The organism is Roseovarius sp. ZX-A-9 (assembly GCF_028369135.1).
In the GTDB taxonomy this organism is placed as follows: domain Bacteria; phylum Pseudomonadota; class Alphaproteobacteria; order Rhodobacterales; family Rhodobacteraceae; genus Roseovarius.
Genome location: NZ_JAPWHW010000025.1, coordinates 1 through 50,933, shown reverse-complemented (window position 1 = coordinate 50,933; position 50,933 = coordinate 1). Strand labels below are relative to the sequence as shown.

The following is a 50,933-nucleotide window of genomic DNA, read 5'->3' as shown; positions in this document are numbered from 1 at the left end:
GCAAAATCCCGACTATCTGTTCCTCTGTGAAACGTGACTTCCGCATTCTTCGTTCTCCTCGTTGCTTTGAACGTTACGAGAACAAACTCTCTTTTTGAATGGTCCGAAATTTGGGGGGTAGGTCATTAGGAGCACAGTAATGAATTGGAATTTGAGAACTGCCTGCGGAGCAAACGGAAAGACCTTGCCCGTTTCAGGAAACGACTTTCCAGGCGCCTTTGAGCCAGATGGAAAATTTGAACCCAAAAAAGGCTGAAAAGGAAAACCCGATCTGAATAGCGGTCGATACAACAGCGAGGGCAAAGGCGACGAGGCCGGGCAGGATGTCCCAGCCGTCGCCTTTGTGCGGAATCCGCCCGTCCGTTTCAGTCCCATAGTTCGTCTCCCTTGCTGCAATAAATGCTATCAAAGGAGCAGCATCAAACCGCGACAGGTCCATTGTTAATCTTCACGAAGCCTTGCTTCCATGCCACTGCCAATTGGAGTAAGGGCGCAGATGTCGAACCCGTTCCCTGCGTATCTCTGACGCAAAAATCGAACCGAAGCGGCTCCACCAGGACCGGAGCGCTACATGGTTGCTGTCAATGCCGCGCTCGTTCAGCAGATCCACGGACATTCCCGAGCGAAAGCGGGAATCGGACGTACATCACCAAGGCTAGGCGAATGGTCCCGGGACTTCTGTGAATACATTTGAATGAGTCGCATATTTTTACGACTAGACGCTACGAAGCCGCCCTGCCCGCCTCAAGGCGAATCCTTCTGTCACTGTCCACATCGCAGTTAAAGTCTGGGTTCGGGGTTCGGAGGGAAGCTCACTGTTTGACGCAAATAGCCCTGTTGCCGAAATCTGAAAATCAAACGATCCTCGCGGAAGTTGACGCAGTCACCTCCAATAGCACAGGAGCGTTGCGAGGTAGCCTAGCCACACCGATTACTGATCGTGGATGGCGACCACGTTCACCTAAAGCAGCAATAAGCGCACTAGAAGCAGAATCCGCAATAGCAGAAATATCGACAGGCTCATCACCAACAGCGACATGAACCTTCATGCGTAAAATTCGATCAATTGTCTCATCCGGCTCCAACTGCTCTGCTAGCCAAGCAAGAACTTGGCCTGCGGCTATTTCAGCATTGCGTTTTGCCGTGCATAGATCAACCTCCTCGCCACAACGGCCAGTCGTGTGGAGACTCTTGTCAGCTGTCTTTGCAATTTGCCCCGCTAGAAACAGAACCCGACCATGACGAGATGCCATGATATAGTTGTATTCCGTCCCGATCGGGACCGGGAGATCAAAGCTATTCTCCACCTTTAAATCACCTCTATTGGAACGCTGGTGCCACTGCGCAGATGGATGAGGCGGATTTTGGATCTAACCGCAATCCGCCCTTTCGGCACAGGAAGAGTAAAAAATACGAAACCTGAACGACTTAGGCGAGACGTTCAAACAGGCTACTTGCGCTCTTGCCTATGGGTGCCCGCATCGCCTCGACAACCGCCCGAATATTTTTGGCATCAAGCGCTCGGGGATTGTTCGCGATCTGCTTGCTGTGCATCGATGACACGACCAGCTCCTCGCGCTCAAGTTCACTCGGAACGAATTGGTCCAACGACAAATCAAGTCCCAGATCGAAACGAAGGCGTGCGATTCCTTCGGCAGAACTTTTTGTACCGAACAAATGCGCCAGTTGGCCTTCCTTATCGCCAATCGCCGGGGCGTTGAATGCCATGACGGCGGGCAAGGCCAGCGCGTTGGCGACGCCATGCGCTACATGCCAGCGTACGCCTAAAGGCGCCGAAAGCGCGTGAGCAAGGCCCAGACCGGCGCAATTGAATGCAAACCCCGCTTGGCAAGACGCTGTCAAACACTCATCGCGTGCTTCCAGGCACGACGGCTCAGTATAAGCCACTGGCAAGAATTTGATTAGCCGCTTGATGGAATCCAAGGCAAGTGCATCTGTGATGGGATTTGCGCGTTTGGCAATGAAAGCTTCGATAGCGTGTGTCAGGGCATCAATCCCTGCTGCTGCTGTTACCGATGCGGGCGCTGTCACGGACAACTCAGCATCCAAGAGCGCGCAGTAAGGAGCCATGTCCTGTGAATGGAAGACGATCTTGATCGGCTCTCCCGCCTTGTTGAACACGGCAAATTCGGTGACCTCGCTTCCGGTTCCGGCCGTTGTCGGGGCTGCAATGAACCGGCTGCTGTGATCACGCATCGTAAGACCGAGGGCGGCGACCTCTTGAGGGGAACCGTCGTTGGCCAGACACATGCGTGCGGCCTTTGCGGTATCAATCGCCGAGCCGCCACCGATTACAAACAGCGTATCGAAAGCATGCTGTGCCAGTTCCTCCGCGACGCGCGCAACATCTGCAATGTCGGGTTCCTGAGCAGGAGCCAGAATCAGACGGGGCTTTTTCCCGCAGATGGTTTCGATCGCATTGCTGAATCGATCACACGCGGGTGTGGATGACAGAAAAGGGTCGATCACTGCAGCAACTTCGTTACCAACAATCAGCTTTTTCAACTGATCGATGTTACTGATACAACCCGGCTCACTCAGAACACGAGCCGTTGCGAAACATAATTCCATAGCCATTTTCATTCCAATCTTATCATTTCATCATTTCTGGTAGCCAAAGCGCGATGTTTGGAAACGCGATCAATAGCGCGATCATGACCAGCATCGCCCCTAGGAACGGCAGGGAACCGATGATGACCTGATTGATATTGCCCCGCCCGCGAACACCCTGAACAACGAACAAGTTGACGCCGATTGGAGGCGTGATCAGCGCTGTTTCGAGGAGGATCATCAACACGACACCGAACCAAATGGGATCATAACCTAGCGACAGGACGATCGGTGCGATCAACGGCGTAGTCGCGATCAACATCGACATGGTCTCCATAAAGCAGCCAAGAACCAGATAGATCACGATGATCAAAGCCAGCGTCTCCAATGGCCCCCAGTTAAGCGCTTCCAACGCACCCACGATCTCGCGCGGCAAGCCGACAGCAGCCAAGACGAAGTTCAGAAATATCGCCGCCGTCACGATCAGCATGATCATTGTCGACGTTCGCAACATGCCTTCCAGCGCGGTGCGGATCATTTCGATACTGAGAGTGCCGTTGAATGCAGCCAACATAATGGATGCAACCACGCCCAGCGACGCGGCCTCGGTCGGTGTAGCCCAGCCGGCATAGATCGACCCCACCACAATCGCAAACAGCATGACCGGGGGGAGCAGGGCCGAGAGCGAACGAGCGCGCGCTGCCCAATCTGTTTCAACCTTCTGCCCCCCTGCGCCAGGGGACAAAACGCAGATTACAACGATAATCAGCATGAACAGCCCTGCCAACAGAAGGCCCGGCAGGAATGACGCGATATATAGCGTGGGAACCGACGTTTCCGTTAGCAACCCGTAGATTATCAAGTTGATCGACGGAGGAATGAGGATACCCAATGTACCGCCGGCAGCGAGCGATCCCAGAAACAAAGGTTCATTGTATTTGCGCCGATCAATCTCGGGCATGGCCGCAGTGCCGACGGTGGCTGCCGTTGCGACCGAAGACCCGGAGGTTGCCGCGAACATTGCACAAGACGCGATATTCGCGTGCATCACGCCGCCAGGCAACCACGAAAACCACAGCGACAACGCTTCATACATGCGTTCTGCAATTTTGGATCGCAATAGAATCTCGCCCATCAAGATGAACAGCGGAATCGCGACAAGCAGAAATTCCGTTCCGGTTTGCCATGCGATCTCGGCCATGGCTCGTTTTAATGGTAAAAACGAGAACGAGTGATCCAGCGTAAACGCCAGCCAAGTCAAGACTGCAGCAATCGGAATGGACGCCGCAATGAGAACGGCGAGAACGACGACGGTAACTGTCAGCATGTTGAATTACATCTCAGTGCTATTAGGGCTGGATCGCTGGCATACGCCTTTGAAATCCCGACGAATGAAGGCGATGACATTGTGCAGCAGCAGAGCGGCCCAACATGTCAAAAACAGCACCAGACCAAGCGCCCACAACCCTTGAGGAATGATCATCGGCGTTGCCAGTGGCGTCACCGAACTGGTGTCGTTCTTCACCGTTTCCAACAACATAAAGGCCGTGCGCCAAGACAGGAAAAGAATGAAAAGGCCCAGCAAGACGAGAGATACAATGTCGAGTGCGGCCTTCACACCAATGGGAAACCAACTGTAGAGAACATCAATCCGGATGTTCGACCGCTCGAACAAGACGAATGCCAACGACCAACTAGTCGCGATTGCAAACGCGTAACCCGACAGTTCATTCGCACTGGAAAACGTCCCTGCACCCAGAATACGTCGGGTTAATACGTCGGCTGTCACCAACAGTGACACAGCCAGCAGCATCGCCCCCCCACTCCAAACCGCCCATCGGGACAGACGGTGAAGAGCAGGGAGGCACCTATGTTCAAGCCATGGCACCTTAGCCACCGATTTCGTAGTTAGTAACTTTTCCGGCGGTTTCATTCCAGATCGAAACACACTCAGCGTCACAGCGCTCGGCAAAGCCAGGAAGGATATTATCGCGTACGATCTCTTGGACGCGTTTGCGATCCTCTTCGCTAGGTTCGACCAGAATCATGTTGCCGGGTTCACCATATTCACATTCGCTACTTCCAGTGTTGCACAGAATACCCTGCGCGTTGACCTTCGCGGCGCCTTCCCAGACACGATCGTCGAACTCGACAATTTCGGCTTCCAAAGTGCTGCGTGTTGCGTCGTCCAATCGGTTCCATGAATCGAGATTAACGGTCAACGTCACGATGCCCCAACCGGCGCTAAGTGGGTAGAAGTGCGTCGCGACCTCGTGCCATTTGGCCTGATAACCGGCCATCGTGGATGTCAGTGCGCAATCGACAACGCCCTTTTCCAGCGCCGGCAATGTTTCACTAAAGGCAACCGTTACGTTGCTTGCGCCCACACCAGTGACGAAATCAGCCAAAGCCGCTGAATAGCTTCGGATCTTCAGGCCTTCAAGATCGGCGATCGATTCCACCGGGTGTTTGCAATAAAGAGCTTGGCTTTCAAACGGGTATGCGCTGAGAATTTTGAGGCTATGGTTCTTCTCCATCCGTTCGTTCAGAGCAGGCAGAAACGAAGTTACAACAGCGCGCGCAGTTTCGATGTCAGGCGACACGGCAGCAAGGTCCAGCCCTTCCATTGCAGGTTCGTCCCCAACCGCATAACCCATTGTCAGGTGAACGAAATCGAAGATACCTTGCTTTAGAAGGCGAATGGTTTCAAACCCTTTCAAGCCCATTTCTGACATCGAAACGATGTTTCCTGTCAGCTTTCCATCTGTATCAGCAGGCAGAATTTCCTTCCAAAACGGCTCTTCATACGCGCTGTAGTTGTTTAGACTGCTCCAAGTGCCCAGCACGTTGAAACGTTGCTCTTGAATCTCTTGCGCGGTGGCGGGTATCGCTGTGCCCAGCGTTGTAAAAATTGCCATGACAGCGGCAACTGAGGACAGGTACTTCACAGAGGTTCTCCTTGGGCTCGCCTTGAGGTACGCGTGGTTTCTATCGTCATGCATGTATTTCGCTCCGTTGTGTTATGTGTCCGTTGAAGAATACATCCCCAGAAATCTTGGGCTGTTGAGAGAAGTGTTTCGCAAAATGGGCTAAGGTCACACACTTCACCTCCAGAATGTCAGACCAACCATTTCAGCCATGATGGACAAACCCCACACTTTCAGTCAAAGTTAAAGTTCTTAAAGAGGTTTCAGGAAATTTGAAATGGCAATTAAGATCGAAATGCTCCGCTGTTTCATTGTCGTCGCCGAATTAGGGAACATTAGTGACGCGGGCGAACGCTTGGGGCGTACACCTTCAGCGGTCTCCATGACACTAAAACAACTAGAGGAAAACCTCGGCGCTGCGCTATTCGAAAGCGACCGCAAGAACCGCCTGACTGCTCTGGGCCGCTTCACATTGAATGAAGCCCGTAGAGAGGTAGATCACTTCACACGCTGCATTGAAACAATCACTGGCTTTGCCAAGGCTAGAATTGGGTTTGTGCGAGTTGGGGCCGTTCCGTCTGTGGCTGGAGCAGTGTTGCCGCTTGCCGTTCAGGCGTTCGTGCAAGATCACCCTGAAGTGGTCATTCACATCCAAGACATGGATTCGACCAGCATCGTGCGCGAGGTCGAGATGGGGCAGCTTGATTTGGGAATTGCCTCATGTTCTGACTATGGTCAGACGATAAAATCACAACTGGTTTTCACCGACGATTTCGGAGTGGTTTGCCAGCCAAACCACCCGCTGGCTGGTGCACGCATGCTTCAGAACCTTAGTCTTCTAGCCAAGTTCCAACTGATCTCCAACGCTTCGAGCAGTCAGATTGAGGACCCAGCATTTCGTCAACTTGATGATGGGGCATATTTGAAGATTCGTAATACGGCTTCGGTATTGGGAATGGTGCGCGCAGGGGTGGGCATCACAGTCCTGCCACGATTGGCGGTTGACGGCTATGGGAACGACTTGTGTTTTGTGCCCCTCGGAAACCCCAGAGCCCAACGACGCGTCAGCCTCTTGACACGGTCCCAAACGGAGCTGTCCCCCGCAGCGAAGGACTTTGGGCTGGCAATCATTCAAGGCTTCAAAGATCTCAATTTACACCAGGATCGAATAATTTAACTGTTCAAAGGGCTTTGTTGCGCAAATACCGAAGGGGGATTCATCTCGCGAATCCAGCGTGGTAGCTGGTCTGCATGAGCAGCCCCATCCCGCCGCGCTACAAGACCAAGAACTGGCCGGCCTACAACGAAGCGTTGAAGCAACGTGGCTCCCTGACCTTCTGGTTCGACCCAGATATGACGTGTGTGCCGCCGCCCACCGGCAAGCGAGGCCGGCAGCCGCAGTATAGCGATGCCGCCATCCAGACGTGCCTGACGATGAAGGTCCTCTTCGGCATGGCGTTCCGGCAGACGACAGGCTTCGTCGAGAGCCTTTTGCGCCTGGTCGGCCTCGACTGGTCGGTGCCGGATTTCAGCACGCTGAGCAGGCGCCAGGAAACCTTGGCCGCGAGCATTCCCTACCGCGGCTCGCAGGGGCCCCTGAACCTGCTGATCCCCTCTCGGGCATTGCTGCGCAATACCCTGCCGGGCAGCGGACAGCACCGGCATCAAGGCGGCGGGAGAAGGCGAGTGGCACGCCCGCAAGCATGGTGGCACAAAGCGCCGACTATGGCGCAAGATCCACATCGGTGTCGATGAACAGACGCTGGAGATCCGAGCCATCGAGATCACCGGAAGCAACGTCGGTGACGCGCCAATGCTGCCCGAGCTGCTCAGCCAGATCCCGGCCGACGTGGAGGTCGGCTCGGTCACCGCGGATGGTGCCTACGACACGCGCAAATGCCATGACGCCGTCGCCGACCGAGGCGCCCATGCCGTCATTCCGCCGCGCAAGAACGCCAAACCGTGGAAGCCCTCGACTGCCGGTGCGATCGCAAGGAACGAGGCGCTACGCGCATCGAAATACCTCGGTCGCGCGATCTGGCGAAAATGGAGCGGTTACCACCGACGAAGCCGCGCCGAGACGAAGATGCATTGCGTGAAGCTGCTGGGGCAGAGCCTCATGGCACGCGACTTCGATCGCCAGGTCGCCGAACTCCAAGTCCGTGCCGCCGTCCTGAACGGCTACACCGCGCTCGGCATACCTGACACTGAGCCCGTGGGATAAGTCCGTCTGGGGAAGGGGGAAGTCTCGGCTTCAACCTTTTTGCGCAACAAAGCCAGTGTGTGGGGTAAACGTGTGAAACACAAAATCCCGCACCACAATTAAGCATCCGATTTTAAAAAATAAATATGCGGATACTGAATGTGGCGGAGGGCACGGGACTGGCGTCGAACCTTCTCTGGCTCGAATGCATGTTCGGCAGAGTGCTCTAAGATACCCAAAGCCATTTATATAAATAGGGGACTTTTCTCCACCACGGGACGAGCGTGGGAGTGGCGATAGCGCATGAAGGTGAGCGACGGCGCTGTGCTTCATTGCGGGCCCTAAAAAAATTCCAGCAACTCCTTCATCGCCTCCCCCCGGCTAGGCCATCCGCGGCGGCACACATCCGGCAATGATCGCCGAGGTATAGACGGAGGCGGCGCGGCGCGCATCATCATCCATGTGCTGCGCGGCCCAGCGAGCCAGTTCGAATTCAGGATGCTGGGTGGCATCGCCCGTGTGGATGAGGTTGCTAGCCTCACGCAACTCCTTGTCGAAGACGTCGACGAGAACCGATCCAAACGACGCATCGCCCGCGTCCAGCGCCTCTTCAGCCAGGGCGTGGCAGCGGTTCAGATATTCTTCGCGGCTCATGTTGAACGCTCCCATCCGCCCGCGCGCCATTCGGGCCGGGGCCGGTCGCGGCGGCCCGAACGAGGCGGAAGTATAGGCGATCGCCCCCGGAGGTAACTCGCTCCGACAGGAAAACGGTCACCAGCCCGGCGGGCGGCGCACGGACCACGTGCCGTACTCGAAAACTATATCCTGCCCCTCGAAGGTGACCACTTTCGGGCGCTTCTGCGCGTCGAAGGTGACCGGCACCGGGTGGCCGTCCATCGAGAAAACGATCGAGCTGCACCCGCTGGCCCCGTCTGGACAGGGCACGCGCTTGCGCTCGGGCGTGCCGCCGCCGGGGGCAAGCGTGCCCTTGAGGTTCGCCCAGCCGAACCGCTTGGCGAATATCTTTGGCATCTGCGACATGAAATCGCCTTCGTCGTCATGCGCGCCCGGGAATTCCATGCGCAGCGCGGCGTTATTCTGCTTCATGCCGCCGAGAATCATCGCCTTGGCCTGCGGCGGCACGTTCATCCAGCCGCCACCCTGCCACATTGCGAGGTTCGAAGCGCTGATATACATCGCTTCGCCAGTGGGGGCATTGAACTCCGTGTAGCTGCCGTCCGCGACATAGGTCATGACCGCCGGCCCCATCGTCAGGCGCACCATGCAATCGTCGGCAGCGACGTCAAAGGTTCCGATATCCACCCGTGTTTTCGACGGCGATTTCGGGGTAAGCCCCGTTTCGCGCCGGGTGACAGGGCTGTCGATCTCGACCTTCACGTCGATCTTGCCGGGCCTGGCGGGGGTGATCGTACGGCCCTCCGCGCTGCCGTTGTCGACCTTGAATCGCCAGTTGTCGGCGCTGCCCTCGGGCAGGCCGGTGACCGTCATCTCGGACGGCTTTCCGGCCTGGAAACAGGTGGGCGGATCGAAGCTCACCGGGCGCGTCTCCACCTTCAGGACGAAACCGTTATCGGCGGTGCTGTCAGGCGCGGGCGTGTTCGCCACGCGGAAAAAGCCCAGTTCATCCGGCGGATCGTTGCCGTCGAGCAGGAAGGAATCGCGCAGTTTCTCCTTCGCCAGCCGGTGTTCGCGGATGAGCGTCAGGCTGCCCGGATCGTCAGCCTCGGTTACCTCGACCGTCGCCAGCAGGAAGTTCTCGGACGGGGGCGTGTCCGGGGTCGGCGTCACCTCGAGCGTCAGCAGCATCGGATGCGCGGCGAATGCGGTCGCCTTGCCGTCAAAGCGGTCCTCTTGGGCGAAGGTGGTCGAGGTGACCTCGACCGCGTGTTTCGCGATATCGCCGTAGTAGAAATACTTGCCGGTGCGGCCCTGCTGCGCGATGTCCTCCTGGACGTTATTGAAGCGCGCGACATAGTCTGGAAAGAACTTGTCGAAGGTGGCGTCACCCACCAGCGCCTGGTTGTAAAAGAGTGTCATGCCGTTACCGCTGCGCAGTTCGGCATGGCTGGCGGCGTTGATGAACCTGTCCTGCGCCAGATAGGCTACGCCGTCCTGGCTGCCGATCTTCTTTCCCAATGAGATCGCGTAGTCCCACTTGCCGTAACCCGGATCGTCTTTCCCGTCCCAAAACTCGCGGTCGAGAACCATCGAGTATTTTGGCTCGTAGACCTCGCTCTGCCCGGTCCGTTTGCGCACCCAGGCCGAGCCGATGGCGGTCGCCACCATTTCGTTGAGCCAGTGCACTCCCTCATCATCGCGCGAGGGCTGAAGAGTATGCACGTATTCGTGGACCAGCGTGCCCCCATCGGCAAGCTGGTCGACATTCTCGACGGGAAGGATCACGCGCCCCTCATCGAGCAGGCTGAGCGTGCGGCATGCGATCGCCATCCCTGTGCAACGCCGCTCGTGGATAGCACTGTCGAATTGCAAACGCAGCGCCTTCTTGCCGTCGGTTCCCGCATCCATATTCGCGCCCGCTACGTCAAAGCCCATCCCCTCGAGCCATGCGCGCGCCTTCTGCAACTCATCCAGTCCGCTCTGGGCGGAGGCGCGTTGTGGTGCGGCCACGTCGCTGGCCGGGCAACGCTGGTTGCTGAAACAGAAGATCTGGAAATCGGTGGTTTCCGCCACGATCGCATCGGCGATGCTGACCTGCTGCGCCGCGACCGGAAGGGACAGGCTGCCGATGCCGATCAGGCAGCCGAGAGCATATGACAAGGCACGCATAATGTAATCCGCCTTGAATCGTCCGAATTGATTCCGAGACAACTTCTTGCGGAATACGATTGACCTGTCGGCGGCAGCCCCGTGTAGCTGAAATACATTCTTTGCCAGATCGACGCCGATGATGCTAATTTTTTTCATGGATGCCTCCTCTTTCACTTGTGTTTTCAACACCGCAAGTACGGCACATTGCGATGACGTGTGGGAGAGCGGCATCCTAACCATCTCTACCCTCTCTCTTGCTGAAATTATTGCATCCAACGAAGTTTAAACAGATGCGCTCTAATTCCCAAAAGCTGTTTCTTCTACTGCGCGCTTGCTGCCTCATTGCTCGACACCATCTCGTCAGGCCGGAGCGGGTCTGTCCGAAATGTCACGCTCATTCATGTCGAGATAACCTTCGAGATCGGCGCGGATCTCGGGGGCCAGCGCGTCGGCGTGCTTGATGCGGATGTAGAAAAGGGTGAAATAGACTACCTTGATCGCCGTGACTGTACGCGCCATCAGCGCGTGCAGCAGCATGCCCAGAGCGACGACGACGAAGACCGGCAGCCAGTTGAAGACGGTCTCGGGCCCGATCGGTCCGATTTCGGGCATGGTGGGGAACAAGTCGGCAAGGATGCCGGCAGAGAATTCATGCGGAAGATGTGCGCCGAACAGAAGGCCGCAAGCCACACCGGCAAGCCCGCCGATGGCATAGAGCGGCGCCATCAGCGTACCGACCACGCCGCCCATGATGTCGATGCCGAAGACGCCTGCCAGCGTTTCGGGAACATGGTCCTTCAGCCGCTTCATTTCAGCCACGCCGTCACGCAAGCCCAACTTGTCGATGGCGATAGCCGGTAGCAGGAAGTGGTTGGCCAAATCCCAAACCTCCACGAGAGCGCCCAGAAGCATCGACATCAGACCGCCTTCCTTTTTCTTGCGACTGGCGACCCAAGCACTGGCCATGTCCAGTAAGGCCAATATACGGACCTGCGATTTCAGCGGCGCGATCTCCCGCCGCGCCTCGGCCCTGGTTGGCGTCGCGCCAGTGGCGGTGCCATAGACCAGGCAGCTTAGCGTCAGTTCGGTGCGGTTGTAGAAGATGAACTTGTAGACGAACATCACAACCCCGGCGACCAGAAACCAAGTGCTGTTGCCGTTCTCGTAGAAGATCAAAAACAGCCCGGCAAAAAACATCATCACCATCAGGGCGGCGTAGATCCACATGTGGATCAGCGGTACCAGAAGCGCACCGTTGCGTCCGATGATCGTAAAGGTATGGCGCACCAAGAAACCAAGCTGCGCCAGCCGCGCCTTGCGGTTCGGTGTGATGAAGTCCATGATATGTCCCTTTCTGTACTGGACGGCCCGGCTCAGCGCGCTTTCCCGTTGCTCGGCGGGCCGACGTTCATGCATCCTAGGCCAGTTGCGCTGCGCCGCCCTGCACGGCTGCCGCCAGCGCCGCATCTCCGGTGCCGGTGACCTGCGCCTCCCTCTGGGCAAGGTAGTTGCCCGTCTCGAGTTCAAGGATCTGCGCGAAAACGTCGAAACCGTCGGGGTTGATTACCGGGACAACCTCGAAATTCAGCAGCCAGCGCGACGGATCGACCATGACCATGCCGCCGCCCGACAAGGTGACTTCGCCGGAAATGGCCTGATAGTTGCCATGGCAGGGCAGCGGATCGGCCACCGCAACCAGCGGGGATAGGAGAGCGGCAAATATGGGGGCGCTTCGGGTGAGGTAAGTCGTCATGGAAAGGTCCACCCCGCGTTGTCGATGCTAAAGATGCGGATCGGCGCACCCTGTTGCTGCGTATCCGCGCGCAATCGGAAGGTCGCGCGGCTCGCCTCGCCATAATTGATGTAATCGACGTTGACGGTGATCATGCCGCGCAGCATCGGGGTTTGCGAATCCGGCGCGATGCGCGTGATCTCGCCCTGAAAATCCTGTCCGCCATACAGCAGGTCGGCCCCATGACCGCGCAACCTCGGCACAAGATCGGCAAAAAAGTACCGCTGCGCGTTGCCGGCCGCGAAGGAGTTGCTGCCCTGTCCCGTCATTGCGGCGAAATCGACGTAGAGACCGCGCACCAGCCGTGCCGCGCCGTCGATCAGCGGATCGCCGATGGTTTGCGCCTGCGGCACCGCCGAATGCACCTCAGTAGGCTGCTCGGCCGCCTGGCCCACATCCTCGGTGATGAAGCGTTGTGCGACCCAGCCGGCCTTGGCGAAGTCGGCGCTCTGCATCAGGCACCAGCGCTGCGGCAGGCTCGCGCGCTGCGCCTCGGTCAGCCGGTGAGAGATTTGCGGGATCAGCAGCGGCACGCAGGTGATCTGCCGCAGCCCCCGAGCATCGGGCGCAAGGCTGTCGATCACCAAGTATTGCGTGCCCGGCCCCATGCGCATGTTCAGCACGTCGTCCGCCGCCACCCGGGTCACACGCCAGGCATCCGGCCCGTGGCCGTCGATCTCGGCCTTGGCGCTGCCCGTAACGACCCCCATTGCTAGGGCAAGAATCCCAATCAACCCTGTTCGCATCATTTCACCTCCACAACAGCTCGCCCGAGAATGACGCGGTTCGAGACATCCAGAAAGCGTATCTCGTAGAGACCGGGATCGTCGGGCATCATGATATCCATGAATTTTTCCTCTCCGATGGCAAAGACGGTGATCCAACCGAAATCGGCCTGATCCTTTTCGGCCAGCGAAATCCGCTGGTCGTTGCTGTCGCTGCCGCCCGCCCAGGTCACCGTGATCGTCTTGCCCGGTGCGGCGGTTGCAGGCACCGTCAGTCTTGCGCCCTCATCAAGCGGAGCATCAGCCGCCACGACTTCCAACGGGGTACTGGCAAGCGTCTTACTACCCACATCAAGGATGTAGCGGATTTCGTAGATTCCCGGCGCGGCAGGGGCTTCGAGCCGGGCCTCGCTCCGGTCACCGATGCGTATGTAATTGCCGCGCGTGCCCTCGTTCGCGCCCATTGGCAGGATAGTGATCATGTCGCGTCCGTTAATTGTGGCCGTCCATGAGACATCCACATCGCTTTCGGCGCGTACCGTTCCGGGGCCCGCAATCCCGATCTCGGCCGCGATCACCTCGACCGTTGCCGTGGCCAGCGTCTTACTTCCCACGTCAAGTATATATCGCAGCTCGTAGAGCCCCGGCTCGGCCGGGGCCCTGAGGGTGCCTTCGGTCTTGTTACCGACCCGCTGGTAGTCACCACGAGTGCCCTCGGCGGCACCCATCGGCAGGATCGTGACCATGTCGCGCCCGTCGATCGGCTCGCTCCAGCTGACGTCGAAGGCCGCGCCGGTGGTTACACGCGCGGGGCCGGTCACGCTGACCTCGGCCGCGATCACCTCGACCGGCGCCGTGGCCAGCGTCTTGCTGCCTACGTCGAGGATGTAGCGCAGCTCGTAGAGCCCCGGCTCGGCCGGGGCCTTGAAGCGACCTTCGGTCTTGTCACCGATCCGGTGGTAGTCGCCACGAGCGCCCTCGGCGGCACCCATCGGCAGGATCGTGACCATGTCGCGCCCGTCGATCGGCTCGCTCCAGCTGACCTCGAAGGCCGCGCCGGTGGTCACACGCGCGGGGCCGGTGATGTGCGCCTTCGGCAGTTCTGGCTCCGGTTTCGGCTCGAGAACGTGCGCAGGAACATCCATCGCGGCCTGCACGTGATCTAGGGCGGCGTGCAGCTCGTCGGCATTGCCCGCCGGCACGAAAACACCTCCGGTATTCTTGGCGATGCAGGAGAGACCTGCATGTGCCTCATCTTCCAGATCGAAACCCACCACATGCGCGGTGAAATTCACGCCCTGCCGCTCCAGTTCAGCGGACAGAGCGCAAGGATCGGCGTTGCAGGTTTCCACCCCGTCCGAGATCAGCACCACAGTGGCCGGGTTGTCTCGATACGAGAGAAGTTCGGCCGCCTGCCGCACGGCCCCGGTCAGTGGTGTCTTTCCCACTGGTCGAATCGCGTTGACGGTGCTGATGAAGCTGGCTCTGTCCAGCGGACCGGGCGCAATCAGTGTCTCGATATCGCTACAATCGCCCTGTCGGCGGTGGCCGTAGGCGATTAGGCCGAGATCGGGGCCCGTATCCCAGCCGTTCACCAGATCGGCCATGACATCGCGTGCGATCTCGATCTTCGACGCCCCGTCGATCTGGCCCCACATGGAGCCCGAGGCATCATAGACGATGACCACATCTTCCGCGGCAAGCGCCGTTGCCGCGCAGAGGGCGGCTCCTGAAATTGCCGTAGAGACGACTTTTGATGCAATCAGTTTCATCTCCCGTTTCCCCTTTCGCGTTTCTACGGAAGCCTCTTCATGGGCTATGTGTTAGTGGCTACGGCAGTTCATGCAGCCCCTGCACGGGCGCCCCGATTGCGGCATAGGCTTCTCTTGCCGCTTCGGTGCGTCCCAGTAGCCCCGCGTGTTTTCCCTCGGAGTAATGTGCTCTCTGTGCGAGATTGGTTGTTGCATCCACGAGCATTGCCTGCACGTCGTTTATGCCCTCCTCGTCAATGGCAAGGAACTTGAAGCGGATACGTTGCTTGGCTGACGGGTATTTCGCCTTGGGCGCGCAGATATCTGCCGCATCAGGATCATCAACTTCAACGCGCGTTTCATGTGGGCTATGTGGTTTGACCGGAAGCAGTCGTCCCTCTTCGTCAAGCAGCACGTTAGTCTCCACGATCGTTGTCGTGTCGGGTGGATAAACGCGACAAGTCTTCACGCCAGTCAATTTGATCGGGCAGCCAGGTTCGCCGGGCTGCAGCACACTGACGCCCGTGTCCGTCTGCCGGGTTTTGGCCACGGTGCGCGCCGCCGAGATGTAGTGTTCGGCCTTGGCGGAAGGTATACCCAGCTCCGCGGCAACGATCCCGATCGCCTCTTCGCGCAACGCAGGATCTATGGTCTGCCGGTCATGAATTTCGGTCGTTGGCGCAGGGTCATCGCTACAGCCCGACATGTCGGGCGCCGAGACGTCGCGCGGATCGAGTGCGACCGGAATGGTAAATGCAAAGCCATGCGATTTTCCGGCAACCGAGCCGACCATGATCTTGTGATCGACAACGCGCAGGGTCAATTCGGCCTCGGCGGTGCCGATATCCTGCGCGACATATAGCGTATCGTCCATAATGGACTGCAGAAACAGCATCTGCTTTGCGCCTTGCGACAGGATGAACTGCCGCCCGCATTGGCTGACTTTGACCTCATGCAGCCCTTCGCTTTTCGGCTTACCCATGAAATGACCAAGCCACGCACCACTATACTCATTGTAAAGCGCTGCCGCCTTCGCCCCATTTTCGGGGGCTTCACCGGGCAGCGCGGTGACTGTATCTGCACCGTTGAAGAACTCGTAGGTACCTTCACAAATGATATTGTTCTCGGCGACAGCCATTGATGGGGCACCAGCCACGAGGGCAACTATGGCGCAGTTGAGGTATCTCATGTCATCTTCCAAACGCTTTTTCTAAGCCACTGAGTGCGGTGAATTATCAGGCATCACCTTTCCGCGCGCCCCAAGGGCGCGTTCCTTCAGATTGCGAAACTTGGCCGACATTTGTTCTAGGCGCGCATCCCATTCGGGGTCCGGCTGTTGGCCTTCGATTGTGCGGAAAAATACCTGCATCATGCAGGCGATAGCGAAGGGTTCAAGCAGCGCGGCCTTGACCGCCCAGGCGAAAAGCAGCGCGAAAACCACGCCGCCCGCAGCCCAGGCGCCAGGCATCAGATAGACGACCAGCGCCGCCGGCGCGAGCATGAGCAGGAACACCAGAAACCCCAGACCATAAACGATGATCGCCAGCCAAGCCGCATTCTTCAGCATAGGTTTCCAGTTCTGCCCGTAGAGCACGAGCGCCTCGCGCGCCGTCTCCCAGGCATTGTCCGATCGCGTGCGGATGATGTGGGCGAGAATCACCTCATCGACGAAGCCCACCGCAACGCGCAGGAAGGCCGACAGGATCGCCGCAAGTTGCTGGGCGCCCGTCACCGGCAGCACGGTCAGCAGGCCGCGCGCAAGGCCCGAGATCGCCCGGATCACGCCCTTAACCAACTGATCCATCACGAAGAGCAGGCTGGCCTGCGGAAATCGCTGCCTGACCTCTGCTGCAGCATGGCCGATCTGGCCGCGCCCCTCAGGCAACACTTTGCCGTCAATCATCTCGACCAGCACAGCGATGTGGCCCGCCTTGACGATGTAGAGAATGTATTCGCGCGCCCAGTACATGAGCGCCCCGAAGATGCCGAAGCCTGCGAAACCGCCCCACATCGTGGTCGTGGCGCGAAACTCCTCATCACCGAAACCGCCGATGCCCCAACCGATGCTGGCACCTGTACCCGTGACAAGGATGTAACCCAGCGCGATGCCGAAATACACGGCGATCCGCAGAAGAATGAACGGAAGCGTCCGCCCCATCATCCCCAGCGCACCGCCGATACTGAAATCCCACATTTCAAATCCCTCTTCGAAAAGTCGTCGGCCAACCGGGACTAGGCGTCATGTCTCGCATTTGCTGTTGCCGTATCTCGCCGCACAGGCCCGCGCGGCGCAGGCCGCGATCTGCGCGTCGCGCTGCGTCTTGCGGATATCCACCGTTTCGATCGTCTGGTAGGGCACCGATACCGTCTCCATCACCGGTTGGCAGAGCGTGGTCACGCCAGTCGTTTCGCATTTCGTCTCGCCCGTCGGGCGCCGTTCGCTGCGATACTTCGTGACCGGTTGCTGTCGATGCACGGGCGGGATCTTCAACATCCACTCGGCCTCGCATTGCGTACGCTCGACGCGGTACTCGGGCGTGCCGCACCCTGACAAAACGAGCAGCACCACGCCCAGGGCTGGTGCGACGATCTTTCTTGTTCCAGACAGGCCCATAACTTGCACCTTCACCACCGTTTCCTTGCCTTTGCCGGACATTGCAGCACTTGTCCGGGCGGCGCCCCGTTCGTTTGCACGGGGCGGATCAATTATTTGAAGGCTAAGATATTTACTGGTTAACTCCGCGACGCGGATCTGGATGCGGAAACCGGAGGTCAACATGCGAAGCAGGGCGGCGATATTCCTTGTGACAAGTCTTCTTGCGGCACCACTTGAGGCCGGCGATGCGCCCCCGGTCTTGCGCGTCACCGGCACCATTGCCGGCGGCGTAGTGGAATTTGATCTCGAAACACTGCGGGATTTGCCGCAGACGACACTCGAAACCTCGACAGTCGTGACAGACGGAAGGCATCGCTTCACCGGTTTCTTGATGCGCGACCTGCTTCACAAGGTAGAGGCGCGGGGCGATACCGTCACGGCGACGGCTCTCAACGATTACGTCGTGGAGATTCCCGTGTCGGATTTCCGCGACTATGATGTGATCGTAGCCTATGCCATGGACGGCAAGCAGCTCGAGCGGGCAGACAAAGGTCCTCTCTGGATTGTCTATCCGCGCGATGATCATTCAGAATTGCAAGACATCCGCTTTGATTATCGGTGGGTCTGGCACCTTTCCGGACTCGACATCCGATGAAGCGTCCCGGCGGTTCTGTTCTCTGGCTGGCGCTGCCCATCGTAGCCGTGGTTGTCTTCACGCTGCTGTTGACGGTTTCGCTGCAGCGGATGATCCGGATCGAGGCTGACATGCGTGTGGAGGCCGAACAGAACATGCTTTGGGTCATGCACGAAAGCGAGGCGGCGGCCCGGCGCCTACGCGAAGCCGCCCTTCTGGCAGAACTGGACAGGGCACAGGAAGCCGACATCGCCCTGCGTCTTGACATCTTGCGAAGCCGGGTCGCGCTGTTGAACGAAGGCCCCCAGCGCCGTTTTGTTGAACGTATCGGCTTGGGTGAGGATCTGGACCAGTTGACCACGCGACTCGAAACAGTCGCGCCGCAGCAGATGACACCGGCCCAGTTGCAAGCGTCGCTAGCTCTCTTTCCACCGTTTTTCGCAAGGGCAGCCAACAAGACGATGATTGCAGAATGGGATGAGCTCGGCGAGCGGCTTGAAAGTTATCGCGGGCAGTTGCAGAAGACCATCGTCGCACTGATCGGGGTCATGGCCGCGGGTGCGGTGCTGACAGCGGCGCTTGTGCTCGCCTTACGCAATTCGCGCCAGCACAATCGCATGCTGCGGCGCGCACGCGATTTCTCGGGGCTGTTGATCGCGTCGAGCGGCGAAGGCATCGCGGCAGTCGATGCGACCGGGCAGTGCACGCTGTGGAACGACGCGATGGCCGATCTGGTGGGTCAGCCGGCGCAGCAAGCGGTAGGGCGTTCTCTGTCCGATGTGGCGGGCTTCTTCGCCATCGCCGCCGTCCGCGACAGGCTGGCCGATGCGCTCGCGGGAGAGCCGGGACAACTGCTGCTGCGCCCCCTGTTCCGCGACGCCGGAGAGGTACCGATCCATGTCGATCTGCGCGCCTTCCCAATGCGCGACGAGACCGGCATCGTCGGCGCGATTCTGTTCATGCAAGACGCCAGCGACCGGCACGCAGCCGAGCGCCGAGACGCCGAGTTGCGCGAGCGGCTGGAACAACTGGTCGTCGAGCGCACGCGCGAACTGGATGACGCTCTGCGCCGAGAACGATCAGCGGCCGATCTCTATCGGAACTTCGCCGCAATGATCTCGCATCAGTTCCGCACGCCGCTTGCGATTGCCGATTCCGCGCTGCAACGGTTGATCCGGCGCGGCAATCGTGCGGATGCTAACGAGATGGCGGAACGCGCCACCCGCGCGCGCAGTGCCATTGCGGGGCTGACGCGTCTGGTCGAGAGCACGCTCGACGCCGCGCGAATCGAGGCCGGCGAGGTCGGCGCCCGTCGCGAGCGCTGCGATCTCGTGCCGATCCTCGCCGACGTCTGCGAACAGCAGCGCGCGGCCACCCCGGATGCGCGCATCCGCGTGATCGTGCGCGAGTACGCGCCCGCCCTCTGCGATCCGGCTTATGCCGAACAGGTGCTGAAGAACCTGGTCTCGAATGCCGTGACCTATGCGCCCGGCGGCTCGGAAGTCTCGGTCACGCTCGACCTAGATTGTCAGGGCTTGCACTGCGAGGTCACGAACGGAGGCGCACCCATCCCGCTTTCGGATCGGGCGCGTCTTTTCGAGCGCAATTTCCGCGGTGCCAACAGCACCGCCGCGCCTGGCACCGGCGTGGGGCTGTTCATCGCGCGTACGCTGGCACGGATGCAGGGGGGCGACCTTGTGCTGCTGCCGGGCGACGGCGAAACGGTCTTCCGCCTGACGCTGCCGCAAGCCGAAGGCACCGCACCATGACCGCCCCAGCCCTGATTCTTGTGGTCGAGGACGAGGCCGCTCTGCGTTCCGATATCGTCGAGGAACTGCAGGAGGCCGGCTATCGTACCCTTGCCGCCCCGGACGGCGCAGCGGCGCTGGCACTGCTTGTAGATGCGGCACCCGATCTGGTGCTCTGCGACATCACCATGCCGGAACTCGACGGCTACGGGTTGCTCTCGGCGCTGCGCGCGGACTGGCCAGAGCTTGCCGCAACACCGTTCGTCTTTCTCACAGCGCTTTCCGAGCCCCGCGACATGGTCGAAGGCAAGCTCATGGGCGCCGACGACTACCTTGTGAAGCCGGTGGACTATGATCTAATGCTGGCCACGGTCGCCGCCCGACTGCGCCAGGTCGCGCGCATACGCGAAAGCGACGGCGGCGAGATCGCCCGCCTGCGGGAGGCGCTTTTCGGTCTGTCGCAGGACGGCGCCGAGCGCGCGCTCGACCTGATTGCGCTCGGAGTAGTGCTGCTGGACGGCGGCGGCCGCGTGCTTCATGTCAACTACACGGCGCGCAGCATGGCCGACGCGCGCGAATTCGTGACCTTGCGTCAGGGTACCGTCAGAGCTACCATCGCCCCCGGCGACGGCGCACTACGCGACGCAATATCCGAAGCGCTGGACGCAGCCCGCGCTGGCTCAGGAAAGATAACCGGGGTGATGCTGGAGCGCGCCACCGATGCGCTAACGGTCTCGGCGCTGGTCTGCGCCCTGCCTGAGACCTGCGGAACGTCCGAAACCCTGCCCCATGTCGCCGTATTCCTGTCGCCCCCTGCCCAAGAACGGCGGGTCTCGGCGCCGTTGCTGGCCGATCTTTTCGGGCTGACGCCCACCGAAACCCGTGTCGCCGCCGCCCTTGCGGCCGGTGCCCGCCCAGCGGATGCCGCGGCCGAATTAGGCGTATCCCAAACCACCATCGCCTTTCACACGCGCAACCTTTTCCAGAAAACGGGCACCAACCGGCAGACCGATCTCGTCGCCCTGATCCTCGTCGGCCCGATGATGATCGAGCCAGTGTAGGTTCACCTCCGTCCTCGCTGCAACCATCCCAGCGGGCGTAGTTCGTGACCGCGATGCCGTCGAGCATCACTGCGAAGAACACCCAGCGGAGCCCATCGAGATACGGCGCGAGCCGCGGGATGGCGGAATGGGCCCCCGCCAAGACTTCCTGCGCAATCCCGCCCTTCCGCGCCCAGACGGCAAGCGCCTTCACGCCCGCCCGGTCATTGCTGAACTGCCGGTGCTCGTCATTGGCAAGCCAATAGACATCCAGCCGGCTTTTGGAAATATCCAGTCCAATGGTATCGTTCATCGTCTTTTCCTCACCTTGTCTTGTCATGCGGGCCCTTCGCTGAAAACGAGGCCCAAGTATCCGTTCAGGTCAGTAGAAAAGACGGGGGCGACCCTACTCATAGACGGTCCGGAATGACCAAGAGGGGAACGGTCCGACCCCCGCCACCGCCCGGCATAAATGCCGTGCCGGACGGTGGCTCCCTTTTGCATCGAGAGCCACCAAAAGCCATAAGACAAGAGGGGCGATCCGAGTGATGAACCAATCCGCTTTTCTGGATGGGCCGTCGATCGTGCAGGGCCTGTTCAAGGGCATCGAGAACAAAGTCCGTTTTGGCCGACCGCGAGAGCCGCCAGCCCACGATGCGGTCGGCAAACGTGTCGATGACAAAAGCCACATAAATGAAGCCCTGCCACGTGGACACATAGGTAGCAGAGCATGACCCCAAGGGCTCCGCGCAAAGCTGGAGGGAACTTGGGGCTCAGGTCAACCCCACGAGCGCTTCCAGCACTGCAAGCGTCTCACGTGGTGATGCCGTCTGGTGAGAACGGCATCCACCCCATCTCCGTCACGCGATATGCTGTCGCAGACAATCTCGTTGACTCGTGGTTCGCTGGCTAATAGCCATGTCCCAATCCGTTGGGGTGCCGTCATGGCTGAGAGGCGAAAGCCGACCCATCGAACCTGATCCGGGTCATACCGGCGTAGGGAACGGAACACAGGCTTGGCACACGCCACTGAAGCTTTTCTGTACCCTCCACGTAAATGGCCTTTTTGTGAATGGGGGCGCATATGGCGTTTCAAGCGTTGACCGTAGCGAGCTCAGACAGCGGTGGCGGGGCCGGGATTCAGGCCGATCTCAAGACCTTCAGCGCCCTGGGTGTTTACCGGGCAAGGGTGCTCACCGCGATCACGGCACAGAACTCCCGCGCGGTCACAGCCGTGGAGCCGGTCACAGCTATCAGCAAGCGGCAATCGCCGCCGCTGACAGCCTGAACATCGGTGCCGGGCATGATCCAGTCCATCACTTCCATGCGGTCTGGCGCGATGCCTGATGTTACGATCATCGGCGCGGGTGTCGCGGGGCTCTGGGCGGCGCGATCCTGCCTTGCGCGCGGCCTGCGCCCTCGGCTGATCGACCAGACAGGCGTGCCCGGCGCGCATGGTTGTTCCTGGTGGGCGGGGGGTATGTTGGCGCCCGAATGCGAAGGCGCCCTGGCCGAGCCATTGATCGTGGCGCATGGGCGCAAGGCGGCGGCACTCTGGAGGCAGGTGACGGAACTTCGCGAACAGGGCACACTTGTTCTGGCGCCCGAACGCGACAGGGCCGAACTGGACCGATTTGCCGCGCGCACCGAGGGGCATTTGACATGCGACTCGGATGCTATCGCGGCGCTTGAATCCGATCTGGCCGGACGACATCGGCGCGGGCTTTACTTTGCCGATGAAACGCATCTCGATCCGCGGCAGGCTTTGATCGATCTGGTGGACGCGATCGCCACCTCGGGCGTCACGATTGAAACCGGCAGGGCCGAGCCGAGCGGGCTGGATGGCCCGGTGATCGACTGCCGCGGGCTGGCCGCGCGGTGCGATCTGGCGGGGTTGCGCGGTGTGCGCGGCGAAATGATTGTGCTGCGCACGGATGAAATCACGCTGACACGCCCCATCCGGTTGCTGCATCCGCGCCATCCGCTTTATGTCGTGCCGCGCGCGGGCGGTCGGTTCATGCTGGGCGCGACCCAGATTGAAACCGCGGCACGCGGCGGCGTGACCGCACGCTCGGCGCTGGAATTGCTTTCGGCGGCCTATGCGCTCGACCCGCGTTTCGCGGAGGCCGAGATTCTCGAAATGGGCGCAGACCTGCGCCCCGCCTTTGCCGACAATGTACCGCGGGTGGTCCAGCGCGGGCGCATCCTGCATCTCAACGGTTTGTTTCGGCACGGTTTTCTAATGGCCCCAGCGCTGGCCGAACAGGCGGCCGAATTTCTTTCCACAGGCAGAACGGGGGATCTTTTCCATGAAGATTGAAGTGAATGGTGAGCAGCGCGACATCGCCGCCACGGATCTGACCAAAGCGCTGGCCGAACTGGGCTGGAGTGAAGTGCGCGTTGCCACAGCGCTGAACGGCACCTTTGTGCCTGCGGCGGCGCGGTGCGACACGCCCCTTGCACCTGGCGACAGACTCGAGGTTCTAACCGCGATGCAGGGGGGCTGAGCGATGCGCGATTTCTATGGCGTGACGCTGCAGACGCCGATGATGCTGGGAACGGCGCGTTACCCCTCGCCGGCAACGATGGAGGCGGCCTTTCGCAGCAGCGGCGCATCGGTCGCCACGGTGTCCTTGCGCCGTGAACAAGGCGCGGGCCAGGCCTTCTGGGACATGGTGCGCGGGCTTGGCGTGCATCTGCTGCCCAACACCGCCGGCTGCCATTCCGCGCGCGAGGCAATCACGACTGCGCAGATGGCGCGCGAGTATTTCCGGACCGACTGGATCAAGCTGGAGGTGATCGGCCATGCCGACACGCTGCAACCTGATCCCTTCGGCCTGCTGGAGGCGGCAGAGGCGCTGTGTGCCGACGGGTTCAAGGTGTTCCCTTACACCACCGAGGACCAGGTGCTGGCCGCACGGCTGGTCGAGGCCGGCTGCCGCGTGCTCATGCCTTGGGGCGCTCCCATCGGGTCGGGCATGGGGCTGAACAACATCCATGGCTTGCGCACCCTGCGCGCAGCCTTTCCCGATGTGGCCATGGTGATCGACGCGGGTCTTGGCCTGCCCAGCCACGCCGCCCAGGCGATGGAAATGGGGTTTGACGCAGTCTTGCTGAACACCGCCGTGGCCGAGGCGGACGACCCCGCCGCCATGGCGCGTGCCTTTGCACTGGGCGCGCAGGCAGGCGCCTTGGCGGCCGCATCCGGCCCGATGGGGGTGCGCGACATGGCCGCCCCCTCGACGCCCCTGATCGGGAAGGCATGGCTATGACGCTGCCGCGCTTTTATCCGATCTTCGACAGCGCCGATTGGGTGGCGCGCGCAGTGCCCCTTGGCGTGAGGCTCGTGCAATTGCGGATCAAGGACCGGCCAGAGCAGACCCTGCGCACCGAAATATCCACGGCGCTGGGCCTCTGCCGCAGTTACGGCGCCGCGCTCGTCGTCAACGATCAATGGCAATTGGCGATCGATCTGGGGGCGGAATGGCTGCATCTGGGCCAGGAGGATCTGGATGTTGCCGATATTCCCGCGATCCGGCGCGCGGGGCTGAAGCTGGGTGTTTCGACCCATGACCGCTCAGAACTGGACCGCGCATTGGCGCTGGCTCCGGACTACATCGCCCTTGGACCGATCTATCCGACCATCCTGAAAAAGATGAAATGGACCGAGCAGGGGCTTGACCGGCTGACGGAGTGGAAGGGCGTGATCGGGGATATCCCGCTGTGCGCTATTGGCGGCATGACCATCACGCGTGCGCCGGGGGCTTTTGCGGCGGGGGCCGATATGGTGGCGGCCGTCACCGACATCACACTTAACGCCGATCCTGAGGTCCGCCTAGGCGATTGGCTGAAGGTGACCGCATGAGCCGCTATGCCCGCCAGATCACCCTGCGCCAGGTCGGCGATGCCGGGCAGGCACGGCTTCGCACGGCGCATGTTCTGGTGGTGGGCGCCGGGGCCCTGGGTGTGCCGGTACTGCAATACCTTGCGGGCGCAGGCGTGGGCGTGATCACCCTGATCGACGGCGACACGGTGGCCGAAAGCAATCTACACCGCCAGCCGCTTTACGGCATGAAGGATATCGGACGCCCCAAGGTACAGGCCGCCGCAGAGGCCGTGGCCGCGCTGAACCCCGAGGTGTCGGTGATCGCGCAGTGCGCATGGCTGACCCCCGCCAAAGCACCTGACCTGGTGGAGCAGGCGGATGTCGTGCTGGATTGCGCCGATACCTTCGCAGTCAGCTTCACCCTGTCAGATATCGCTCTTGCTACAAAAAAGCCGCTGGTGTCCGCTTCTGCACTGGGGTTCTCGGGCTATGTCGGCGGCTTCTGCGCCACGGCGCCATCCCTGCGGGCGGTGTTTCCCGATCTTCCGCAAAGCGCCGCGACCTGCGCCACCGCCGGTGTGCTCGGCCCGGTGGTGGCGACAATGGGGGCCGTGCAGGCGCAGATGGCGTTGGCGGTCCTGCTAGAGATGGCCCCCTCGCCCCTGGGTCAAATGATGGCCTGGGATGCCGCAAACTGGCGCATGTCCGGCTTTCGCTTCGACGCAGCACCCGAACCGGCCTCACCCGCCCGCTTTATCGCCGCCAGCCAGATCGCGCCCAGCGATCTCGTAATCGACCTGCGCTCTGAGGCCCCGGCCCCGTTTCGGGCCTCCGCACTGCATCTGTCGTCCGATGCCCTTCCCGAGTTGTCACTGCCCCTTGACGGCGCACGCGTCGTATTGGCCTGCCGAACCGGTCTGCGCGCCCATCACGCCGCCACCGCCCTGCGAAGTCGCTGGGACGGTGACATCGCGCTTGTCGCGCTCCCCGACTGTTGAACCCGATCAGACACGGAAGGCCGTCACCTGGCGCAGATAGACTTCTTCTGCCGCGAGGAAGACACTAGGCGGGCGCACCTGCCCCGCCAGCATCGGGGTCGGATCTTCCCAGAACTGAAGGTCGTGAGCTCGCGAATTGGCCAAGACCATATTCAAGGCATTTCCGTCGCGCCACCCGCTTCGGCCCATTCGCTGCACATAGTAAGCCTCCTCAGGAGGAACCGACCCCAAAAGCAAGGTCGACAGGTCCCCATTGTCGATCCCCATTTGAAGCGTCGGCGAAGCGGAGATCAGATTCGGCGCCCACCGGGCTTCGCCCTTGATGAACCCAGACTCAACACGCAGTCGCTCATCGGTTTCGAGGATTCCAGTATGTTCACGCGCGACCGCCCGGTGGTTCCGATCAGATTGAAGGGATCGGTGCAACGCCAAGTGTGGTGGCACACCTGACAGCAAGAAATGTCCAGTACATGCGATCTTAGTGCAGAGTGATCCCGCCGCGATCTCCTCGTTTTCTGCGAGTGCCATCTCCTGCCCGCCGCAGCGGTCACAAGTGGCAGAGGTCGTGCTCGGTTCAACAGCCCCAAAGCCCACTGCGAAGGCGAAGGCGAAGGCTAACGAGGTGTTAGCGATGCATGCCGAGGGCGTGGGAGCCACAGAAATTGCCAAGCGGCTGAGTATTGGCAGGGCAAGTGTCTATCGCATCCTTGGGGAGGAGAAAGCCGTATGAGTGCACGCGTCTGTTCATTTGCTGGATGTACATGGGTGTGATGGGATGGCTGTCCAGTCTTCATCGGCATCATTGCTGCTTACGATTGCAGCGTCGTAGATGATTGTGGATTGCGTCTACCGCTCAAATACAAAATCTGAGACTGAATGCGCTTTTGTATGGGGGCAGTGTGTGGGGTAAACGTGTGGGGTATGAAATCTGGCATCGCGATTAAGTCGCTGATTTATAAAAATAAATACGCCATATCTGAATGTGGCGGAGACGATGGGATTCGAACCCACGAGACCCTTCCGGGCCTACTCCCTTAGCAGGGGAGCGCCTTCGACCACTCGGCCACGTCTCCACCGACGCGTATAGCCAAGGAAACATGGGGGTTACAAGGCGATTCTGCCCTTTTCTGAAAAAACCTCCCTACCCCCCAAAGGCGTCTCAGAAGCTACTGAAATGCGCTGGGTTTAGGCAAGATGCGGGCAATTTCCCCTACAGCAAAAGCGACTTCGGAAGCGTTAGCTGACCGTTTTCTGCAGCGACAACTTCTCCTTGGCACCCAAGTGGCCAGCAAGGCCCGTCATGCGTACCGTAGCGCTGGTCGGTCGTCATTTCCGACCGACGCAAGGCGAACCAAAGTTCTCCACATGTTGAACGCACGCAAGAAGACAGGCTGTGGCTGAGCCGCTATGGATGAGGTCGAAACGTTCCTGAGTGTGAAGGGAGCCCCTCCATCACCACGGCCGCCAGCGGCACCTCGATCTGGTCACCCAACCCCGTCAACTGGCGTGATTGCAGCGTAAGGACCGTGGCCGAGGCCGCGATCTGGGAGACATAGGCCGATGACAGCGGCAGCTGCAAAAACGAGGGGTTCAGCCCCATGTCGGTGAACACGCCCGAACTGGCTGCGATCACGCTTTAAAGGCGCGCAATTCGCGGTACTCGGCATCGTTCGAGGCAAATCCCGGCAGGGAAACGGTTACCAACTCGGGCCGCTCCTCGCGCATCGCGGCAAAATCAATGCCAAAAGCAGCCAGCTTTCCGGGGCGGAAATTCTCGACGATGATATCAGCTTCGGGGCATAGCGCGCGGGCGTACGTCAGCCCTTCGTCCGAGTTCAGGTCAAGGTTCACGATCAGCTTGTTGCGCACCAACGTGGTATTGGCCGGACTGTCCCACATCGGCCCATCGGGCGGATCAATGTACGCGACTGTAGCCCCCAGATCACCCAGCAACATCGCAACGGCAGGCCCGGCGATGTATTCCCGCGAAATCGATCACTTTGACCCCGGTCAGGGGAAGTTCGGAGAATGAGTTGCGCTTGTTTCCTCCGATTGGCAAAGGCGCCGACCTACTGGCCTGCAAGGATCCAGCGGGCCGCCTTTTCCGCGATCATCAGTGTCGGGGAATTGGTGTTGCCGCTGGTGATTTCAGGCATGACAGACGCATCAACGACACGCAGCCCCGACACCCCTTTGAGCCGCAAATGCGGGTCGAGCACGGCGGTGTCATCCTCTGCCCGGCCCATCTTGACCGTGCCAACCGGGTGAAAGATCGTGTTGGCGATGTCCCCGGCCAACTTGGCAAGTTCCTCGTCGGTTTGAAACTGCGGGCCGGGCTTGTATTCTTCGGGCTGGTAAGGCTGCATCGCGGGCTTCGACATGATTTCGCGCACTTGTCGCAGACTGTCGGCCGCGATCTTGCGGTCATCTTCTGTGGCCAGATAATTGGGCGAGATCATCGGCGCATCGCGGAAATTTCCCGAGCGGATGCGCACATGACCACGGCTAGTGGGGTTGAGGTTGCAAACGCTGACCGTGATCGCCGGGAAATCGTGCAGATCCTCGCCAAAGGCTTCGAGGCTGAGGGGCTGCACATGGTATTCCAGATTGGCATGAGACCGGGACGGATCAGAGCGGGTGAAGGCTCCAAGCTGGCTGGGTGACATGCTCATCGGCCCTGATCGTTTCAGCAGGTATTCCGCACCGATCATCGCCTTGCCCAGCAAGTTGCCGGTAAGGGAATTGAGCGTGCGCGTGCCCTTGACCTTGTAGACCGCGCGAATTTGCAAATGGTCCTGAAGGTTTTCGCCCACCGGCGCATCGCGCAGCACCTCGATCCCGTGCCGTTGCAACAGCGCCGCGGGGCCAATCCCCGACAATTGCAGGATTTGCGGCGAATTGATCGCCCCCGCCGACAGAACCGTCTCGCGGCGCGCCGTCACTGTCACCGACTGACCCTTGCAGTTAACCAGAGCTCCACGACAGCGCAGCGCTCCGCTCTCGTCTGTCTCAAGGGTCAGTTTCTCAACCTGGGCCTCGGTCCAGATCGTCAGGTTGGGGCGTGACTTGGCCGGGCGCAGAAAGGCCTTTGACGTGCTCCAGCGCCAGCCCGAGCGCTGATTGACATCGAAATAGCCAACGCCAGCATTGTCGCCACTGTTGAAATCATCCGTTTTCTCGATCCCGGCCTGCGTCGCGGCATCGACAAAGCTATCAAGCACGTCCCACCGCAGCCGCTGCTTTTCCACCCGCCATTCGCCACCATGGCCGTGCAGGTCAGAAAATCGGCTATTGTCGCCGGTCTTGGGGTTGGCCCCGCCATCCAGCTTGTGATGGTCCTCATGGGCCATGAAGTCCCGAAGGGAGTTGCCCCAGTTCCAGGCTTCCTCACCGCTGAGCTTTGCCCAGTTGTCATAATCACGCGCCTGGCCGCGCATGTAGATCATGCCATTGATCGACGAACATCCGCCCAGTGTCTTGCCACGCGGATAACGCAGGGTCCGGCCATTCAGGCCCTTGTCGGCCTCGGTGTTATACATCCAGTCGGTGCGGGGATTGCCGATGCAATACAGATAGCCAACCGGAATGTGGATCCACGGGTAGCTGTCGGTCTTACCTGCCTCCAGAAGCAGCACCCGATTGCCGGGATCGGCGCTCAATCGGTTGGCAAGCAAACAGCCCGCTGAGCCACCGCCTATAACGATGAAATCGAAATCTGTCTTGTCCACTGACATCCTGGCCCACCCCCCTGCTTGTTCAACGGCGCTGGAGAAGTCATCAGCCCCGCGCCCTCCCAGGCCCCCGGACCGAGGCGAGATGTCAGCGGTGCGATACGCTCCTCCCTGCGCAGCGACTCCCAGAGGTGTAGAAGGTCAGAGAGCGTATTCCAAATGACATAATTTTCAGCCTGATATTAGATCTGGTAATATGGCGAGATTCCTGAACCCCAACAATATCCTGGCCTTCGTGACCGTAGCACGAGAAGGAAGCGTTTCGCGCGCGGCAGAGATCCTGCACCTCACCCAGCCAGCCACCAGACACCAGATCAGGCGATTGGGCGAGGAGACCGGGATCACCCTGTTCAAGGGCACCCCACACGGGCTTGACTTGACCGCAGATGGCGAAACCCTGCCGCCCAAGGCCGAGCAGGGTTTGAGCGCCGATACACCGATCATGACTGCACTCTACGATCAACTCGAAGCGGTCTGGCAGTCTTGGTCAAAGGGTCCGCTGCTGCGATCGAACGGTTGCGCAAGGAAGGTCGCGCTTGTCGTCGGGTTTCCATAATTGGAATAGTACACGATACTCGTAAGCGTCGTGCAAGGGGTGCTCAAAATATGGACCGCAAGGTGGTAACAAGTCGTCCCAAATGGCAGCGTAGGGCCCTACTCGCAGGTGGTGCGGTCGCGCTTGTTGCTTGGGTGAAAGGCGCACCGCATTTGCTGTCATCTTTTGGTGACGAAATGGAATTTCAAAGCATCAACGGTCTTGAACCCTTTCGACGGCTGGTGGGAAAGGGGATGCCCGCAACGTTTAGCAGTGCGGTCTTTGTAGGTCTTGATCGACCAGAACCCCCAACACCTGAAGATGAAATGATGCTCCAGACGGTCAGGGATGATCCCTGTGCCGCTTTCTTTGGCCCGCGGCAAACTGGACCAGTGCCCGTTGCAATGTTTTCAGATTTCAGGTGCTCTATCTGCAAGATAATGAACAAACGACTTGCTGAACTTCAAGCAAAGTCACCAGATAGCTTTCGCATCGTACGTCATGAACTTCCTTTGTTGGGGGCAGCATCACGCACGGCGAGCCGAGCGGTATTAGCGGCCGATCGTCAAGGCGCTTATCTGGAGATGCACGATCGACTTACTCGGACACCTGCAGTCACCGACGAATCATTTGTTGGGCGTATCGCGCGTGCCATCGGATTGGATAGTGATCAACTTCTGCACGACATGAATTCCGAGGAGGTTGAACAGAAATTACGTATGTCCCGAGCAATTGCCGATGTTTTCGGTTTCTATGGAACACCAGCCTTCGCAGTTGGCCGGACAGTGTTCCTTGGGGCGATCTCTACTTCATCACTCGAACGTTTGATTGCGCAGGAAACTGGAAACCCCTGTCAAAGGTGAAGAAGGACATCTGCGCGCCGCCGCTTTTTCAATTGCGGCGCACGGCAGCAGCGGCCCTCGGCGACCCTTTACCGCTCGATCAAACGCCGCGGCGCAGCTTCACCGAACTACCCGATGCGGGATCTCCAGCATTTCAAACAAGGTGAAAATCCGGCAGCCGAGCTTCTTAGAGTTATCCTCGCCTTTACGGCTACTCATTGGCACCATCACAGGGTTGACCGTGGTGTATTTTGGGTCGGGTTGATGTGGCGGCGGCCATCAGTACCGGATGAGTGCGCACCGCCACGAGACAAAATGAGACGCATTCCTGAAAGGATATTTGTAAAAGTTGCATTCACGGGCGCCCCTTGATTTTGCAGGTGCCCACCCCTTTCAATCTGCGGGACTTGTGCCAGAATGCAGAAGTTTATTGAGAATATAAGCGCCCGGAACCATGCGGCCAGAACAAGGAAAACGACATTTGAGTACGCACTCGGAATTGCCGGCTAGGTCCCCTAGGCCACAGTCAGGGAAAGGTACGCAGCGTGGGCGTGCGGATCGCAATCTGCTTGGTGGCGCCCTGTTCTTGGCCGGCCTGCTTGCGGGAACTTTGCCTAGCGTAGCAGATAGAGACAGCCTGCTGCCCGAGCTTGCCTTGCCAGATCCGATGACCGCGCCGCCAAGGGCCGTGCTTTTGCCTGTGTCGGACGAGCGGATCATGGCGGCTATTTCGACGTTGGATGATCTTGGTCAGGATGTCCTGGCGCGCACGGGCATTCCCGGTCTGGCCATTGCGGTCGTCCACGGCGGACGCACCGTGTACGCGCGTGGATTTGGCAAACGTGCTGTTGGTCAGCAGGGTCACATCGACGCCGACACGGTCTTCTTGCTGGCCTCGCTGTCAAAACCGGTCGGTGCCACCGTTGTCGCAACCCAAGTGGATGCTGGCCGGGTGAACTGGGACAGCACGGTACGGGATCTCCTGCCCTCTTTCGGTTTGGGGGATCCCTGGATCAGCGATCACGTCACGATCGGGGATCTTTACGCACATCGCTCTGGTTTGCCGGATCATGCCGGGGATGACCTGGAGGATATCGGATTTGACCGCAGCACAGTGCTGGAGCGGTTTGCACTGCTGCCGAAAGGCACGTTCCGGGTGGACTATGCCTATACCAACTTCGGAATTACCGCTGCCGCCGAGGCGGTGGCTGTCGCGGCAGGCACGGATTGGGCAACCCTGTCGGAAACCGCGCTCTATGCATCGCTTGGCATGAGGTCCACCAGTTCGAGGCACGCCGACTACATGGCGCGTGACAATCGGGCCTCAAGTCATGTTGCCGCCGAAGACGGATATGCGGTTGCTGACCAGCGCCAGCCCGACGCCCAAAGTCCGGCGGGCGGGGTCAGTTCCAGCGCGCGGGATATGGCGCGTTGGATGGCGATGGTCCTTGGGCGCGGCATGGCGGAGGGGGAACGCGTGATCTCGGAGGACGCGCTTTTGCCTGCAATGTCCGCGCAGACGATCCGAGGGTCGCAGGTGGATGTCTCTGCTCGACCGGGCGCTTACGGTTTCGGCTTCAATGTAGGTACGCGACCGTCGGGGCGGGTCATGCTGAGCCATTCCGGCGCCTTCTCGCTGGGGGCATCGACCAGTGTTGCGATGGTTCCCGACCTTGATCTGGGCATTGTCGTATTGACCAATGCGCCCCCGACCGGCGCCGCCGAAGCCATTACCGCCAGCTTCCTTGATCGGGCGGAAATCGGGATGGACAGCCGCGACTGGCTGTCTGCCTACGCTCCGATCATGGCAACACTTTCGGCGCCGGTAGGGCATTTGGTGGGCGCGGAGCCGCCGGCTGTCCCTGTCCCGGCAGGTCCGGCTGAAAACTATGTAGGCACCTATGACAATCCGTATTTCGGTCCCGCGTCGGTTGCTGCACAAGCCGGATCTCTCGTTCTGAGGCTGGGGCCGGAAAACCGGGAACTGCCCTTGCGGCATTGGGATGGCGATACGTTCGTGGTTTATCCAGTGACCGAAAACCAGCCTGCCGGCTCGGTTTCGCTTGTCGAGTTTCTGGAGGTTTCCTCGGAACCGGCAATGGCAATTCGGATCGAACACCTGAACGACGAAAACCTTGGCATATTTCGGCGTCTGAACTGACGCTCCCGGCTCAGAGAGAACCTTGGTGCAGTCGACTGCGCAGGTCCGCTCCGGACCCGAACTGTGGGGTGCTGCGCTCTGCGGCAGCGTCTGCTTAGGTGATTGCTTGACAATGTTATGCCTTTACCCGGAACTGGTCAGGAAGCATTCTTTGCATTCAAGATCATCGGTGGCCGATCGGCTGAGGGCGAAGAATGCGGAAAAGTGAAATCGATTCAATGGGCTTCGAAAATGGACGGATCACTGGGTTTATGCCGCGGTTTCGTTCAATCGATGACGATTGGGAACGATACACTGACGCTTTGGTGGAACTTGCCGACCGCGGTGTCGTGGCACGTGAAGAAGGTCACTCGCTCTACGAACTGTATTGTCAGGATCTGTACCAATGGCTGCTCGAGTTCTATTTCGAGGAGAAACGATTTGAGCAGATCGAAGCACATTGCACCCCGTCAGGTGAAGTTTCTTTTGGCCCGATAGACGAAGGACATCTGGCCGTGTTCGACCGGTTGCACGCCATGGGCGAGGGCGCGCGAGTGCGGCGGATTTGGCGCTCACATATGGGGCTCATCAAGGCGGAATTCTGGTGGTACATCGCTGAACGAAAATCGGGCTTCCGGATGGCCAAATATTATCAGGCATCGGAACAAAAGCAGCGCCGCGCATACGAAAAGCTGATCAGCCGCATCCCAAAGATGAAGCAAGAGTTATTGACCATCATGGCCGACTATCGTGAAATGGCCGAAAAAACTGGTGCTGGCGAAACGGAACTGGCCCGCATCGACGCTGATATTGCTGCGATTGACGCCGAAATCAGACCGCGCCCGAGTGGTAAACCCGATCCACGCAAGATGGATGAAGATCTGTTTTGGGAACTGATTGGTGAAGGCCTGACTGATCAGACAATCGGCGAACGGATCGAAACGCTTCCTGAAAGACTGGCCGCATTCAAGGCGACAGCAATTCGCGACTTTGAAAAGATCCTACGCAGCCTCGAGGCGCGCGCCTATCGGTGGGACATCTGGGCCTTGGCCTATCTGCTGCAAGGCGGCTGTTCAGATGACGCCTTTGAAGACTTTCGTGGTTGGTTGATCTTGCAGGGGAGAGAGGTCTTTGAAGGTGCCATCGCGGATCCTGACAATTTTGACGTGACCCTACATAGCGGCATAGCCAGCGGGATGAATGGATTGCGCGACGCTGCACCCGTGGCCTACGAAATGCGGCAGTGCAAAGCGATGAAGCCAGTCAAGACGCCCCCGATGGATGTCGCTGGTCCCGAGATTGCTGAAGAAGACTTTGCATCTGCCTTACCCAGGATCGCGGCTCTTGTTGGCACTTGAACCGTTTCCCATTTTCCGCAGCTCAAATTTACCCCAGCAAACCTGAACAACAGCAAGGTTGCGAGGCAGCTGAACGAACGCCCCCGCAAGACCATGCAATATCAAACCTCAGCGGAGAAGTTCTCTGAATGTGTTGCGTCCACCTGTCGAGACCACCGCCCGGACCAGACGTCCATCGATTGATCTGATGCTGCTTTAGACCTTTCGGATTACGGCCATTCGGCCACCGCTTACGTGCGGTCGATAGCGCGATATCTTGGGCATCTTTTAATGGGGATCGGTCCGTCGCTTCAATGCCTCGGCGAGCGCCGAACCCAATGCGCCCTGATTGTTTGCAGTCGGTTTGGGAGAGGCAGACGAATTGGCTTTTGCACCAGACTTTCGCTTCGCTGCGGGGCGCGCATGCGGTGCGGGTTCCTGAACGCTTTCCTTGCGCATCGTCAGACCGATACGTTTGCGCGCAACGTCAACCTCGGTCACGCGGACCCGGACGACATCACCGGCCTTGACCACCTCATGCGGGTCCTTGACGAAGCGATCTGCAAGCTGACTGACATGCACCAAACCATCCTGATGCACTCCAATATCGACGAATGCGCCAAATGCCGCGACATTGGTCACAGTCCCTTCCAGCGACATGCCCGACTTGAGGTCGGTGATGCTGTCAATTCCTTCGGCAAATGTCGCGGTTTGGAACGCCGGGCGCGGGTCACGACCGGGTTTTTCCAGTTCTGCCAGAATGTCACGCACTGTGGGCAGGCCGAAACTATCATTGACAAACTGCTCTGCCCGCAGACCGGCAAGCGCGCTGCTGTCGCCCATGATCGCGCGGACATCGCGACCGCAGGCCTGCACGATCTTGCGCGCCAAGTCATAGGCTTCGGGGTGGACCGACGAGGCATCGAGCGGTTCGTCGCCGTGCGCTATGCGCAGAAAGCCTGCGCATTGCTGAAACGCCTTCGGGCCAAGGCCCGGGACCTTCAGCAATGCCTTGCGCGTGGCAAACGCACCGTTGGCATCGCGATGCGCCACGATGTTCTGCGCCAGAGATGCCCCAAGCCCCGCGACATGCGACAGCAACGGGGCCGACGCCATGTTCACATCGACTCCGACAGAGTTCACGGCATCCTCAACAACTGCAGCAAGGGATTGCGCCAGTTGGCGCTGATCCACGTCATGCTGATACTGCCCCACGCCAATCGCCTGAGGTTCGATCTTCACCAGCTCCGCAAGCGGGTCTTGCAATCGCCTGGCGATGGAGATCGCGCCGCGAATGGAGACATCGATGTCGGGAAACTCTTGTGATGCCAGCTCGGACGCAGAATAGACCGAGGCCCCTGCTTCGGACACGATGACGGGTGTCGGACGGGTAGTGCCTGCGGGCAGGCGCTTGATGACGTCTGCGACCAGCTTTTCCGACTCGCGGCTGGCGGTGCCGTTGCCAATGGCGATCAGGGCGACGCTGTGCTTTCGGATCAGGTGCAGCAGCGTTTCTTCCGAGCCGCGCAGGTCATTGCGGGGTTGGAAAGGATAGATGGTCGCGGTATCGATCAGCTTGCCGGTTTCGTCCACGACCGCGATCTTGCAGCCGGTCCGGATCCCCGGATCAAGCCCAAGCGTTACGCGCGCACCGGCAGGTGCCGCCAGCAGCAAATCCTTCAGGTTACGGGCAAAAACCTCGATCGCGGCAGCATGGGCGCGGCGGCGTAAATCGGTCAGAAGATCCATGAACATGGTTCCGCTCAGCTTGATCTTCCATGTCCAGGCCGCAGCCTCGTGCAACCATTTATCGCCCGGTCCTTGCCCGGGTATCCTGATCTCGGCGGCGATGATGCCAACGACACGCGGCAGACCCGCCTCTTCCTCCGGGGCGACATCAATATGAACGATTTCCTCCTTGGCGGCACGCAATATGGCAAGGGCCCGGTGCGCGGGGATCGCGGACCATTTCTCACTATGGTCAAAATAGTCAGAGAACTTGGCCCCGACCTCTTCCTTGCCCTTGATGACCCGGGCCGTGATCAGGGCTTCTTGCTGCATGACGTGACGAAGGCGTCCCAGCAAAGCGGCATTTTCACCCAATTCCTCTGCCAAGATATCGCGCGCACCCGAGAGCGCATCCTTTGCCGTCGGGACCGCATCGGATAGATAGGCCTGTGCCAGCACCTCCGGATCAGCGGCACGATCAGCAAGGATGGCGCGCAGCAGCGGCTCCAATCCGTTTTCGCGGGCAATCATGGCTTTGGTGCGCCGCTTGGGCTTGAAGGGCAGATATAAATCCTCAAGCACAGCCTTGGTGTCTGCAGAGGCGATGGCGCCGGCCAACGCATCGGTCAGTTTGCCCTGCCCCGAGATTTCCGCCAAAATGCTCGCCCGCCGCTTTTCCAGGTCGCGCAAATAATCCAGCCGCTCCGCCAACCGGCGCAGTTGCGTATCATCCAGCCCGCCTGTGACCTCTTTTCGGTAGCGGGCCACAAAGGGCACCGTATCACCGCCATCCAGCAGCGCGACGGTCGCTGTGACCTGTTCGGGGCGCGCACTGATGTCAGCGGCAATCTTGCGGGCAATACGATCTGCGACGACGCTCATGGCGGGTTTCCTTTGCTGGCCGGATGCTCGTCATACCGCCACATGAGGGAGTCGCCAAGACGCTTAAGACCACTTAGCTGGTTACCTGAAATCAGATAGAAGCTCGGCCCAGACCGGCATTTCGACGCATCGGGCATAGAGGGCCGTTTCTTTGCTCATGGCGCGTCTACTAAATCCTCAGAAGAAGACGGAGAAAAAATGCTGGGGATTGATAAGGATCACTTTCGGAATTCCTCATCAGGTATGTGGCCAGTTCAGTCATCGACAAAACCAGCATAATCACCGCCAATGCAGCGCCGTCCACATCCGTGTCCGCGAGAACAAGACATGATCAAGCGCTTAAGCACTGAGGTACATCAGCCCGAACATCACTACCGTTGAGATGGCAATCATCGCCGCAAAACGCCCATAGCCCACCTGGCCGTGATTTCCCTGATTTTCGTTGTGACGGCCCATGAAGTCCTCTTGTCATTACGTGACCTCAAGGGAGTCCCTTACAGGTGTAAATACGCGCCAGAGAACGGCCGGTTCCGCCCGACGCGCCGGTCAGTTAATGCCGTTCTCTCGCTGTAACGCCCGGACATAGGCAATGATGTTCTGCACATCGGCCTTTGTCACACCCTCAACGGGAGGCATGTTGCCGAACCTCCAGTGATGCGCGCGCACGCCATTCTGCGCCGCCAGAACAAAGGCCATGTCGCCATGATGGTCGGGCTCGTAGATCTTGTGCACCAGCGGCGGGCCGACGCCCTCCTTGCCTTGCGCGTTCTGGCCGTGGCAGGTGGCGCAAACCGCATCAAAGGCCCGCTTGCCGGTCTGCTCCTGCTCGGTGAAGGACGCTGGCAGTCTGACTGAGACCATCACATCGCCGGGCCGTTTCGCTACCGGCACGCCAGCGCCCGGACCCTCGGGTTGCAAGAGATACCAAGCTGTCGCCACAACCGCGATCAGCGCGAGCGCTGTCATTTTCCATTTCATCTCGTTCTCTCCTCTCGTCTCAAAGCCGCGTGGCCTCTGCCCTGCTTGCCGGCCGGTGGCAAAGGGGAGCCGGACAGGTCCGGCGCCCCCAAGGCTCTCACTTCACTTGCGTCACAGTCAGCTTGCCCTTGACGCGTTCGGCAACGAACTCGATCTCTTGCCCTACGGCCATATTGGCAATCGTCGCCTCGTCGGCGCGGAACACCATGGTCATGGCCGGCATGTCGAGATTGACCAAGGGCCCATGAATGATGGTCACCTTGCCCGCCTTGGCGTCGATCTTCTTGATCTTGCCGGCGACGTAGTTCTCGTCCGCCTGTGCCATTTCCGCGTCGACGGTGATTGTCCCGTGCATGCCGGATTCGTAGTGCCCGGGGATCAGGCAGGCGAATTCGAACCGACCGGCATTGGTGAAGGTCCAGATCACCTCGCCCGACATGCCCGCATCGAGCCGGATCGAATTGGGATCGTCATGCTCCATGTCCATCTTGGCCATCATCGCCTTGTGTTCGGCATTGCCCTCGACCGTGTCGAGCACGAGTTCATGCTCCAGCTGCCCCTTGTTGGTGACGTTGAAACGAATGGTCTCGCCGCGCGCGAAATCGAAGGATCCGGGCTCGAACAGCATCTCGCCATCGTCGCTCTCGCGCATCACGACCTCGATCGTGCGATCGACTTGCGCCGCGTTGCCCATCATGCCGGCCCGCATTTCCATCATGTCTTTCGCCATCTCGGCACCATGTCCTCCCTCATGCGTACCGGAGGCGAAGGCCGGAGCCGTGAGCGCAAAGGTCAGTGCCGTCTTGATCAACAGATTTCTCATCAATTTTTCCTCTTGGTCTGGTTGGGGTGAAAGGAAGGGCCGGTCAGCCCTTCGATGTCGGTCTTGGGGTCAGCAGGGTTTTCGGGCTGTCATTCGAGGCAAATTCCGGCAGTTCGCCGGTCCACTCATAAGCCTGTTCGCCCGGCGGATTCTCGTACCAGCCGGGATCGGCGTAATCGTCCGGTCCGATCCCCTCGCGCACCTTCACAACCGAGAACATGCCGCCCATCTCGATCGGGCCGTACGGCCCCCAGCCGGTCATCATCGGCACCGTGTTGTCGGGCAGCGGCATTTCCATTCGCCCCATATCCGCCATACCGGCCATGCCCATAGGCATGTATTCCGGCTGAAACTCGCGGATCTTGCGGGCCAGCGGCTTCTTGTCGACGCCGATGAAGGTCGGCACGTCATGGCCCATCGCATTCATCGTGTGGTGCGATTTGTGGCAATGGATCGCCCAGTCGCCCAGATGGTCGGCGGTGAACTCGTAGGCGCGCATCGCGCCCACCGGGATGTCGATGCTGACCTCGGGCCATTGCGCAGATTCCGGCACCCAGCCGCCATCGGTGCAGGTGACCTTGAAGTCGTAGCCGTGCATGTGGATCGGGTGATTGGTCATCGTCAGGTTGCCCACGCGCACGCGCACTTTGTCACCCTTGTTCACGACCAGCGGATCGATGTCAGGAAATATCCGGCTGTTCCACGTCCAGAGGTTGAAGTTTGTCATCGTCATGATGCGCGGCACATAGGTGCCGGGATCGATGTCGAAGGCGTTCAGCATGATCAGGAAATCGCGGTCCACCGGCATGAAGGCCGGGTCCTTTGGATGAACCACGAACATGCCCATCATCCCCATTGCCATCTGCACCATTTCGTCGGCATGCGGGTGATACATGAAGGTGCCGGATTTGATCAGATCGAACTCGTAGACATAGGTCTTGCCCGGGGGGATGCCGGGATGGCTGAGCCCGCTGACCCCATCCATGCCCGAGGGCAGGATCATTCCGTGCCAATGCACCGAGGTGTGCTCGGGCAGCCTGTTGGTGACGTAGATACGAACCCGGTCGCCTTCGACCGCTTCTATGGTGGGGCCGGTGGATTGGCCATTGTAGCCCCAGAGATGCGCGATCATCCCATCGGCCAACTCGCGCTCGACGGGTTCGGCCACGAGGTGAAACTCCTTCACCCCGTTGTTCATGCGGTGCGGCAGGGTCCAGCCATTGAGCGTGACCACCGGCGTGTAATCCGGCCCGGAGGACGGCCGCGGCGTGATCGCCGTCGCTGCCGTGTCCATCTGTGCGGCCTCGGGCAGGCCCATATTCGCGGTCTTGCCCCAGGCCTGGGACGAGACCAGCGCGGCCCCTGCGGCACCGGCCCCGATCAGTTGACGTCTGTTTAGCATGTCCTGTCCTTTCAGTGTCCTGCGCCGCTACCTGCGGCAAGTGTCGCGCCTGTCCCGCTGCCACTCGCCCTGCCGGTGCCGCCGCCATAGATGGCGGCGCTCAGATCGGCCTGAGCCAGGTAAAAGGCGCGTTTCGCATTTGCCGACTCCAGCGAGGCGGCAAGCCTCTCGCGGGTATCGGTCAACAGCTCGAAGGTGTTGGTGATCATGCCGTTATAGGACAGCAGTCCCTCTTCCTCGACGGTCCGGCGCAGCGGCACCAGCACGTCGCGATAATGCCGCGCGATCCTGTAGGCACCGAGATAGGCGGTCTCGGCTGCGCGCGCCTCCGAGCGCAGGTTGACCGCCCTTTCGGCCAGCACATTGGCAGCCTGAAGATAGGCCAGCTCTGCCTTGCGCATCCGTGCCTTGCCGGTGTCGTAGATCGGAATCGCGAATTCCAACTCCAGCTGCGGCGTGGTCTCGGTTTTGATGTTGCCTGCATCGACTTCGCGCTCGACCTCGGCCCCCGCGATCAACTCCAGATCGGTGACCAGTCGGGTCTGCTCGGTCAGACCAAAAGCCGCCGCTTGCGCCTCAAGCCCCAGCTTGGCCACCCGTAGATCGACACGGTTGCGCAGTGCTCTGGCCTCGACATTATCGACCCGACCCACCGCGCGCGGCAATTCTGGCAGGGCATCGGGCACGTAATAGGCCACATCACCTCCCCAGAGCCCCATCAGCCGGGTCAGATCTTCCTTGGCGCGGGCAGCGTTCAGCCGGGCCTGTGCCAGTTGCCCGGCCAGTTCGGCATTGAACGCCTGTTCACGGGCCTGCCCGGCCTTGTTCAGCGCGCCGGTTTCGCCCAGCTTGCGCGCCAGTTCCGAGCCCGCGTCGGAGGTCGCCTTGGCCTGTCTGAGGTGGCTCACCGTCTCAAACGCGGCAACCGCGTTGATCCAGGCCTGCCGGGTCTGGTTGGCAAGCGCGAGGGTGTTATTCACCGCCTGCAACTGCGCGGTGCGAAAATTGACATCCGCCAGCGCAACCCGCTGCTTGCGCGTCTGGGCGTCGAGAATATTGGTCGCGATCATGCCCTCGATTGCGCGGTAGGCCCCGAGCTCGGCCGCACCGATGCCCAGCACGCCGATGGACACGACCGGGTTTTCCGGCGTCGCCTGCTGCCAGGCTTCGGCGGCTGACATGCCGACATTGGCATAAGCCGCCTGTAGGCCCTTGTTGTTGAGCAGAGCGACCTGCACCGCCGTATCGGCAGAGATCGTCTTGCCTTGCACCATGGCCCGCACCTCGCGAGCCAGTGCGATGTTCTCGGCCCGGGTCTCGGCAAAGGCGGTGCGCTTGCCGATGGTGGCGGCGGTCTCTTGCGTCACGAGGGCGAAGCCCGCCTTTGGCTCGGTATAGGCGGACGGGATCGCGGTCGCGCAGGCGCCGAGGATCAGCGGTAAGCCCGCCGCCAGGGAAAGGGTCCTGATGCGCATCAATGCCCCTCCGACTGTTCTTGGTTGACGCTGCGCCAGTCGCGCGGGCCGGTCGGGCCGCGATAGGTGTAGCCCGCGAGCGGGTCCTGATAGCGGACGGGTGATGCGACGACGGTGGTGACGGTGGCCTGTTGCGCGCTCACGTCCGGCAATGGCAAGGGCGCGCCTGAACAGGCGCCTAGCACGAGGGCCGAGACCCCCATGAAGAGTTGGATTTTCATGTTATTGACCTGATTGATGAGTGTCAGATTCACGCACCTGGATGCGCAAAGCACAGGCCCGGTACGGGCCGCGGAATCAGATCAGATGTAACGGCGGACGCAGGAAACCCGCCAGTTCCGCCGAGGCGGATTCAATCGGCACCGTGATGTAGCGGCTCCGTGTCATGGCAACCGGCTGTGTCGTGCTGGTGTCGGTAAGAACCGCTGAAACGCAAATACCGCTGCAGCAGGGCGCTGACGTTTGATCCTGCTCGGCATCCGGCGCGATGTCTCCGCCTGCATCCTGCATGTGATGCGTGGCATCCGTGCCATGCGTATGGCCCGCCGCGGCATGATTGCCCGCGGCCGAGGCGGCGTGATGGCTATCATGCATGCCGGAGGTGGCATGGGTGGCAGAAGGTGGCAGGATCATCAACGCGCAGACGATCACGAAGCACGAGAGCGCCCTGAGACCCGCAGATATGGCATTAATGAAACCCATGGGGTGCGTTGTGACGGAAAAATGGAACAGCTGTCAATCTATTCAGGAGGGACGGCCCTGAAATCTCCGTGAGCCCGCTCATCCGGGCGGTAACCTGCCAGTTTGTGCCGATGAGCTGCGACAAGGGCTGGCATTCAGGGGCATTTACAGCTCTGCTACAAGGCAATGGCTGTGGCTTCGGGCCAATTGCTGCCATTCATCGCAGTGAAGCTTCCCCGGAGCAGAAATTGCTCGATGGCGCAGCATTCTTGGCATCTGATGGCCGCACCGCAGGACAGAAGCGGACGTCGTTCTGTCAGCGATTGGATCTTCCGAGGTAAGCAAAGTGATATGACAACGCGATGCCCCCCGCGCCGCCCACAACATTCCCCAAGGTCACCCAGACCATGTTGCCCAATGCATCCATTGCCGACACGTTGGATGCGGCCAACCATCCCTGGGGAAAGAAGTACATATTTGCGACAGAGTGTTCGAGGCCCAGCAATACAAAGGCACTGATTGGCCAGAGGATTGCCAAAATCTTGCCGGCGACCGTACGCGCGGCAAAAGACAGCCAAATCGCAAGACACACTAACGCATTACACAAAGCGCCACGCATGAAGGCCTCAAACGGCGGCAGAGACGCCTTCGCGATCGGGATTTTCGCTGCGACGACACCCATTGGGCCATCCAGAAGGCCGGTGGAACCGAAAGCAACAGCAAGCCCAACCGCACCCACAAAGTTCCCGGCATAGACCACGGCCCAACTTCGCAGCAGCTGGCGCACGGAGATTTTCCTCTCGACAGCCGCCATCACCATCAGCGCATTTCCGGTAAATAATTCCGCGCCACCAACGATAACCAGAATTAGGCCCAGTGAAAACACGACGCCACCAAGCAGCCGCACGGGCCCAAAGGCAGGGTCCAAGCCGACCATCACAGCGGTATAAGCGGCCGCGCCGAAACCAATGAAGGCTCCGGCAAGAATCGCGAGTACAAACATTTGAGCTATGGGAAGTTGTGCTTTCGCGACGCCACCGGCCTCTACGAGCGCTGCAATGTTCGCCGGTTTGTAAGCATCATGGCTTTTTTCGTCGTTCATGATCTTGATCATCACGGGTGCAATTGATGAGGGCAAGGCCGATCTAGGCTTGGATCTGAACTCGGGCGCAGTGCGGCAAAGCTTGCTTATGCCGTTTCTGACAACGCTGTTCAGCGCCCGAGCCGGTCTTTCACCGCCCATCAATACCCCCCCGCTTGCCAGACTGGCCAATCGCGCATCGTGCAGCATTTGAGGTGCCCGGCTCATGACTGACTAGCGAAACCACAGGCGCCGCAGGACGCACCTGCCCGAAAAGCAGGGCCAATACTCTTACTTTATCTACTTTATCCGGGTCCAGACTTGGCTGTCTTTGACGGGGCCTTTGTTTCCCGACACCTTCAGTGTGTTGCCCGCCAGCGTCATCTTGCCCTTGGCATTGATGTTCAACAGCGGCACCCAGATCGTACCGTTATCGTAGTTTCCACCGCCCTTGGCCTCGACATCCCAGAATATCTGCTTCCCGATATTCTTGGTCATCACTTCCTTGCCTGACGGCCCGAAAGCTTTCAGCACCTTGCCGCAAAATTTTTCGCCGCATTGGCTGATCTGTATATGCGAGGTCAGGTTTTTGCGGTCGGGTTCGGTTTTCCAGATGCCAACAACCGGATCAGCAGCAAAGGCTGCGACAGGCGCCAGCACCAGTGAACCAATCAGCAGGATATGTTTCAGCATTTCAGTCACTCCAGTTGGGGGAAATCCCCTGTTCGTAGTGAAACGATGTGAAAGTTATTTGCAGCGACAGGTGATCTCCAATTGTGAAAAGAGGGGCGGATTTCTCCGCCCCCTTCCAGTTTTGCCATCAGTTTTCGGATCAGAAACCGACGACGAGGGACACGTTGAACGAGGTATCAGTGTCGTCACGACCCGGCAGCGGGTCGCTGTTCCACTCGGTCCGCAGGCTGGTGCGGGTGGCCAGACGCTCGGACAGCTTGAAGGTCACGCCCAGATCGTTGACGACCAGTGTGTCGTTGTCAGAGAACAGGACATCTGTGTCGTTTGACAGGAACGCGTAGTCGTTGATCTTCTGGTAGAGGCGCGAAGACGCAATACCTGCGATTTCGGTGGTGTCGTTGCCAAGCTGGTCCTCGATGTAGCGCACGCCGGGGCCTGCCTGAACACGCCAGGCTGTGGTTTCGGTGTTGACGATCCGGTAGCCCGGACCTGCGCCCAGGAATGCATCCCACTTGTTGGACGCGAAGCCGTCATAGCGCAGGGTTCCAACGCCGAAAATATAAGCATTCTCCGAGACGTATCGGTTCACGTCATAGGTGGCGAAAGCCTCTTCCTTGTTGCGCACATTGTTGTCCTCGGCTGCTTCCAGCGCGAAGGCCCAAGTGTGGTTCCACGGGCCGGCGCCATAGCGCAGGCGGCCGGCGACAGACAGATCTGCAGTATCTGTATTGCCATCTGTGGCAGACAGACCCAGCGCCATGCTGCCACTCCAGCCTTGCGCGAACTGGTTGTTGCCGAAACGGTCTTTGTCTTCGGCTTTGTCCATGTCGCGGTTGACGTCGCGCTCGATATCCTCGACCTGGTCGTCCAAGTCATCCATACCAAGAACCACGCTCTGAGCGAAGCTCGGCGCGGCAATCATAAGTGCCAGTGCCGATACGGAAGCAAGTGTGAAAGATGTTTTCATGGTCAGTCCTCTCCCAAAAGGGTTGCCCGTTGTGTTCATTTGAACGGGAGCGTCTCTGCTGGGTTGAGGATTAGGATTGTCGTATCGATAAGAGAAATGCGTAATAATCACGTTCAAAACGCGTTATGCTCATGTAAGATGATTCACTCGGCCCCGAGAATTCCAACCTCATGATTGCGGCTGATTTTCTTCAGTCGTGCCATAACGTCATCCTGTTCGGCGCGGGCATCGCGAGAGATCACGTCGAGTGTCGACTGCGCTATTTCGGCAACTATCGGATCGATACCATCCCTCCATACGGACCAGACAGGGTATGGAAAGCGTGGCGCATCCGGCACCAGATGCAATTCGCCCGAGTCGATAAATAGCTTTACATACCGCGCGGGCAGATACGCCGCGAAATTGCGCGAAATGATGTATGGCGCCAACATCGACCCCAAGGAGAAGGTCAGGCCGGGATTGGTCAGTTCGGGCAGAGAGATACTGTGCGCCTGAACGAATTCCGGTCCCCAATCTGCAAAAACGTACCGCCCACGCAGATCCATGGACGGATTGGGCCACGCCGCGACCAGTACAAGATCCGTGTCCAGCACCTTATGCGCCGAAATGCCGGGGCGGAGTCGCGGCGTATAGGTCAGCGCGACCTGCACCACGCCTTCGGTCAGAAAACGCGTCAGCCGGTCGGACATCCCGATCTCTGCCCGCAGGCTGAGGTCTGGCATGGCGACGCGCAACTGATCGATCCACCGGAACCCCAGGCCGGGCCACAGGGAATATTGCGCCCCGATGGTCAGGCTTTTGCTGAAACCTTCGGGAATGGCGATCTGCTGGCGCGCCTCCTCCCAAACCTTGATAAGGCTTATCGCATATTTCTCGAATTCATGCCCCGCCGGGGTCAGCTCGGCCCCGGCCTTGGAGCGGGTGAAAAGCGGCCTGCCCAGCGACTCCTCGAGCCGCTGGATGCGCAGGGAAACCGCAGATTGCGTCACGAACAACCGCTCTGACGCGGCGACGAACGAGCCAGATGCGGCGACCTCCAAAAATGTTCTGATAAGGGTAATATCCATGCCCTCAGCATGAGCAGTGCTCACGTTAAGAGCAAATAGTATTCACTGATATTTCTCGATGCCGGATGTGAGGAGGATGGGCGATGTCAGGTGGCGGCGTGACATGATGCTAAGTCGGCATGTAACGCGGGCAAGTGCCCTCACCGCGGCTATAGGCTGAAGTGGGCGGACTAAAGACGCTGCAGAATCGTCGGGAAACAGCAAATCAGGTTCATCAGACCACTGATACGCTTGAATTCTGAACACGACCAGCCAAGCCGTGCTCAGAATTTTTTGCATTTACCCAATACCGGCCATAAGGCCGTGAATGACTGCGATATCTTTCATGGCAGGCACCCATAACGCGCCATTGCGAAAAAGGTTGGTGCCTCTCGGAAGAGACAAGACTTGATCGGAGAGCCGGATTTAGGCGCTTTTGCGACGCCGAACCAAGGCCAGAAGCCCCATACCACCCAACAGCAAAGGTAGGCCCGCAGGTAATGGAACGGGTGATGTCGTCACATTTGTCTGAAACTGGAAATCCCAGTCGTTGCTTGCGAGGAAGGAGGATGTGATGGCACCGGTCGTCAGATTCTGTGACGCGGAATAACGTTGTCCGCCCGTGTAAGTTCCGGGGACTTCAGCCCTCCAACTGGTGCCAAACCCTTCTCCATGAGTTGCGACAAGCGCATATGATGTGCCCGCTGCCATACTCAACATCTGCGATGAGAAATTATATGTAAAATCCATTATGCCAGTGCCCGCTTGAACCGAGGTATCGGCTGTAACCGTGCTTCCAAGCAACGCGCTGGGTGTTCCTGCTCCAGTCACAGACCAAAGGCCAACCGTCACGTCCGTAGTTGTTGTTGAAAAGACAGACAACCGCAAAACCGCACTGTGAAAGATACCTGTGAGCCCCGCGGTAAAAGTCTGCGCCTGAACACTTCCTGTTGTGGCGTTTGTGGCCGTGCCACCAATCCGTGCACCATTATCGGTGCCTGGCAAGTGGTCCTGATCCAAAATTGTTGCAGCCTGAACGCCACTCGCAAATAAAAGCGCAAAAAGCGCGCAACCCATAGATTTTATATTCATAACAGCCCCCAAATTAATCAATCGTCAGGCTATGCTATTGAAACGAGTCGAGAAAAGCAATTTTTACCGCCCCGGAGGGGGCCAACAGCCACCTCGTCTCGCGTTGCAAACAGTATCCCCCTGTCAAAACCTATTTGTTCAAAACGATCTTTCTTGCTCAAATGATGACACCTTCTGCAAAGTACTTAAAAGTCATCGGACGCATACTCTTCGCAAAAATGGCACCGGTTATTTCACCTTCTTTTGCCGATCTCGAAAAGCAGACCTTCATGTACAACGCAGCATCGGCAAATGTGGGCTCACAGCTGCCTTGCGGCGGTGCAGTACACAATTTTTGATCATCAGTGCCTTCTTGGAGTTGTCCCGATGACTGCTGTCAGCCCGAAGCGGACATGGCGACCGCCACCGGACGGCCGATGACGTCTATGCAGGTCGGGCGGAAAGCCGACCTTTGCTGCCGACGCGAAAACGAACTTGGCGCTTTGCTGGAGCGGACATCAACCGGCTGACCCAGTTGAACCCTGACCAACAGGCAAAGCACGATCAAAAGGCAAGTTTCGCAATGCCGCTGACCTGTCCGAGAAATGGGCCTTTCGCGGCCTGCAACCCTTGACCAACCCTACACCGATTGGATGCCGCCAGCTCGTCATAGTTTTCCACCGGATCAAGCGTTTCAGCCAAAAAGAGAGCTTGAATCTGCGCCCATGTCGTGTGTCCATGCCAGCTGAACCAAATTACCGCCAGGTAGCAGACCATGAGAATTTCGAGAATTGTTATTCAAAATTACCGAGGATTGAAGAGCGTCGACGTAAGCGTGGGCGATGATCTTGCGTGCATTATCGGTGAAAACAACACCGGGAAGACTGCATTACTTCGCGCCGTACAGATATGCCTCGATGTCTCATTTCCCTCGATGTACAGAACTCTGGTTCGCGAAGACATACATGCCAGCATCGACATTTCCCACCCGAACCAAGTTCTTATTGGCGTCGAACTCACTGGGTTTGAGGGCGTTGTGAACCAGGAGGCGTTAGTTGCAACTTGGAAGACGGCAGCCGACACCGCTAGGATATTCTATAGGTTTCGCCCACGGCTAAGCGTTCGCGAAGCTCTTCAAAATGGGGAAATCCAACTGGGCGAACTTACATTAGAAGACTACCAGTGGGAGCTAAAGGGCGGCGGAAACCCTGCAACCGATCTGACCGAAATTTCTTGGGATGACGATGATATCGGTGAATCAGTTCGTTTCTCTGATCTTCAATCATTTCTCGTTGTGAATCTGCCTGCGCTTCGGGATGTAGAAAGTGAGTTACGAAACTTTCGAACTTCACCTCTGGCTCGCCTAATCGAGGCGTGTGAAATCGATCAGGTAGAGCAGGATGCCCTTATCGCAATCCTCGACAATGCCAATCAACAGATCGAAGCTTCGGCGACTATCGCCGACATCGCGGATTCAATTGACGCATCATTCAAAGACGTCGCTGGGCCTGCCTTTGAGATGGATGCAACCCTCGGACTTTCCGCTGCGACATTTCAGGCCATTATTCGAAACCTCAAGATACTGCTTTCTGATCTGGCACTGGATTCGTTTGAGCCGAATAGGAACGGATTGGGGATGAACAACATCCTCTATATTGCGATCCTCATGGAGTATCTTGAACGGCGCAGAGCGCGGGGCAACTCGGCAGGCCAGCTTGTTCTGGTGGAAGAGCCCGAGGCTCATCTGCATCCACAGCTTCAAGCATCTCTACTAATCGCTTTGCGCTCGAAGGGCGTGCAAATCCTGCTTAGTAGCCACAGCACGCAGATCACCTCTCTGGCGCCGTTCAATACGCTCATATCTCTGACAAAGCGAGCCGATGCTACTATCGCATCAAGCAATCTTGCCGCCAATGACCAACTGAGCGAAGACGACATAGCGGACTTGGAAAGATACTTGGATTCAACAAAGAGCAATCTTCTTTTCGCTCGGAAGGTCATGCTTGTTGAGGGAGCTGCCGAACTTTTCCTGATCCCCGCTTTGTATGAGGCAGTACACGGAATCAATCTCGAACGGGTAGGTATCTCCGTGGTCGCCATTCATGGAGTGCACTTCAACGTCTTTGCAGCCCTCTTTCGACAAGGCAACCTCGAAAAGAAGTGCGCGATTGTCGCCGATGCTGATCTCAAGCCTTCCGACGCCGGGGATGAGTTCGACGTTGACGTCGATGCCCCTGATCTGGCCGCGCTTCGCGGAAATTTCGTTGAGGTGTTTGCTGGCGCTACGACCTTAGAACGTGAGCTTGTGATGCAGGAGACATTGCCCATGCTGATCGCTGCGACCCGGCAATTGGGTGCGCCGAGGATCACGGCACAACTTGAAGCCGGACTAGCATCTTTGGAAGGTGGCGAGCTGGACATTGATGAGGAGAATGCGCTTCTGACGCAACTTGGCACTGCCGTACTGAATACAGCGAAACGGTTCGGGAAAGGGCGTTTTGCCCAAGTTGCGGCGAGGTACGCATCCCTCAGCACAGCGTTGCCACAATATATCGAAGACGCCATCGATTGGCTGAACGAATGATTTCACTAACACCCGAACAAAGACAAGCTGTTGAGCATAATGGCAACGTGATGCTGTCCGCCTGCCCAGGCAGTGGGAAAACACGGGTAATTATCGCCAAACTGCTCCAGCTGGCGGAAAGAGTGGAAGAAACCCCGCGCTCTATCGGCTGTATAACCTACACCAATGCGGCAGTCGAAGAGATTGAGATGCGAGTCAAACAAGTTGGCTCAAACTCGCTGTTTGACCGATGCGAGATCGCTACTATTCATGCATTTTGCTTGCAGTTCATTCTTAGGCCGTTTCGGTGGGCAATCCCAGACCTCCCTCAAGATTTTAAAATTTTAACCCGCGAGATGAGCCTCTTTGACCGTTTGGTTCGCACGGTGGAGGAAGAGATTGGTCGCGCCGTACAATTTCGAACCTTCGAGGACTATGCGTCTGTACGGGTAGGGATAGACGGATTACCCACTGGCGCAGGAATCGAACGAGGGATAGTATCCGCTAGCAATGCCGAACGATATTGGCAGCTCATGAGAAATCACGGATATATCGACTTTTCGATGATCCTTTATTATTCCCTGAAAATTCTGCGTGAACATCCTTTTGTTGGCCGTGGCCTTGCGTGTAAGTTTGCGTGGCTTCTGGTGGACGAGTTCCAGGACACGACCGATATTCAAGTCGAAATATTGAATGAATTCCACCGACACCTACAGAGTGGTTTTTTCCTTGTCGGAGATGAAAATCAATCCATCAATGGATTTGCAGGTGCTCGACCAGACTTGGCGCGCGCCTTCGCTGGCAATGCGAACGCAGAACAAAATTTGGCTCTCAGTGGCAATTTTCGGTGCGCGCCGCAGGTTGTTCTTCCGGCTGAGACGCTTATTCCAAGAGTACCCGCGATGCACTCAGCCGGAGCCGCTCAGAATTACGCGGGTTCAGTGAACTATCATCATGTCGCTTCGCCTGTGCAAGGGATCGCGGACATATTCCTTCCCTTACTACAGCATCATCAGATCGCGTTCGGTAAAGCCGCTATCGTTGCTCCTTGGTGGCAGCACTTGGTGCCAGTAGCGCAGCGGCTCCGCGAATTCGACGTTCCAGTATTCGGGCCTGGAGCCAGGCCGTATCAGCGCAGACGTCTTTTCGCGGTTCTTGCTGAGCAGCTTGGAGCGAGCGTTGAAGCCCAGAATTTGTTGCAACTTGAATCGCCCCGGTTTCACCGGAGACCTATAGCTTCATTTCACGCGACCATATCGAGCACGTCGTGCTGTGCATAGTAGTTCTGTTCAGCCTCTGCTGGCGGGATATTCCCGATGGGCCCGAGCAGTCGTCTGTGGTTGAACCAATCGACCCA

At 59.1% G+C, this 50,933-nt stretch carries 51 protein-coding genes, 1 tRNA gene, 5 pseudogenes and 1 riboswitch; of the genes and pseudogenes, 21 read left to right on the top strand and 36 right to left on the bottom strand.

Translation table 11 applies throughout. The features are described 5' to 3' along the window. Window positions 1-193: 193 nt before the first annotated feature. From O3306_RS19425 to O3306_RS19395, 7 genes and pseudogenes are all read right to left on the bottom strand, one after another. Window positions 194-439 carry a hypothetical protein gene (locus O3306_RS19425; RefSeq protein ID WP_272010402.1) on the bottom strand — a complete coding sequence of 82 codons (246 nt, stop codon included), beginning with the start codon at window positions 437-439 and terminating at the stop codon, window positions 194-196. Between the two features lie 27 nt (window positions 440-466). Beyond that, window positions 467-707 (bottom strand): annotated as a pseudogene (locus tag O3306_RS19420) (IS6 family transposase); the annotation flags it as partial. A gap of 147 nt (window positions 708-854) precedes the next feature. After that, window positions 855-1,307, bottom strand: a complete 453-nt coding sequence (locus O3306_RS19415; protein WP_272010400.1) for a RidA family protein — start codon at window positions 1,305-1,307, stop codon at window positions 855-857. A 121-nt stretch (window positions 1,308-1,428) separates the two neighbouring features. Then, window positions 1,429-2,604: an iron-containing alcohol dehydrogenase gene (locus O3306_RS19410; RefSeq protein WP_272010398.1), complete on the bottom strand. Its 1,176-nt coding sequence runs from the start codon at window positions 2,602-2,604 to the stop codon at window positions 1,429-1,431. Window positions 2,605-2,614: 10 nt separating this feature from the next. Beyond that, window positions 2,615-3,898, bottom strand: a complete 1,284-nt coding sequence (locus tag O3306_RS19405; protein WP_272010397.1) for a TRAP transporter large permease — start codon at window positions 3,896-3,898, stop codon at window positions 2,615-2,617. Between the two features lie 6 nt (window positions 3,899-3,904). Continuing rightward, window positions 3,905-4,384, bottom strand: coding sequence for a TRAP transporter small permease subunit (locus O3306_RS19400; protein WP_272010395.1), 480 nt, complete (start codon window positions 4,382-4,384; stop codon window positions 3,905-3,907). A gap of 76 nt (window positions 4,385-4,460) precedes the next feature. Continuing rightward, a complete protein-coding gene (locus O3306_RS19395) occupies window positions 4,461-5,519 on the bottom strand; it encodes a TRAP transporter substrate-binding protein (RefSeq protein WP_272010393.1) in 1,059 nt (352 codons plus the stop codon). Between the two features lie 256 nt (window positions 5,520-5,775). On the opposite strand from O3306_RS19395, the gene O3306_RS19390 reads away from it, so the two are divergent. Both O3306_RS19390 and O3306_RS19385 read left to right on the top strand, forming a co-directional pair. Beyond that, a complete protein-coding gene (locus tag O3306_RS19390) occupies window positions 5,776-6,675 on the top strand; it encodes a LysR family transcriptional regulator (protein WP_272010391.1) in 900 nt (299 codons plus the stop codon). A gap of 74 nt (window positions 6,676-6,749) precedes the next feature. Beyond that, window positions 6,750-7,722 (top strand): annotated as a pseudogene (locus O3306_RS19385) (IS5 family transposase). Window positions 7,723-8,082: 360 nt separating this feature from the next. On the opposite strand, the gene O3306_RS19380 reads toward O3306_RS19385, so the two are convergent. The 9 genes and pseudogenes from O3306_RS19380 to O3306_RS19340 all read right to left on the bottom strand — a co-directional run bounded on the left by O3306_RS19380 (window position 8,083) and on the right by O3306_RS19340 (window position 17,388). Continuing rightward, complete coding sequence (locus O3306_RS19380; protein ID WP_272010389.1) at window positions 8,083-8,355, bottom strand: hypothetical protein; 273 nt, start codon at window positions 8,353-8,355, stop codon at window positions 8,083-8,085. Between the two features lie 2,163 nt (window positions 8,356-10,518). Next, window positions 10,519-10,647 (bottom strand): annotated as a pseudogene (locus O3306_RS19375) (IS110 family transposase); the annotation flags it as partial. Between the two features lie 204 nt (window positions 10,648-10,851). Next, window positions 10,852-11,832, bottom strand: a complete 981-nt coding sequence (locus O3306_RS19370; RefSeq protein WP_272010386.1) for a hypothetical protein — start codon at window positions 11,830-11,832, stop codon at window positions 10,852-10,854. Between the two features lie 76 nt (window positions 11,833-11,908). Continuing rightward, window positions 11,909-12,244: a hypothetical protein gene (locus O3306_RS19365; RefSeq protein ID WP_272010384.1), complete on the bottom strand. Its 336-nt coding sequence runs from the start codon at window positions 12,242-12,244 to the stop codon at window positions 11,909-11,911. Then, window positions 12,241-12,993 carry a hypothetical protein gene (locus O3306_RS19360; protein ID WP_272010382.1) on the bottom strand — a complete coding sequence of 251 codons (753 nt, stop codon included), beginning with the start codon at window positions 12,991-12,993 and terminating at the stop codon, window positions 12,241-12,243. Before O3306_RS19360 ends, O3306_RS19365 begins: the two co-directional genes overlap by 4 nt. A gap of 35 nt (window positions 12,994-13,028) precedes the next feature. Beyond that, window positions 13,029-14,780 (bottom strand): VWA domain-containing protein, encoded by a 1,752-nt coding sequence (locus O3306_RS19355; protein ID WP_272010380.1) that lies wholly within the window; start codon window positions 14,778-14,780, stop codon window positions 13,029-13,031. Between the two features lie 58 nt (window positions 14,781-14,838). Next, on the bottom strand, window positions 14,839-15,948 hold the full coding sequence (locus O3306_RS19350) for a hypothetical protein (protein WP_272010378.1): 1,110 nt from the start codon (window positions 15,946-15,948) through the stop codon (window positions 14,839-14,841). Between the two features lie 21 nt (window positions 15,949-15,969). Next, the gene (locus O3306_RS19345; protein ID WP_272010376.1) at window positions 15,970-16,953 is read right to left on the bottom strand and encodes a hypothetical protein; all 984 of its coding nucleotides are present in this window, start codon (window positions 16,951-16,953) and stop codon (window positions 15,970-15,972) included. Between the two features lie 45 nt (window positions 16,954-16,998). Then, on the bottom strand, window positions 16,999-17,388 hold the full coding sequence (locus O3306_RS19340; RefSeq protein WP_272010374.1) for a hypothetical protein: 390 nt from the start codon (window positions 17,386-17,388) through the stop codon (window positions 16,999-17,001). Between the two features lie 127 nt (window positions 17,389-17,515). Between O3306_RS19340 and O3306_RS19335 the strand changes: the two genes are divergently transcribed. The 4 genes from O3306_RS19335 (at window position 17,516) to O3306_RS19320 (ending at window position 21,207) form a co-directional block, all read left to right on the top strand. After that, window positions 17,516-18,010, top strand: coding sequence for a molybdopterin-dependent oxidoreductase (locus O3306_RS19335; protein WP_272010372.1), 495 nt, complete (start codon window positions 17,516-17,518; stop codon window positions 18,008-18,010). Beyond that, the gene (locus tag O3306_RS19330) at window positions 18,007-19,758 is read left to right on the top strand and encodes a sensor histidine kinase (RefSeq protein ID WP_272010370.1); all 1,752 of its coding nucleotides are present in this window, start codon (window positions 18,007-18,009) and stop codon (window positions 19,756-19,758) included. Before O3306_RS19335 ends, O3306_RS19330 begins: the two co-directional genes overlap by 4 nt. Beyond that, window positions 19,755-20,798 (top strand): response regulator, encoded by a 1,044-nt coding sequence (locus O3306_RS19325; RefSeq protein ID WP_272010368.1) that lies wholly within the window; start codon window positions 19,755-19,757, stop codon window positions 20,796-20,798. Before O3306_RS19330 ends, O3306_RS19325 begins: the two co-directional genes overlap by 4 nt. Before the next feature lie 127 nt (window positions 20,799-20,925). Then, window positions 20,926-21,207 (top strand): hypothetical protein, encoded by a 282-nt coding sequence (locus O3306_RS19320; protein ID WP_272010366.1) that lies wholly within the window; start codon window positions 20,926-20,928, stop codon window positions 21,205-21,207. A 106-nt stretch (window positions 21,208-21,313) separates the two neighbouring features. Here O3306_RS19320 and O3306_RS19315 read toward each other — a convergent pair. After that, window positions 21,314-21,499: pseudogene (locus O3306_RS19315) on the bottom strand (DDE-type integrase/transposase/recombinase); the annotation flags it as partial. Between the two features lie 200 nt (window positions 21,500-21,699). Next, window positions 21,700-21,797, top strand: a riboswitch (TPP riboswitch). A gap of 64 nt (window positions 21,798-21,861) precedes the next feature. Here O3306_RS19315 and O3306_RS19310 point away from each other — a divergent pair. Continuing rightward, window positions 21,862-22,023 (top strand): annotated as a pseudogene (locus O3306_RS19310) (bifunctional hydroxymethylpyrimidine kinase/phosphomethylpyrimidine kinase); the annotation flags it as partial. On the opposite strand, the gene O3306_RS19305 reads toward O3306_RS19310, so the two are convergent. Next, a complete protein-coding gene (locus tag O3306_RS19305) occupies window positions 21,954-22,136 on the bottom strand; it encodes a hypothetical protein (protein WP_272010405.1) in 183 nt (60 codons plus the stop codon). The pseudogene O3306_RS19310 and the gene O3306_RS19305 sit on opposite strands and share 70 nt — an antisense overlap. Between O3306_RS19305 and O3306_RS19300 the strand changes: the two genes are divergently transcribed. From O3306_RS19300 to O3306_RS19280, 5 genes are read left to right on the top strand one after another with little or no spacing between them, the layout of a single operon-like run. Continuing rightward, window positions 22,117-23,097: an FAD-dependent oxidoreductase gene (locus O3306_RS19300; RefSeq protein WP_272010403.1), complete on the top strand. Its 981-nt coding sequence runs from the start codon at window positions 22,117-22,119 to the stop codon at window positions 23,095-23,097. The genes O3306_RS19305 and O3306_RS19300 overlap by 20 nt on opposite strands. Next, on the top strand, window positions 23,087-23,284 hold the full coding sequence (gene thiS / locus O3306_RS19295) for a sulfur carrier protein ThiS (protein WP_272010364.1): 198 nt from the start codon (window positions 23,087-23,089) through the stop codon (window positions 23,282-23,284). The genes O3306_RS19300 and thiS overlap by 11 nt, the downstream gene beginning before the upstream one ends. A gap of 3 nt (window positions 23,285-23,287) precedes the next feature. Further along, window positions 23,288-24,049, top strand: a complete 762-nt coding sequence (locus O3306_RS19290; RefSeq protein ID WP_272010362.1) for a thiazole synthase — start codon at window positions 23,288-23,290, stop codon at window positions 24,047-24,049. Next, window positions 24,046-24,642 carry a thiamine phosphate synthase gene (locus O3306_RS19285; protein WP_272010360.1) on the top strand — a complete coding sequence of 199 codons (597 nt, stop codon included), beginning with the start codon at window positions 24,046-24,048 and terminating at the stop codon, window positions 24,640-24,642. Before O3306_RS19290 ends, O3306_RS19285 begins: the two co-directional genes overlap by 4 nt. Beyond that, entirely contained in the window at window positions 24,639-25,601 is a 963-nt protein-coding gene (locus O3306_RS19280; protein WP_272010359.1) for a HesA/MoeB/ThiF family protein, read from the top strand. The genes O3306_RS19285 and O3306_RS19280 overlap by 4 nt, the downstream gene beginning before the upstream one ends. Window positions 25,602-25,607: 6 nt before the next feature. Here the strand turns inward: O3306_RS19280 and O3306_RS19275 are convergent, their stop codons facing one another. Next, the gene (locus O3306_RS19275) at window positions 25,608-26,129 is read right to left on the bottom strand and encodes a hypothetical protein (RefSeq protein WP_272010357.1); all 522 of its coding nucleotides are present in this window, start codon (window positions 26,127-26,129) and stop codon (window positions 25,608-25,610) included. On the opposite strand from O3306_RS19275, the gene O3306_RS22490 reads away from it, so the two are divergent. Further along, window positions 26,083-26,331 (top strand): helix-turn-helix domain-containing protein, encoded by a 249-nt coding sequence (locus tag O3306_RS22490; RefSeq protein WP_442970025.1) that lies wholly within the window; start codon window positions 26,083-26,085, stop codon window positions 26,329-26,331. The genes O3306_RS19275 and O3306_RS22490 overlap by 47 nt on opposite strands. Before the next feature lie 253 nt (window positions 26,332-26,584). On the opposite strand, the gene O3306_RS19265 is transcribed toward O3306_RS22490, so the two are convergent. The 4 genes from O3306_RS19265 to O3306_RS19250 all read right to left on the bottom strand — a co-directional run bounded on the left by O3306_RS19265 (window position 26,585) and on the right by O3306_RS19250 (window position 29,335). After that, a tRNA-Ser gene (locus tag O3306_RS19265) sits at window positions 26,585-26,674 on the bottom strand. Window positions 26,675-27,006: 332 nt separating this feature from the next. Next, entirely contained in the window at window positions 27,007-27,234 is a 228-nt protein-coding gene (locus tag O3306_RS19260) for a hypothetical protein (protein ID WP_272010355.1), read from the bottom strand. Beyond that, the gene (locus O3306_RS19255) at window positions 27,231-27,557 is read right to left on the bottom strand and encodes a CoA transferase (RefSeq protein WP_272010353.1); all 327 of its coding nucleotides are present in this window, start codon (window positions 27,555-27,557) and stop codon (window positions 27,231-27,233) included. The genes O3306_RS19260 and O3306_RS19255 overlap by 4 nt, the downstream gene beginning before the upstream one ends. Before the next feature lie 113 nt (window positions 27,558-27,670). Continuing rightward, window positions 27,671-29,335 carry a GMC family oxidoreductase gene (locus O3306_RS19250; protein ID WP_272010351.1) on the bottom strand — a complete coding sequence of 555 codons (1,665 nt, stop codon included), beginning with the start codon at window positions 29,333-29,335 and terminating at the stop codon, window positions 27,671-27,673. A 193-nt stretch (window positions 29,336-29,528) separates the two neighbouring features. Between O3306_RS19250 and O3306_RS19245 the strand changes: the two genes are divergently transcribed. The 4 genes from O3306_RS19245 (at window position 29,529) to O3306_RS19230 (ending at window position 34,207) form a co-directional block, all read left to right on the top strand. Continuing rightward, window positions 29,529-29,888 carry a LysR family transcriptional regulator gene (locus O3306_RS19245; protein WP_334312362.1) on the top strand — a complete coding sequence of 120 codons (360 nt, stop codon included), beginning with the start codon at window positions 29,529-29,531 and terminating at the stop codon, window positions 29,886-29,888. A gap of 50 nt (window positions 29,889-29,938) precedes the next feature. Next, a complete protein-coding gene (locus O3306_RS19240; RefSeq protein WP_272010349.1) occupies window positions 29,939-30,730 on the top strand; it encodes a DsbA family protein in 792 nt (263 codons plus the stop codon). Window positions 30,731-31,376: 646 nt separating this feature from the next. After that, window positions 31,377-32,870: a serine hydrolase gene (locus O3306_RS19235; RefSeq protein ID WP_272010347.1), complete on the top strand. Its 1,494-nt coding sequence runs from the start codon at window positions 31,377-31,379 to the stop codon at window positions 32,868-32,870. A 194-nt stretch (window positions 32,871-33,064) separates the two neighbouring features. Next, the gene (locus O3306_RS19230) at window positions 33,065-34,207 is read left to right on the top strand and encodes a DUF4240 domain-containing protein (RefSeq protein WP_272010345.1); all 1,143 of its coding nucleotides are present in this window, start codon (window positions 33,065-33,067) and stop codon (window positions 34,205-34,207) included. A gap of 267 nt (window positions 34,208-34,474) precedes the next feature. On the opposite strand, the gene O3306_RS19225 is transcribed toward O3306_RS19230, so the two are convergent. The 8 genes from O3306_RS19225 to O3306_RS19190 all read right to left on the bottom strand — a co-directional run bounded on the left by O3306_RS19225 (window position 34,475) and on the right by O3306_RS19190 (window position 43,269). Then, window positions 34,475-36,796 (bottom strand): Tex family protein, encoded by a 2,322-nt coding sequence (locus O3306_RS19225; RefSeq protein ID WP_272010343.1) that lies wholly within the window; start codon window positions 36,794-36,796, stop codon window positions 34,475-34,477. A gap of 546 nt (window positions 36,797-37,342) precedes the next feature. Then, window positions 37,343-37,774: a c-type cytochrome gene (locus O3306_RS19220; RefSeq protein ID WP_272010341.1), complete on the bottom strand. Its 432-nt coding sequence runs from the start codon at window positions 37,772-37,774 to the stop codon at window positions 37,343-37,345. A gap of 97 nt (window positions 37,775-37,871) precedes the next feature. Continuing rightward, window positions 37,872-38,597 (bottom strand): copper-binding protein, encoded by a 726-nt coding sequence (locus tag O3306_RS19215; RefSeq protein WP_272010339.1) that lies wholly within the window; start codon window positions 38,595-38,597, stop codon window positions 37,872-37,874. A 43-nt stretch (window positions 38,598-38,640) separates the two neighbouring features. Continuing rightward, entirely contained in the window at window positions 38,641-39,999 is a 1,359-nt protein-coding gene (locus O3306_RS19210) for a multicopper oxidase family protein (RefSeq protein ID WP_272010337.1), read from the bottom strand. An 11-nt stretch (window positions 40,000-40,010) separates the two neighbouring features. After that, complete coding sequence (locus O3306_RS19205; protein WP_272010335.1) at window positions 40,011-41,474, bottom strand: TolC family protein; 1,464 nt, start codon at window positions 41,472-41,474, stop codon at window positions 40,011-40,013. Then, window positions 41,474-41,695, bottom strand: coding sequence for a hypothetical protein (locus O3306_RS19200; RefSeq protein ID WP_272010333.1), 222 nt, complete (start codon window positions 41,693-41,695; stop codon window positions 41,474-41,476). Before O3306_RS19200 ends, O3306_RS19205 begins: the two co-directional genes overlap by 1 nt. Before the next feature lie 76 nt (window positions 41,696-41,771). After that, on the bottom strand, window positions 41,772-42,176 hold the full coding sequence (locus O3306_RS19195) for a hypothetical protein (protein ID WP_272010331.1): 405 nt from the start codon (window positions 42,174-42,176) through the stop codon (window positions 41,772-41,774). A 295-nt stretch (window positions 42,177-42,471) separates the two neighbouring features. Next, on the bottom strand, window positions 42,472-43,269 hold the full coding sequence (locus O3306_RS19190; RefSeq protein WP_272010329.1) for a formate/nitrite transporter family protein: 798 nt from the start codon (window positions 43,267-43,269) through the stop codon (window positions 42,472-42,474). On the opposite strand from O3306_RS19190, the gene O3306_RS19185 reads away from it, so the two are divergent. Beyond that, window positions 43,256-43,450, top strand: a complete 195-nt coding sequence (locus O3306_RS19185; protein ID WP_272010327.1) for a hypothetical protein — start codon at window positions 43,256-43,258, stop codon at window positions 43,448-43,450. The two genes, O3306_RS19190 and O3306_RS19185, sit on opposite strands and share 14 nt — an antisense overlap. A gap of 86 nt (window positions 43,451-43,536) precedes the next feature. On the opposite strand, the gene O3306_RS19180 is transcribed toward O3306_RS19185, so the two are convergent. The 4 genes from O3306_RS19180 to O3306_RS19165 all read right to left on the bottom strand — a co-directional run bounded on the left by O3306_RS19180 (window position 43,537) and on the right by O3306_RS19165 (window position 47,034). Continuing rightward, window positions 43,537-43,929, bottom strand: coding sequence for a DUF2147 domain-containing protein (locus O3306_RS19180; protein WP_272010325.1), 393 nt, complete (start codon window positions 43,927-43,929; stop codon window positions 43,537-43,539). Between the two features lie 139 nt (window positions 43,930-44,068). Continuing rightward, the gene (locus O3306_RS19175; protein ID WP_272010323.1) at window positions 44,069-44,896 is read right to left on the bottom strand and encodes a DUF481 domain-containing protein; all 828 of its coding nucleotides are present in this window, start codon (window positions 44,894-44,896) and stop codon (window positions 44,069-44,071) included. A 143-nt stretch (window positions 44,897-45,039) separates the two neighbouring features. Further along, entirely contained in the window at window positions 45,040-45,963 is a 924-nt protein-coding gene (locus O3306_RS19170; RefSeq protein ID WP_272010321.1) for a LysR family transcriptional regulator, read from the bottom strand. Window positions 45,964-46,368: 405 nt separating this feature from the next. Then, window positions 46,369-47,034 (bottom strand): VPLPA-CTERM sorting domain-containing protein, encoded by a 666-nt coding sequence (locus O3306_RS19165; RefSeq protein ID WP_272010319.1) that lies wholly within the window; start codon window positions 47,032-47,034, stop codon window positions 46,369-46,371. Window positions 47,035-47,168: 134 nt separating this feature from the next. On the opposite strand from O3306_RS19165, the gene O3306_RS19160 reads away from it, so the two are divergent. Next, entirely contained in the window at window positions 47,169-47,372 is a 204-nt protein-coding gene (locus O3306_RS19160; RefSeq protein WP_272010317.1) for a hypothetical protein, read from the top strand. 205 nt (window positions 47,373-47,577) lie between these two features. Here the strand turns inward: O3306_RS19160 and O3306_RS19155 are convergent, their stop codons facing one another. Then, window positions 47,578-47,790 carry a hypothetical protein gene (locus tag O3306_RS19155; RefSeq protein ID WP_272010315.1) on the bottom strand — a complete coding sequence of 71 codons (213 nt, stop codon included), beginning with the start codon at window positions 47,788-47,790 and terminating at the stop codon, window positions 47,578-47,580. Between O3306_RS19155 and O3306_RS19150 the strand changes: the two genes are divergently transcribed. Then, entirely contained in the window at window positions 47,789-49,597 is a 1,809-nt protein-coding gene (locus tag O3306_RS19150) for an ATP-dependent nuclease (RefSeq protein ID WP_272010313.1), read from the top strand. The genes O3306_RS19155 and O3306_RS19150 overlap by 2 nt on opposite strands. After that, window positions 49,594-50,856: a UvrD-helicase domain-containing protein gene (locus O3306_RS19145; RefSeq protein WP_272010311.1), complete on the top strand. Its 1,263-nt coding sequence runs from the start codon at window positions 49,594-49,596 to the stop codon at window positions 50,854-50,856. Before O3306_RS19150 ends, O3306_RS19145 begins: the two co-directional genes overlap by 4 nt. Window positions 50,857-50,933: the final 77 nt, after the last annotated feature.

What these genes read in the sequence shown, in the direction of transcription:
- O3306_RS19290 (WP_272010362.1), top strand. Translation starts at nt 23,288, where the DNA reads ATGCGCGATTTCTATGGCGTGACGCTGCAGACGCCGATGATGCTGGGA.
- O3306_RS19405 (WP_272010397.1), bottom strand. Translation starts at nt 3,898, where the DNA reads ATGCTGACAGTTACCGTCGTCGTTCTCGCCGTTCTCATTGCGGCGTCC.
- thiS (WP_272010364.1), top strand. Translation starts at nt 23,087, where the DNA reads ATGAAGATTGAAGTGAATGGTGAGCAGCGCGACATCGCCGCCACGGAT.
- O3306_RS19145 (WP_272010311.1), top strand. Translation starts at nt 49,594, where the DNA reads ATGATTTCACTAACACCCGAACAAAGACAAGCTGTTGAGCATAATGGC.
- O3306_RS19325 (WP_272010368.1), top strand. Translation starts at nt 19,755, where the DNA reads ATGACCGCCCCAGCCCTGATTCTTGTGGTCGAGGACGAGGCCGCTCTG.
- O3306_RS19190 (WP_272010329.1), bottom strand. Translation starts at nt 43,269, where the DNA reads ATGATCAAGATCATGAACGACGAAAAAAGCCATGATGCTTACAAACCG.
- O3306_RS19350 (WP_272010378.1), bottom strand. Translation starts at nt 15,948, where the DNA reads ATGAGATACCTCAACTGCGCCATAGTTGCCCTCGTGGCTGGTGCCCCA.
- O3306_RS19210 (WP_272010337.1), bottom strand. Translation starts at nt 39,999, where the DNA reads ATGCTAAACAGACGTCAACTGATCGGGGCCGGTGCCGCAGGGGCCGCG.
- O3306_RS19365 (WP_272010384.1), bottom strand. Translation starts at nt 12,244, where the DNA reads ATGACGACTTACCTCACCCGAAGCGCCCCCATATTTGCCGCTCTCCTA.
- O3306_RS19200 (WP_272010333.1), bottom strand. Translation starts at nt 41,695, where the DNA reads ATGAAAATCCAACTCTTCATGGGGGTCTCGGCCCTCGTGCTAGGCGCC.
- O3306_RS19250 (WP_272010351.1), bottom strand. Translation starts at nt 29,335, where the DNA reads ATGTCAGTGGACAAGACAGATTTCGATTTCATCGTTATAGGCGGTGGC.
- O3306_RS19165 (WP_272010319.1), bottom strand. Translation starts at nt 47,034, where the DNA reads ATGAATATAAAATCTATGGGTTGCGCGCTTTTTGCGCTTTTATTTGCG.
- O3306_RS19280 (WP_272010359.1), top strand. Translation starts at nt 24,639, where the DNA reads ATGAGCCGCTATGCCCGCCAGATCACCCTGCGCCAGGTCGGCGATGCC.
- O3306_RS19205 (WP_272010335.1), bottom strand. Translation starts at nt 41,474, where the DNA reads ATGCGCATCAGGACCCTTTCCCTGGCGGCGGGCTTACCGCTGATCCTC.
- O3306_RS19195 (WP_272010331.1), bottom strand. Translation starts at nt 42,176, where the DNA reads ATGGGTTTCATTAATGCCATATCTGCGGGTCTCAGGGCGCTCTCGTGC.
- O3306_RS19400 (WP_272010395.1), bottom strand. Translation starts at nt 4,384, where the DNA reads ATGCTGCTGGCTGTGTCACTGTTGGTGACAGCCGACGTATTAACCCGA.
- O3306_RS19345 (WP_272010376.1), bottom strand. Translation starts at nt 16,953, where the DNA reads ATGTGGGATTTCAGTATCGGCGGTGCGCTGGGGATGATGGGGCGGACG.
- O3306_RS19155 (WP_272010315.1), bottom strand. Translation starts at nt 47,790, where the DNA reads ATGGTCTGCTACCTGGCGGTAATTTGGTTCAGCTGGCATGGACACACG.
- O3306_RS19320 (WP_272010366.1), top strand. Translation starts at nt 20,926, where the DNA reads ATGGGCCCCCGCCAAGACTTCCTGCGCAATCCCGCCCTTCCGCGCCCA.
- O3306_RS19230 (WP_272010345.1), top strand. Translation starts at nt 33,065, where the DNA reads ATGCGGAAAAGTGAAATCGATTCAATGGGCTTCGAAAATGGACGGATC.
- O3306_RS19150 (WP_272010313.1), top strand. Translation starts at nt 47,789, where the DNA reads ATGAGAATTTCGAGAATTGTTATTCAAAATTACCGAGGATTGAAGAGC.
- O3306_RS19240 (WP_272010349.1), top strand. Translation starts at nt 29,939, where the DNA reads ATGGACCGCAAGGTGGTAACAAGTCGTCCCAAATGGCAGCGTAGGGCC.
- O3306_RS19275 (WP_272010357.1), bottom strand. Translation starts at nt 26,129, where the DNA reads ATGGCACTCGCAGAAAACGAGGAGATCGCGGCGGGATCACTCTGCACT.
- O3306_RS19245 (WP_334312362.1), top strand. Translation starts at nt 29,529, where the DNA reads ATGGCGAGATTCCTGAACCCCAACAATATCCTGGCCTTCGTGACCGTA.
- O3306_RS19330 (WP_272010370.1), top strand. Translation starts at nt 18,007, where the DNA reads ATGAAGCGTCCCGGCGGTTCTGTTCTCTGGCTGGCGCTGCCCATCGTA.
- O3306_RS19185 (WP_272010327.1), top strand. Translation starts at nt 43,256, where the DNA reads ATGATCTTGATCATCACGGGTGCAATTGATGAGGGCAAGGCCGATCTA.
- O3306_RS19335 (WP_272010372.1), top strand. Translation starts at nt 17,516, where the DNA reads ATGCGGAAACCGGAGGTCAACATGCGAAGCAGGGCGGCGATATTCCTT.
- O3306_RS19215 (WP_272010339.1), bottom strand. Translation starts at nt 38,597, where the DNA reads ATGAGAAATCTGTTGATCAAGACGGCACTGACCTTTGCGCTCACGGCT.
- O3306_RS19360 (WP_272010382.1), bottom strand. Translation starts at nt 12,993, where the DNA reads ATGGGGGTCGTTACGGGCAGCGCCAAGGCCGAGATCGACGGCCACGGG.
- O3306_RS19300 (WP_272010403.1), top strand. Translation starts at nt 22,117, where the DNA reads ATGCCTGATGTTACGATCATCGGCGCGGGTGTCGCGGGGCTCTGGGCG.
- O3306_RS19220 (WP_272010341.1), bottom strand. Translation starts at nt 37,774, where the DNA reads ATGAAATGGAAAATGACAGCGCTCGCGCTGATCGCGGTTGTGGCGACA.
- O3306_RS19370 (WP_272010386.1), bottom strand. Translation starts at nt 11,832, where the DNA reads ATGGACTTCATCACACCGAACCGCAAGGCGCGGCTGGCGCAGCTTGGT.
- O3306_RS19285 (WP_272010360.1), top strand. Translation starts at nt 24,046, where the DNA reads ATGACGCTGCCGCGCTTTTATCCGATCTTCGACAGCGCCGATTGGGTG.
- O3306_RS19380 (WP_272010389.1), bottom strand. Translation starts at nt 8,355, where the DNA reads ATGAGCCGCGAAGAATATCTGAACCGCTGCCACGCCCTGGCTGAAGAG.
- O3306_RS19425 (WP_272010402.1), bottom strand. Translation starts at nt 439, where the DNA reads ATGGACCTGTCGCGGTTTGATGCTGCTCCTTTGATAGCATTTATTGCA.
- O3306_RS19355 (WP_272010380.1), bottom strand. Translation starts at nt 14,780, where the DNA reads ATGAAACTGATTGCATCAAAAGTCGTCTCTACGGCAATTTCAGGAGCC.
- O3306_RS19170 (WP_272010321.1), bottom strand. Translation starts at nt 45,963, where the DNA reads ATGGATATTACCCTTATCAGAACATTTTTGGAGGTCGCCGCATCTGGC.
- O3306_RS19225 (WP_272010343.1), bottom strand. Translation starts at nt 36,796, where the DNA reads ATGAGCGTCGTCGCAGATCGTATTGCCCGCAAGATTGCCGCTGACATC.
- O3306_RS19235 (WP_272010347.1), top strand. Translation starts at nt 31,377, where the DNA reads ATGACCGCGCCGCCAAGGGCCGTGCTTTTGCCTGTGTCGGACGAGCGG.
- O3306_RS19410 (WP_272010398.1), bottom strand. Translation starts at nt 2,604, where the DNA reads ATGAAAATGGCTATGGAATTATGTTTCGCAACGGCTCGTGTTCTGAGT.
- O3306_RS19180 (WP_272010325.1), bottom strand. Translation starts at nt 43,929, where the DNA reads ATGCTGAAACATATCCTGCTGATTGGTTCACTGGTGCTGGCGCCTGTC.
- O3306_RS19255 (WP_272010353.1), bottom strand. Translation starts at nt 27,557, where the DNA reads ATGTTGCTGGGTGATCTGGGGGCTACAGTCGCGTACATTGATCCGCCC.
- O3306_RS19175 (WP_272010323.1), bottom strand. Translation starts at nt 44,896, where the DNA reads ATGAAAACATCTTTCACACTTGCTTCCGTATCGGCACTGGCACTTATG.
- O3306_RS19390 (WP_272010391.1), top strand. Translation starts at nt 5,776, where the DNA reads ATGGCAATTAAGATCGAAATGCTCCGCTGTTTCATTGTCGTCGCCGAA.
- O3306_RS19305 (WP_272010405.1), bottom strand. Translation starts at nt 22,136, where the DNA reads ATGATCGTAACATCAGGCATCGCGCCAGACCGCATGGAAGTGATGGAC.